The sequence below is a fragment of the Bacillus sp. FSL R5-0709 genome (genome assembly GCF_038004785.1).
GTDB lineage: Bacteria > Bacillota > Bacilli > Bacillales > Bacillaceae_G > Bacillus_A > Bacillus_A mycoides.
In genome coordinates this window covers 3,192,479-3,250,149 of the sequence record NZ_JBBORT010000001.1, presented here as the reverse complement: position 1 = coordinate 3,250,149, position 57,671 = coordinate 3,192,479, and the positions used below count along the sequence as shown (strand labels likewise).

Here is a 57,671-nt window from a genome sequence, read left to right as displayed (position 1 = left end):
GTGAAAGGTTTCGAACTTGGGACGGACGATTATTTAACCAAACCATTCGATCCGTTAGAGTTGACGGTTCGTGTTAGGGCACTACTCAAACGATACAAGATTGGCTCCACGCAGACGATCCATTTAGGGAACGTCATCCTTGATCGACAGACCTATAAAGTGATGAAAGGGACGGAGTCGCTTACGTTGCCGCTAAAGGAGTTCGAATTGCTGTATAAGCTCGCTGGAACACCCGGACAAGTCTATACGCGCGTGCAGTTGATCGATCAGATTTGGGGTATCGATTACGCCGGAGATGATCGAACGGTAGACGTACATATTAAACGGCTGCGTGAACGGTTCGCGACAACACCCGATTTTCGGATCGAAACGGTGCGCGGGCTTGGGTATCGGCTTGAGGTTTATGAATGATCAGATCCTTATATATACGTGTTGTCCTGACATTTTTAGTCTCCATCATCGGGGGCACGATCATTTCTTTTTTGGTGTCAACTTGGATATTCGAAGATAAATTGAACGAAAATGCTCAAATCAACTTACGTAACTTTGGCCAAGACATCGTCCGGATTTACAAGACCTTTCCGTTACGTGAAGCGGACTTGTTCGTAAGTGAAATGAAGCAGCTCGATTCTTATTATATTCGAATCTACGAAGCAACGGGTCAGTTCAAGTCTTACGGTAAACTTCACGGACACAAACCTGCGCCTGTGACGATGGAGCAACTAAAGAAAGTATTAGATGGAGGTGTTGTTCAGGACACTCCTAATGGTATTGCCACGGTCCTCTTAGGGTTGCCGTTGAAAACGGAAATGGGAACGAAAGCGATATTTTTGGAAGCGCTCGCCCCTCCTTCAGCCTCTTTTGTCACAAAGTGGGCATTGGTCTTTGCAACATGTTCGTTGATTGCAGGAAGCTTATTGATTCTAGTTGCCTCTGTATTCCTGGTAAGACCGATAAAAAAGCTGACAAAAGCGACCAAGCGGATAGCATCTGGAGATTTCAACGTCAAGTTGAATATTAAGCAAACGAGTGAGCTGGGTACTTTGGCTCGCAGCTTCGAAGAAATGATGCACGATCTGCAGCAACTTGAGCAGATGCGCAGGGAATTCGTAACGAACGTGTCGCACGAGGTTCAGTCTCCGCTCACTTCGATATCCGGTTATGCTCTAGTGCTTAAGCAAGTTGACCTTTCAGAATACGAACGAAGCCGTTATCTTGATATTATCATCGCTGAAGCGAAAAGGATGTCCAAAATGAGCGATAACCTGCTAAAGCTGAGTTTTCTTGAATCGCAGTCAAAGCAACTGCGGCTCGTCACACTCAGCCTCGATGAACAAATCCGACGGATAATCGTGGCGCTCCAGCCACAATGGTCTGCTCGCGATATACATTTCGAGCTTGATTTACAGACAGTTAAAGTAACGGCTGATCATGACCTGTTAAATCAGGTATGGACGAATATCCTCAGAAATAGCATCAAATTTTCCGAGGATGCCGGCGTGATTAACGTAAGCATCAAACAAGATATCAAAAACGTGACAATCCTAATATCCGACACTGGTATTGGTATTCACCTTGACGACCAGAAGCGTATATTCGATCGTTTTTTTAAGGCCGATCGTTCCCACAGTCGTAAGTATGACGGAAGTGGTATGGGACTCGCTATCGTTAAACAGATCGTGTCGCTTCATCAAGGTGACATCCGAGTGAAAAGTGAACTTGGTCAAGGAACGACCTTCATTGTCACCTTGCCAATCACTACACCAACAGATTAGTTAGATTCATTCTCTATGCTACGACTCATATGCAAGCTTACTTGCATATAGAGCCGTAGCATTTTTTTTGGCAGTTCATATTCAGTTCATATTGTCGTCATGGTGAGTACATCTTCATTGGTTAAGTTTTCATTACAGGCACATGAAGGAAGGCAAACAGATCAGGACAGGAGAAGATGAAAGTGACACAACAAGAGGAAAAGAAAACGCTGAGGGGAATGAAAATAAAGAAAGTGCGAAACATCTTACTTAAAATCATAGGAGCAATCGTTCTAGTCATTGTACTTTTTTTAGGTATTGTTTATATCGTAAATGTGATGAGTAGTCATTCGGAGCAAAAACGAATAGTGCCCTACGGGCAGCACGTATCTGTAGACGGGAAAAACATGAATGTGTTAATTCAAGGCGAGGGCGAGGAAACGATCGTGCTCCTGCCTGGTTATGGAACAGCTACTCCAGGGCTTGATTTTAAGCTTCTTATCGATGAATTATCTCCATTTTACAAAGTTGTTGCGGTAGAGCCTTTCGGTTATGGATTAAGTGATGAAACTGTAAAAGAGCGAACCACGGAGAATATGGTAAGTGAAGTTCATGAAGCTCTACAGCAGCTTAATATTAACAGATACATGCTCATGGGCCACTCCATTACAGGCATTTATGGAATTGATTATGTGAACAAATATCCAAACGAGGTGACTGCATTTGTCGGAATCGATAGCAGTGTTGCAACACAACCGGGTATGGATATCAATTTCCCATTAAAAACGTTTGCATATCTCAAAAAATCAGGTCTCTTAAGATTGGCTATGAAAATCAGTGCTGACCCCTATGCTGGACTGGCATTTGATGAAAAAACCGTAGAGCAAATGAAAATGATTTCGAATAAAAACATGTATAATGACACAACCTTGAATGAGATGGATCATATTTCGTCTAATTTTAAAGGGGCTCAAGGTTTAATCTTCCCTAAATATCTTCCACTTCTTCTCTTTGTACAAGCGAATAATGAAGATGTAGCAGGATGGATACCTCTGCATGAAGGGCAGATCAAAGACTCGGTACATGGAAAAGTAGTAACCATGGATGGATCACATTATTTACACCATACCAAATTCAAAGAAATCGCTGAAAACGTTAGACTATTTATGAAAGAAGTAAAGTAAGTGTTCAGAGAAAGGTTCATTCGTTATTTTATGCATTTGTCTACAGTCTGCAAGACCATCATTTCGATGGTCTTTTTTATGTCCAAACAGTTGTATATTTCCAAACCAAGATTATACTTTCGCCTGAAAGACATTGGGTTTCATTTTCATATTAACTAACGAGGCAGGTGTGCGGCCGATCCTAGGTCGTATCATATAACGGGTGGGATTCCCGTCGAGTAAGAACTAGCCATTCGCTCGTAGCGAGTCTTGGAGGGCTAAAGGTAACTTTAGTCTTTAAGCGTAGACAGTTAGGTGGCGGATTTGCTTTACTGATCGTTCTATTCATCCTGTTAATCATTATAGGATGTAGTTGTTGGGGCGGCGGTAGCGGCGGATTCGGTTACTAAAAAAAGGGGCACTCATAAGAGTGTCTTTTTTCTCAATATAAGAACTCTAAGAATATGATATTATTTTAATGCAAATTCCCTTTTGTGCAATGAGATAGTAATGCCTAACAAAAAACCCACCTATTTCCGTAGGTGGGCCTTATCTTTATTACACAATATCAAAGTATACTCTCTTTTTCTCGTGAATTTTATGTAATTATACATATTTGTAAAAATTACATAAAATAAATATTACATGTAGTAAAATATAAATTGTGGACACGTTCTATAAAGCTGATTCTCCGATTAGAAGGCGTAACACATCTCAACCATATAGGTGTGGTGTGGCGTTGCTTTAATCTAGCCAAACAAACGATCTCGATTCTCTTGTATTTGTACACTAACAATCTGTTGAAAATAAATGATTCTGTTTTATAGGACGTGTTTACTTAATGTCCAATACATATTATTAAATTAAAGTGGTTCAAGTCGGAGGAAGGCACCTTAGGGTGTCTTTTCTTTATGGGGTCTCACCACATCGGTATCTGACTTATTTTTTATGTTTATCATGCAATTTTTTGTTGTTGCATTTATTGAGGAAATCTTTTTTCGTGGATTTATGCTCAAAATGTTGTTTTCAAAGGGGATAAAAAAATCAGTTTTGATTTCAAGTTTTTTGTTTGGTATCACCCATTTATTACAACTAATTGGTGGGCAGTCTATTAAAGATACCATTTTACAAATCATATATGCATTTTTAGTTGGACTTGTCTGTCCTTACTTATCGTAAATAAGCAATCAATTATTATCACCATTACTTTCCACGCTTTTAATAATTTCTTTAATTTTATGGGGAATGTTCAAGCCTCGTCGCTTTTTGCATATATTATTATTGCAATTTTATTCTTCTACACCATATATTTATGGAAACGTGCTAATAAAAAAGAGTGTATTCGACAGGAAATAAATATAGCAGTTTGAGTTGTGATATTACCTTTTCAGTATAGAGGGCAGCCTGGTACCACAATATTACCTTTAAAGGGGCTTGCTGCATGCTCATCAACTTAAGAGATTAATTATTCCCCTAAAATGAAAAAATACGGTATTCTTTCTGTAGAATCATAGGAAAGGATGGCGTTTTTTTCATTCTAGGGGGCATTTCTTTTTTATTAGCTTGATAGCGATGTGGCGGTACCCCATTAATAGAAAACTACTGCAAGAGTTATAGTTTTATGTTTTCATTTCCCTTTTGGCATTTATCTTTTAATCAGATGAATGCTTTTTTTAGTACATAATAAAAAAATAACCAGAAAAACTGTCACAAAATCCGTTTTTCTGGTTTCTCTATAATACAGGCATCAAATTGAAAGTGAGGTTTAAACTAACATGTTAACCATAGAAAATGAAGAAAGTCATGCTTCTGATATACCTTTTGAAGATTTATTTAAGCAGTACTATGCTTATGCTGTGAAACAGATTATATGGATTGTTAAAGATCAATCTATCGCTGAAGAGTTAGCACAAGAAGTGTTTTTACAATTATATCGTAGCGACTGGAAAGTAATTGAAAACATACCTGGATGGTTGATTAAATCTTCTACTATTTATACGCGTTGTTACTATACGCTAAGGAATAGTAATAAAAAGATGATGCCGATAAAACTATATAAAAACCAAAAGAATCCTAAGATGGGGAATGTTTTATGAAAATTAAGCATGGTAAACCTCCTTGGGTATATAAAGGATTATAATACATCGTTGGTCTATTTAGAATACTAACCATGAATTGGAGGGCATTAGGCATGGTTAAACTAATAGAAATGATACATTAAACGTATTTAATGAGTCTGCTAGGTATAAAGATAATTGATAATCATACAATGATATGGAAGGGCCTTTTCTAACGTGTTAGTTACCTCAACGTATATGTATCTCTTGGCGCCTGGGCGAGGGTGCTTTTTTTATTGCACATTATAATATGGACAAGCATAATATTATGTAACAGGACGAGTTCTTCGTGTCCTATTCAATGCTCAGGATAAACCCCAATTCACATTGAGAGCACCAATAGCGAGGGTGCTCTCTTTTTATTGAATCTACATTTATTTTTATGCCTAATGAATTCGCTAAGTGGATACTATTTCATGTAAAATGGTGATTTTATTTATATTCTGGATAGATTTCTTGCGAAATATGTAACTAGAGCCGTATTTAAATTGAAATATGATACGATAGTTGTATATATACATTTAGATGGTAAGAGGGGATAAAAGTTGATGAAAAACCATATAAAAGTAAATGGAAAACTCCTTCAAACAAATATATACAATTTTAATTTTTTTGGAGGCGTTCTTCAATAAGTTTTGCTTTTTCATTCACTTTTGTTGTATATGTGAAATCACCGTAACAATATGGATATCTAAAATTTTGTTTATTTCCACCACAAGTGTATGTAGCTGGATTCTGATCAACTTTCAACTTAGAAAACTGTTTAGCTGTATCTTCCGAGTGTTGTTTAGCTTCTTGATTGGCAATAAAATCAATATAGCCTGGCCCCATATTATAGCTTTGAATAATTGTATCCATGCTAACACCTTTTTCTTCTCCATATCTATACATTTGAACAAAGTGCTTTACCCCTTGTTTAATGCTCAAGTTTATCTCTTGGATTTCATTTGGCTTTAATCCAAGTGATTCGGAAGATTGCATAGGGTCGTTGCCCTCACCCCTACTCTCGTGGTACATAATTCCTAGTAAAATTGCTGTTTTTTCTCCCAAATTATATTTTTCTAATTCTTTTTTCATGATGGGCTCATATTGCAATAAACGTTCCTCGGTAGCAAACGCTTTATTTTTTTGAGTATTGGTTTTGTCATTAAAATATAGTATCCCGATTATTGTTCCTAACCCTAAAATACTAATAAAGAATAATATAATAGTTTGTACTTTTCTCTTATTCTTCAAATATTACTCCTCCTTTTACAAGAAACCCTATTTTCAATGGTGGCTGGTTATTAAAAAAATTCAATAATTCTCTATTTCCCAGCTTTTTTAGACTCGAAAATTTTTTTCTAAATGCTAAGTTTAATAGAAAAATTTAAAGATAAGGTAAAGATAAGATAAAGATAAAATAAAGTCCATTTTTTAGGGTATCCATTATGTGTTCTAAAGGCTCCAGATTCAAGAGATATATTATCTACATAACCCATAAGAGAGAAGGAGGTAAGCAAAATGTCACTTGAAACAGACATAATTCTTTCTTTATTAGATATAAAACTGTGGATGGCCCATCATTCGGAAATTAGTCGCTTAAAAATAAAAAAAAAATTAAAATCAGAACCGTACCTCAATAAGTCTTCAAGTGTTAATAAAAGAAAACTATATAAGGTGAGGGAATAAAGATTCAACACCAATGATTATCAATAATTGAAGTGCTAATGATTATAATAAAAAGAACCTTCAATAGGTTCTTTTTTATAGTTGGTAAATATGTTATCAACAATAGATGGTAATAAAGATAGAAATTTAGACACTTTTTATTAATGGGCTAAGTTTTCTTAGGAAGAAATCTATTTCTCATGACTGATCGCTAGATATAACAGGATATATCATTTATTAATTTTGGTGGGTGATTTAGCTTTTTGAGTTTACCACACTAAAATTTAAATTTTGTTTAGGGACAAAATGTTAAAGTGTTACATTCTGAATTAACAGAAAATTAAGACGGTAAAAATCCTATTAAATCTTTTATCAGGTAACTCATATTTCTTTGGCCTTATTTTCATGGTATTACCGAACGTTTATATGTCTCTAAGGGAAAGAAATACTTTAAGTTTTATTACCATCTAATGTTTGATTAAGATGGTAACATGAAAATAAAACGTTTACAACTAGAAAATAAAGAAAAAATATAAAAATTCGACTTTTTTCGACATTATTACTATGAGAGAAAGAATCTAAATTAAGTAAATCTTATATTTAGAGGGGATATTTACCTTATACATAACGGTTAAAACATTTGCAAATGTTTCACGAGTAATTAAAAACGTCGAATATAAAATTATATTGTGACAATTTTAAACGAACATACTTTATAATTCATACTTAGACCAATAAATTAATTACTAATAAATTAAATACGCTATATTTAATAGAGTATAATACGGAATATTTAACTTTAATGTTCCATATTATATATAATTATGAATCATTTAACATATTTGTTGCGGAAAATTTTGACATAAGATATTTTAAATATTAAGCACAGAAACATTTCAAAGAAAAAGAGCTATTTTAAAATGTACCCTAAAAACGTTTTTCCTAAAAAGTAGTAAGATTTTGCAAAACGTTTCTGTGCCTAATTAGATGAAAATAATATAATAAATTGTTTAAAAGAGATAAAAATAAGTTACTTTTATGGAGAAATATACATCTCATACTATTAGAATTATGTCAAATTGTAGTTTGCAAATTACATTTCAAAGTATAAAAGGGGCATTTATTGCAGCTCGAATATCTATTACTGATTTATTGCATAAAAAAGTAGCTGCACAAAAGTACAGCTACTTTTTTCTTGAAAACATTATTATGCAAATAGCATACTTAACGTAAACTTGCGCTTAACGGTACTTGTGAATAAATTGTGAAATTGCTGCTCTATGTTTCTAACTAACATTTTTGCACCAGAACCATATAAAAAGAGGACGAATAGTTACGTCTTCTTTTTATATGGTTATATTAGCTACAAAATAATATCATTTAAATAAATCTTCTATTATATTAGCAGGGGATAGTGATAGAGAAGTGTGTTCCTTTTCCTAGTTCACTTTCTATCTCTATATCTCCGTTTAATTCTTTAATAATACTGTACGCAATCATAGTACCAAGCCCAGTACCTTTTTCTGTTGTTGAATAAAATGGCAAGGCAATACGTTTTATTTGTTGGGAAGACATTCCTATTCCTGTATCAATAATATCAATTACAATATTATCTTTTATTTTTTGTATATTTATTTGTAATACGCCACCATTTTTCATAGCCTCAATTCCATTTTGTATGATGTTGGTTAGACATATTTTTAATTTTTCAGTATTAGCATTTATGTAAAGGGAATCTGTTGTAATATGCTGTTTTATTTCAACATTATATGAAAGAGCGAGTGGTGAAATATTATCTTTCACTTGATTTAATATGTAATTAATATCTAGTTCCTCTTTTATAATGTTTTGTGGTTTGGTTAAAGATAAATAGTTATTAATAGTAGATTGTATTTGCTGCATTTCAAGTAACATAATTTCTAAGTACTTATCTTGAGACATCTTAGCACTCTCATCTTCATTTAGTAATTGAGTGAATCCACGTACCGTGGTCAGTGGATTATGAATTTCATGCGCGATCGATGCAGCTAGTTCGCTAGCTATATAAAATTTTTCTGCTCTTTGCATTCTTTCTTTTATTTTATATTTCTCGATCATTCCTTCTATTAAATAAACTGATAATAATACTGTGAAAATATTTATGATTATATAATTGAATAAAAATTCAATGAGAGTAGAGTCAATTTTAACACCTGTATTTATTTGCGTTACAATACCGCAGATAGAAAGGGAAGTTGTACATATCAAAATAAGTAGAATACTTAATAATATCTTCTTTTCCTTGAAATAAGTAGGTGACAAGTAACGAAACATGATTGTAATAACAGAAATAATAGTAAAGATAATAAATGATGGGAAGACTCCGCTTCCACCTAAGTAAAATCTATAAGAAAGATATAAAACTCCAATACAAATAATGCTCTTTGTATTTCCATATAGAAAAACTAATATAATGGGAATAAAACGTAAATCATAAATGAACCCAGCGTGTAAATGAAAAGGAAAAGTCATACAAAAAATAATTGCAATGGAGGAAAGTACAGAAATTAATATATTATTACATGCCATTTTTTCTTTATGTTCTAGCCAAAATACTTGGTAACTAAGGATACAAATAATAATAATAAATGTATTTAATAATAGTGTAGGAATTCCCATAGTTTATACCTCTCTGAGAGTTTGTAAGTAGGATTATGTATGTGTTTAATCTAGGTGTTTGATTTTATTAGATTTTCTATCTTTAAAAAAGAAAAGGAAGGGCACTTGAAAAAGTGCTTTTTTACCATTTATATTAAAATCGATGAGGAAGATAGAAATAAAAAGTTACTTTTACTTATGAACAAAAAAATTGAAAGTAGCCCTTGTATAGGTAAAAGATAAAGCAAATTACAGAAATAGTTACGTTTCTCTGGAGTGAATATTCCGAAAAAACATTGTGTATGGCGAAATCCATTTTATAACCTTCGCCATATTAACATGTAACTTATTAAATTACAAAGAAAAAAATTAAAAATTATTATTTTTTTGTTATTTTAATTTATTTAAAAACGTAAAAGTATTCAAGAGGTTACCATTGAGATGCTAGGGTACTTAGACCAATATTCGAACTTAGTAATAACGTTGTTACTTTTTTACTAATATTCTTAATACTAATTTTAGTATAATTAATTGATTGAAAGTTCTAATAATTATCTACGTGCCCCTTTTTTTATATCATTTTATATTAAATACAATGATATTTATTGTCACATAATAATGCAAATTTCCAGTAAACTAATAGAAAAAATCCTATAAAAACATAATTTACTATCTTTTATATAAACATTGCAGGTGTAAATGCAATAAAATTTCATTATTAATACATATATTCAATCTGAAAATATCTGTTTACATATTAAAATATCTTTGTAGTGGTCCTTCATGCCAAGAATCGTTTCCGTACTCCAACTACCGTTATTCTAGTATTTTACCAAGTTTCTTATTTTGCTAAGGTATCCTAATATTGTTACTTTTGTGAAATGTAATGTTTTAATATTATAATTTATAGTGGTTGTTGAGAAAATAAATAATTTGTAAAAATAATATAATATTTGTAACTTTATGTCTTATAATATGAAATATCTTCGTTGTGATTATTTTAAATATTTGAATAATACATCGGATTCATTTTATCTAGGGAGGTTTTAAAATTGGGGAGAAGAGTTGTTAAAAGAGTTTTTGCATTATTATCAGTACTAGCATTATTCTTTAATGTGTTTCTACCGAAGGCAAATGCCGAGGTTATGACGCATGAAAAGTATTCAATGAACTGGAGTTATAGCAACAGTTTAGGTAAGTACATTCGAACTGAAATTATTAAAAATTCAAGCGGTCAAATTGCTTATTGTTTAACTCTTGGCTTAAAATCACCAAATGGTGAAGATCTTCCTGAAATGGGGAAAACAGATAATGTAGTATATAGGGTTCTATTAAATGGTTTCCCACAAAAAAGTATAGAACAACTGGGAGTAGCTAATAAGAATGAAGCACATTATGCAACTCAGCTTGCGGTTTGGAATGCATTAGGTCAACTTGATGTAAATGAATTAAAGCATGAAAATAAAAATGTTGAAAAAGCGGCTAAGACAATTATTAATGCTGCAAATACAAGTGAAGATACTCAAGATGTTTTTATGAATGTGATTCCTGCTGAAAAGCAAAAGGCAGAATTAAAGGGTGAGTTTTTTGAAACAAACCTATACACAGTACAAACAAATGCTAAGAGTGGTTCTTATAAAGTAGTAGCGAAAAATGCACCTAATGGAGTTAAAATTGTTAGTGAAAATGGAGAAGTGAAAGATCAGCTTTCACTTGGGGAAAAATTCCGTATCCAAATTCCTAAAGATACAAAAACAGGTGAATTTAATCTAAGTGTTGCTACAAATTTAACTAAAGTTCAAGCAATTGCTTATCGCGGTACTGATACTGTTCAGAATGCTACAGTGCTACTAGAAAGAAATGAGGAAAAGCTTAGTAGTGACCTTGCAGTAAATTGGGAAGCTGCTGGTTCTTTAAAAATTAAAAAGGTTGGGGAAAATGGAGAAATATTAGCTGGTGCAGTATTTGAAGTCTTTAATGCAAATAATGAATCAGTTGGAAAAATCACGACGGGTGCTGATGGTACTGCAGAATTAAATAACCTACCAATTGGTACCTACATAGTAAAAGAAATTAAAGCACCAACAGGTTATGTTTCAGGTGATAAACCACAAACTATTGAAGTTAAGACAGGGGAAATAGGAGCTGTTCAAGTAGTAAACAACAAAGTAAAAGGTAACATCGAAATAAAAAAACTTAGTGATTCAGGTAAGATGTTACCTAATGTTGAATTCACGGTCTTTACTGAAGATGGAAAAGAAGTGAAAAAAGTAGTAACAAAAGAAAATGGAATTGCAAATGTTGATGGTCTTACGTATGGTAAATATTATTTCTTAGAGACAAAAACACCTAATGGATATATTGGAAATAAAACAAAGTATCCTTTTGAAATTAAAGAGCACAATAAAACACTTACTTTTACAGTGGAAAATACAGAAGTGAAAGGTAGTGTGAAATTACTAAAAGTAGATAATGAAGATATCAGTAAAAAATTAGAAGGTGCAGTATTCGAGCTAAAAGATGCAAGCGGGAAAGTAATTGGGGAATATAAGACAGATAAAAATGGTGAAGTTAACGTCAAAGATTTAGCGTATGGTAAATATTCATTTGTAGAAAAGGCTTCTCCAAATGGTTACGTTCTTATTACAGAACCGATTGTGTTCGAAATAAAGGAACACGGAAAAATTATTGAGCTATTAGCAGTTAATCATCTTATCAAAGGTAATCTAGAAATTACAAAAGTTGATGTAGCTGATGGAAACAATAAGCTTCCGAATGCAGAGTTTACTATTTATAATGAAGCAGGAAAAGAAGTAGTTAAAGGGAAAACAGACGATAAAGGTATCGCGAAGTTTGAAAAGTTACCATTTGGAAAATACACATATAAAGAAACTGTTGCACCAAAAGGTTATGTATTGAATGAAGAAATATTCTCTTTTGAGATCAAAGAGAATGGTCAAATCATTAAACATATTGTCAAAGATGAAAAGATTCCATCAGTAAAAACAACAGCTACTGATAAAACCGATGGTACAAAAGAAATGCACACTTCTAAGTCTGTAACAATCCAAGATAAAGTGGAATACAAAGACCTACAAGTAGGTAAAGAGTACACTTTAAAAGGTAAATTAATGGATAAAGAGACTAATAAACCATTAGTTGTAAATGGTAAAGAAGTAACTGCTGAAACTAAGTTTACACCAAAAGAAGCAAACGGTTCTATTACACTAGATTTCACTTTTGATGCAACTGGTTTAGAAGAAAAAGAAGTAGTAGTATTCGAAGAGTTACTGAAAGACGGAAAAGTTGTTACTACACATGCTGATATCAATGATAAAGGTCAAACAGTTAAGTTCGTTAAGCCATCAGTAAAAACAACAGCTACAAACAAAGCTGATGGTGGAAAAGAGATTCATTCAAAGGATTCTATCACTATTCAAGATAAAGTAGAGTATACTAACTTAGTTGTTGGTAAAGAGTACACTGTAAAAGGTAAATTAATGAACAAAGCTATTAACAAACCATTATTAATTGATGGTAAAGAAATAACAGCAGAGACTAAGTTCATTGCAAAAGAAAAGAATGGTTTTGTAACATTAGACTTTACTTTCGTTGGTGCTGAACAGCAAGGAAGAGAAGTAGTTGTGTTTGAAGACTTATTGCATGAAGGTCAAGTAATTGCAACTCACGCTGACATTAACGATGTAGGTCAAACAGTTCGATTTGTAGAGCCTTCCATTAAAACAACAGCTACAAACAAAGCTGATGGTTCTAAAGAGTTAGACGCTTCTAAATCTGTAACAATCCAAGATAAAGTGGAATACAAAGACTTAATCGTGGGTAAAGAGTACGTTGTAAAAGGCAAACTAATGGATAAAGCAACAAACAAACCATTATTAGTTGATGATAAAGAAGTAACAGTAGAATCTAAGTTTACTGCAAAAGAAAAAAATGGTTCTATCACATTAGATTTCACATTTAATGCTTCTGCATTACAAGGTAAAGAAGTAGTAGTATTTGAAGAACTGTATCAAGATAATATTTTAGTAGCTATTCACGCTGAATTTGAAGATAAGGGACAAACAGTGAAATTCAAAGAGGTAAAACCGGAACAACCTAAACCAGAACAGCCGAATCAAGATAAAAATACTCCAACATCAGAGCAACCTAAAGAGCAAGTAAAAGAGCAACCACAACCTAAGAAAGAAATTCAATCTAAAATTGGATGGTTACCCCAAACAGGCGCTGACCTTACAAGTTGGATCTCTATGGCTGCAGGTGCATTATTGTTAATTGTTGGTGGAGTGATTTTCCTAAAACGTAAAAATGCATAAAAATTAAAAAATAAGCACATCTGTTTTTTTACAAGATGTGCTTATTTTTTATGTTAATAATTTAGTCCTATTTACAGTATTTTAATCTATTTGCTTATTTTTGAGTTGTTGTAATAATTCCAGGACAGCAAAACAGTCAGCAGCTGCTCGGTGTTTAATCGTTAATTCCGTTGCTCCAAGCCAAGTTTTCTACCATACAAAAAGCTGGGGCATCACTTCATAAACAAGCGGTAATGGCTGATGGACTAATTAATAGTGTCTCAACGCATGTTGCAGAAGCTCAACAAGCATTCCCAACCTTGCATACAGATATCATGTCTGGATTAGATGCTGCCAATAACATTATGGACTCTGCTATAAGATTTCAGGCTATAAAATAGATACGTCTAATATAGCTAAAAATGTTGGAAACATGGATGGTTTATCTACTCGCCTCAAAGATTTTGGTGTACCACCTGAAAAAATGGAAGAGTTTTTGGCAGAACAGAAGCGTACAAATGAACTTGGATCGATGTCACTTGATTTCATTCCAGTTATTGGGCAAATCAAACAAGGGCTACAACTCATTAACGGCAAAGAATATTTCACTAATAGAGAGTATGACAAAAATGACTATGTATGGGGAACCGTTTCTACTGTTTTTGGTGGGGCTCCTAAAGTTATTGGACGTGTATTCGGTAAATATGGTGAGTTAGAACAAAAAGCGAAGGATTTAGGAAAAGTATCAAAGGTAACTGAAGAGATTGGATGGAGTATGCCAAGAGGCGGAGGGGTCATTGATGGGCGTAAGTATACTGAACATGCTCTTGAAAGAATGGCACCTGATACAATTCAGGTTCGGGCAGAACTTACGAAGCGTGCACGTGAAAGAGCTGAAAGGAATGGTTACACATTCGGATCAAAAGAATATATGGAGGAATTAAAAAAAGTTGATCCGCGAGGTGTAACACCAAGCGTAGTAGAAGAAACAATTAAGCATGATACTAAAAAACCAGGAAATAAACCTGGTCTATGGCAATACGATGGGAAAGATGTTAGAGTCGTATTGAATGATAGTGGCGATGTTGTTTCCGTTGTACCTAATAAATCGTGAATATTATAAATAAAGTAGATTGAGACCATTCACGAAAGGAGTTGTTAAAATGAATATTCAATATGATGAATACGAATTATTAGAAATATTCGAGAGTGAACCAGAAGATTATTTTATTCCTGGTGCAGGTGCATATATATATAATAAAATAGATAAATTAGGATTTGAATTAGTAATGATTATGTGTTATTACGAGGAAACTGTTGAATTACAATTGTATTACAAAAATAAATGCATATTTGAAACCAAGATACATTCGGCGAAACGAATCTATACCCGTAATGACTCATTATATGTCCAAGGCGGCGTAGAAAACAAAACAATCGAAGTAAAATTCAAGCCACATTTTACAGTTCAAATAGAGAAGTTCTAGATAGATGAAATAAGAAAACACCTTATGCATATAAGGTGTTTTCTTATACAAAAAGCGCCTACATAGACGCTTTTTGTGCCACTTAAAAGGATTTAAGATACGTTTACTTGAGTTCTTTAGGTAGCTAGGGTTTGAAATACTAACTTAAAAGAAAAATGTTGAGCAGTTCATCTTTATTATTAATATATCTGAATTAAAGATGCAATTTTGCATCCCAATTTCTGCGGCATCAATTACATGCTACCCTCACAAATATAGAAAAAGGTGCGAAGTCAATTCTATGACTTTGCACCTTTTTATTTCACTTGAACTTTGTTTAAGCGCGTTTATCTACTCATTGTTACGCGTGAATTGCGTTTAAAATCGACACTTTATTCGTAGTAAATAATACATAATTTTGTTTTACAGTTTTAATTAATATACGATCAGTTGTCCCATATGCTGTTCCGATACGGATTGCACTTGGTTCTTCAACACCCGCATAGGTAGCATCTTCGGTAACCTCAATCACATCACGTAATGGAATCGTGACCTCCGCAAATTGCCATGAAATAATTAACTCTTCTTTTGTTTTTTTGACATCAATGCCTAGCATTATACCAAGACCTTTCTATAACAGAATGCTACACTTCTTATCTTATTATACAAATTTTTAGATTATTTTTCTACATGTATAAATAGAGCTGATATTTTAAGGGTATCAAAAGAACGGGAAGATATACTATCAATCTATTAAGGAATGCGTTATGAAGAAAAGTTCACAAGGAATTAATATGGATTTGATATGGTTGAAGTATGATGAATGAGTAACTGTAGGAGTTGCAGGAAGGAAATGAATGATGAGACTTAAATTAGTAGGAACCTTAACTTGTATAGTAGTAATGCTAGGTATCTTTATCATTTACACCAATATATCTATTGGTAAAGAACCATATAAGACAAACCATGAAACTAGTGAAAACTCCATAAATAAAGAAAAAAATAGTAAGCAAAATGGGACTTCAAATAAGATAGCAAGTTCCTTTGCTAGTATACAGGCTGTAGTAAATAAGGAATATGGTTTACCCGAAGACTATATGCCAGAGGATTTAGTTGTACCAAATGTACCGTTCTCATTTAGTGGAACGGTAGAAAAGAGTCATCTTCGTAAAGAAGCAGCGGAAGCGTTAGAAAAACTATTCCTTTTAGCTAAGCAAGATGGGATCCAGTTGAATGCTGTTTCAGGATTTCGTTCCTATGAGTATCAAAAAGGTCTGTATGCCAACAATGTTAAAAAGAAAGGGCAAGAGCATACGGATCGCTTCTCTGCAAAGCCAGGGCATAGCGAACATCAAACAGGGTTAACGATGGATGTTTCTTCTAAAAGTGCGAACAATGAACTAGAGCTATCCTTTGCGAATACGAAGGAAGGAAAATGGCTGAAAGAAAACGCGCATCGTGCAGGGTTTATCATTCGTTATCCTAAGGGGAAGGAAAGTATTACGGGTTATGCATATGAACCTTGGCATATTCGCTATGTAGGAGATATTGCTGAAAATATATATAAGGAAAAACTGACTTTAGAAGAATATATGAATCTGTGAAAATAGAATTGAAGAGTTAAACTGTATTCATTGTTTATGAATGCTACTTTTTCTATTAAAAAGCCTAATTTCTCAATGTTTTGTAGAGAAATTAGGTTTTTTTCATCACTTCATTAGAGTTTTTTAGGCTTCGTTCGTTGGTATACTTCACACAATATTATAAAGGAAATAGAACTTACTGAAGATAACATATGAATGTTTTATAAATGTATCAAAAAAGTGAACAAAATCGTTATTTTGCACAACAAGGTAGTCAGCTTAATGAAATAACTGCTTGTAAAAAAAGAAGCCCTACAGGAAATATTACAGGGCTTCACCAAGTTGAGTTATGTCGTATTCACAAGGGATTTTAACATGATATTTGTGTTGAATAAACTGGTAAATGTGTCCAAGTAATTTGGAGCTATTTTATAAAAAAAGAGAAGCGCTTAATCAGGACGCTCCTCTTAATGCCAATACACAATAACTATCCCATTATACTATATAAGCGTAAAATATTTAATAATTACCTTCATGGTAAATATTTCATTTTGTCTTAGTACCTTTAAATCACGAAAAAAGGTTCTGCTGTTTCCAACAGAACCTTTCCTAAAATGGCAAAGAGTAACTCTTACCTTACTCTTTGTTCATATACTACAGGAGTTTTAATGAAAATCCAAGGCTCCTTATATTGAGAAATAAAGAAGAATCATTATAAAAAATTTTATCTTTTTTCATAAATAAAAGAGCAGCTAGCAAAAACTAACTGCTCAATACAAGGAGATACAGAGAAAACTAAATGGATTTTGGCATACAGCCTATCAACATTATGGACATAATATTGATTTTTATTCGAAGGAATTCATGTTTTACAAATCAGATTATGATAGTCGATATTCTCCATATTGACCAGAAAAGAACCAAGAATTCTAGTGAAATTCCAAGTGTTCTTTTCCTAGTTTTTTGAAATTCTTTTACTAAATAGCCAATAGCGCTAATTGCTAGAAGAATGAAAAGAATAAGTTCTAGTGTAACTGGCATTTGATCTACTCCTAATCCATTATTTTAATTTAGTATATAACGATTATAAGATATTTTTTGTGGTTAGTGGTGAGAAATTAAACAAAACCATCTCTTTACGAAAAAAGGTCCTGTTGTTTCCAACAGAACCTTTCCTAAAATGGCAAAGAGTAACTCTTACCTTACTCTTTGTTCATATACTACAGGAGTTTTAATGAAAATCCAAGGCTCCTTATATTGAGAAATAAAGAAGAATCATTTAAATTGTTTTTGAGTAGAAATGAAAATAGGGGTTTGCCTTAAACATTTATTATTAATCAAGAATATGAGTATAGAAACAGGCTTAAATTTTGTAATGGTGGAGGGGATTGTTGTGGACATAACTCAAAGTGTGGTAAGAATAGTGGTTAATGGGAAAGACCTTCCGTTCACTTCAGTTCAAACCTCTGCATGGAATCATGGACCTGTAAATGATTTAATCGTTTCGACGAATCAGAGAGTGAATGAGCTTTATCAATTCATGTGGTCACAAGTACCAGTTACGATCTCGGTGTATTTTCTTCAAGGGGCGGACTTAATGAGATTCGCTAGGATCGCTGGAATTAATGAACGTGTAACGGGAGAATATATATATCATTTCATTTGGGGATAAGAAGAATTCAAAGTAGCTTAACAGCTGCTTTTTTATTTTGCATAGAAAAAGGAACCATAATAGGCTCCTTAATTTGATTCAGAAGTTGTGTAGTTTTTCTTGATGATATCTTTTATGTTGATAATTAAGGATATAAGGAATCCAGCAGCTAGGATACCGTTTACCCAGTAATATGTATTCCCGGATGTAAATTTATTATAAAAGGAATCGATATTATAATACACTAAGCCTGCTGAAATGACGGTAGAGATTACTAACGTACCAAAACTTTTCATGACGCTGCCCTCCGATTCTGAAATTTTAGACTTTTAATACAATTATACATTTAAATAAAAAGGTTTACAAAGGAATTACCATAAGGAGGAGTTATAACGAGTTTCTTCCAATTGATGGTTTTTATTTTTGAAAAAATAACTATTTTATAAAAAATATTTTTTTGACCCCCATAAAATTATTTGTTCCTTCGAATATATATAAGTAGAAGAAAAAGCTAAAATTACCAAAAATATAGCGAAGAGTTATTCGAAGATTGCAGCTAAAATAGAAAAGAGCAAGAAGAACAAGTGGTATTGCAAAAGAAAACAAGAAAGTAATACAAAATACAGACTTCACTTTAGTACAAGTGGAAAAAATAGTCATATAAAAAATCGGCCTCGAAAAATATGAGCACCAGCAAGAAGACAAGCCCAAAGAAAAGTACTAAGAAAATGTGGTTAAATGGTCACTTGTTTAGTGGCCATTTTGCTATTTGAAGCAGAAGGAGGCAGGGAGATTACTAGTGTTGAGTTTAGTAATGAAAATCTTAAAAAAAACGAAAATAGAAGATATCGTATTTAACATACAAAACAACGGAGGAGATAAGGAAGCTTTTATCATACAGTATCAGCCGTTTATTAGAAAATCAATCTCGTCTGTCTGCCGCAGGTACATTACAGAACAGGATGATGAATATAGTATTGGATTGTTTGCGTTTAACGAAGCAATTGAACAGTATTCATATAAAAAAGGAAAATCTTTTCTAGCGTTTGCTGATCTTCTTATAAAAAGAGATGTAATTGACTATATACGCAAGGAGTCTAAGCATAATCTTGTCTTTTTAAAAGAAGATAAGCAAGAGGAAATATTAGAAATACAAGTATCGCTTACGGAGTATATGAAAGAGATGGAAAATAGTAACCGTAAGGAGGAAATTCTTCATTTTCAAAGTGTGCTAGCTGAGTTTAAAATCACATTTTCAGAGCTTGCTAAGGAATCCCCTAAGCATCGTGATACGCGTGAGCACTTAATAGAAATTGTAAAGATTATTATAAAAGACGAGAAAATGATGGAAGAGCTGTTCCGAAAGAAAAAGTTACCCCTTAAACATATTGAACCACGTGTTAGGGTAAGTCGTAAAACGTTGGAGCGACATCGAAAATACATTATTGCGATGTGTATTATCTTTGCAAACAACTATACATATATTCTGGATTATATAAGAGGGGAGAAGCATGATGAATAAAGGAATTGTGATGGATATAAAGAAACATAACGTAGTTGTTTTAACTCCAAATGGAGAGTTTATTACGTTTAAAAGAAAAGTACACTCTTACATGATTGGAGAGGAAATCTCGTTTAACGAACAAGAGCAAAGAGCACCGCGTTTTTCAATCCCTTCTTTCTTAAAGCCTGCATCATTACTTGTTACTTGTTTTCTATGTGTGTTGCTGTTTTTCTACAACCAACCGGAAGAAAAAGTATTTGCTTATGTCTCAGTTGATATAAATCCAAGTTTAGAGGTGAGCGTAACAAAGGATCTTCGTGTTATAGATTTGCGAGCTTGTAATGATGATGGAAGGCGTATTTTAAAAGAAATGAAAGGGTGGGAAAATAAGCATCTGCAAGACGTAATACGTACTATTATAAAGCAGAGTCAAGGGGATAAGTACTTAACGAATGATAAGCAAGTTATGCTAACAGCTGTTACAAAGGACAAGTCGTTAGAACCACAGTTGGAAAAGGTTATGCAGGAATTAAAGAAAGAGTATGAGATAAAACATATTACAGTTGAATATCAAAGCAGTACGATGCAAATGCGGGAGGATGCCAAGAAAGCAGGGGTTGGAACGGGCGTTTATATAAAACAAGAGAATGAGAAGCAAAAATCGCTTACTCCACCTGCACCTCCGTCTAATCAAGAACAACAAAAGTCATCTTCTGATGCATCGTCGGACGCATCTCCTGTAAAAGAAGAAAGCAACGAGAAGAAAGAGCATATAGAACAAAAGCAATCTAAGGAACAACAACCGAAGCAAATAAAAGAAAATAATGGGAATCAGCAAGAGAACAACGGAAGAGGATCACAAGGAAATAATGGGAATGGGCAAGGAAACAACGGCAGAGGGTCACAAGGAAATAATGGAAATGGGCAAGGAAACAACGGCAGAGAGTCACAAGGAAATAATGGAAATGGGCAAGGAAACAAAGGCAGAGGGTCCCAAGGGAATAATGGAAACCAGCAAGGGAACAACGGAAGAGAATCGCAAGGGAATAATGGACATCAGCAAGAAAACAACGGTAGAGGTCCACAAAAAGAAAATAATGGACACCAGCAAGAAAACAACGGTAGAGGATCCCAAGGGAATAATGGGCATCAGCAAGAGAATAACGGAAGAGAATCGCAAGGGAATAATGGAAATGGTCAAGGAAACAACGGAAGAGAATCGCAAGGGAATAATGGGAATGGTCAAGGAAACAACGGAAGAGAATCGCAAGGGAATAATGGGAATGGTCAAGGGAACAACGGAAGAGAATCGCAAGGGAATAATGGGCATCAGCAAGAAAACAACGGTAGAGGATCGCAAGGGAATAATGGGCACCAGCAAGGGAACAATGGTAGAGGGTCTCAGTAAGGAAAGCTCCTACCACATAATATCGAGTGAAAGAAAAATCTATAGAATATTGAACAGAGGGATTCCTTCCATCTGAAGGAATTTCTTAATATTTTTTAAAATGACGGACATAAAATCGTATATCCTTTCGAATTATATATATGGATATCATTAATATTTATATAAAAGGGGAGAAAAAATATGAAAGAAATGTATGAAGAAATCACTGAAGTATTAAAGGTGTTGGCGCATCCTGTCCGTTTATCATTAGTAAAAATAATGCTTGCAAAAGGTCCTATTAACGTAACGACAATGTATGAAACATTACAAATGCCTCAAAGTACAATTAGTCAACATTTATCTAAACTAAAAGCTACTAAAGTCGTTACAGGTACTCGGAAAGGATTAGAAATTTATTATGAGGTAACAGATAATCGTACAAAAGCGATATTATTAAGCTTGGCTTAAAGGGTAACTGTTTAGATTTCAAAATTAAGTAAGCAATTCAGCGACTATAATTTTCTTATTAACATTAGTCGTATGTGTTGTTGTTTTTAATTTGTTTAATACATTTCTTTATTAGGGTCTTGCCGTATCACTATCAAGCTAAAGTTTAAATGGATTATAAAAATGAAAGTTTTCTTATTAGGGTCTTTTTGTTAGCTTGATAGTGATGTGCCATTCCCACTAGTATGTAAAGAATTTGGTAGTTTTTTTAGTCATGTAATCTTTTGATCTGATGGTCTTTTCCCCATTCAAATAGTTCATCCATAATTTGCATTAAAGATTTTCCATGTTCGCTTATTGTGTACTCAACCTTTGGTGGTACTTCTTGATATACAGTACGATGGATAATCCCATCAGCCTCAAGTTGCCGAAGTTGCTGTGTGAGAACTTTTTGTGTAATGTTTGGAATTTCTCGTTTTATTTCATTTGTTCGCATTTTTCCATCCGCCAAAACACATAAAATATGAATTTTCCATTTTCCACCGATCACGTCGAGTGTCGTTGCGATTGGGCAATTATCATTTTGATTCATATAACACCTCCAAAGGTACTTTAAGGTTCCTATAGCACTTTAAAGTACGTACTTTTCAATTATATGTGACTCACTCATACTAATACGTAAAGGATTGAATAATTTAAAAAGGGGATGGAAGATGATGAGAACACTTGTAATTGTAGCACACCCTGATATTGAAAAATCAAAAATTAATAAAAGATGGATCGAAGAACTTGAGAAACATTCGGATGAAATAACGGTGCATGAATTATATAAAGCGGCACCAAATTGGGAGTTTAATATTGAAGAAGAGCAAAAGCTATTAGTAGAACATGACAGATATATATTTCAATTTCCGCTTTATTGGTACAGTTCACCACCATTATTAAAAAAATGGTTCGATGATGTATTAACATATGGATTTGCCTACGGATCAAAAGGGGATAAAGTGAAGGGGAAAGAATTTGGTGTAGCTATTTCTATAGGTGGGTTAGAAAAAGACTATAAAAATAGCGGAATTACAATGGATGAATTAACGAAACCATTCCACGCTACGAGCTTATATACAGGAATGGAATTTATACCATCATTTTATTTATATGGTGCGGAATATGAAATCAGTGATGAAGAGATTGACAAAAGTGCACCTGAGTATGTGAAATATGTGATGAATAAGGAGTTTTCTAATATATAAGGAGAAATAGCCATTTACTTGTTAAGTAGATGGCTATTTTTGTTTATCCCGCATTAACCGCCCGTAAGGTGTGGACTAATAATCAGTGGGGATGAACACCTCACATCGACTAAAGATTCACTTCATTTAAATTCACTAAGTTTAATCTTTAGTAAATTAATAATTAATCTGGTAAAATAAAAACCCTAACACATATAAAGGGGAGTTTTACTTGAGAACGATGCGACAATTATTACAAAAAAGAGCAATGCAGTCACCAAATTTGGAAGCGCTTATCGGTGGAGAGAAAAGGTATTCGTTTCAGCAGTATAATGAACGAGTAAATCAGCTTGCACATTATTTGTTACATACCGGTATGGAAAGAGGGGATCGTATAGGAATTCTATGCAAAAATAATCATCCGTTTCCAAGCGTTATGATGGCAAGCTTAAAAATTGGAGCGGTATTTATTCCGCTTAATCATCAGCTTACTGCTTATGAATTAGAATCGATTGTAAAAGAAGCGAGATTAAAAGTATTAGTTATTGATGATGAATTTAGTGAAGTTGTATTAAAGATTAATGGAGTTAAAGAAATTCCTTATGTAATTGAGACGACAAAAGAAGGATTTGGCTCATTTGAATTAAAATTAAAGGAACAGCCAATAACAGAGCCGAATGTGGAAGTTCATGAAGATGATGATGCCATTTACTTATTTACTTCAGGAACGACTGGACAGGCAAAAGCATGTGTAATTGGTCATAAAAACTTACACCATTATTTTACTGAAATTGCGGGGCAAAGAGAAATTCCAGCAGGTGAACGCTTTTTATCAGTGCACCCATTGTTTCATATGAGTGGCGTGCTTTCTATTTTAAATTGTATTTATCATGGCGTTACGATGGTCTTTTTAGCTGATTCGAATCCTACTCTTATTTGGGATAAGATTGAAGAAGAGAAAATTACTACGATGCTTGCGTTCCCAGCTGTTTATAGTTACATGCTTGATGAATTAGATAAAAAAGAGCGCAACATTTCGGCCTTTAAAGTAGCGCAAAGTGGTGGTACAAAGGTGCCAGAAACACTCATTCAAAAATATATGGAAAAAGGCATTTATATGGTGCAAGGTTATGGGAGTACAGAAGGTTGGGTAGTAACTTCTTGGCATCCAAATATGGGAAAAGAAAAAATGTCTTCTGTAGGGAAAACTTTGAAACATGTAGAGCTGAAAATTGTTCATCCAGAAACAGGTGATGAGCTAACAACAAATAAAGTTGGAGAGATTCACGTGAAAAGCCCGTACATGTTTAAAGGATATTGGAATAATGAAGAGGCAACAAAGAAGGTAGTAAAAGATAATTGGTTTAACATGGGTGATGCCGGTATGATAGATGATGATGGATTTCTACATATTATGGGAAGATATAAAGACGTTATCGTACGCGGTGGTGACAACGTATATCCAGATCAAGTAGAAGATGTAATTCATGAAATAAATGGCGTTTTAGAAGTTGCAGTAGTTGGGATTCCAAATGACTTTTGGGGGGAGGTTCCAACAGCTTACATTGTAAAGGACATTCAAACGTCTTTAACAGAAGAAGAGATTATTCAGCATTGTAAAGAAAAACTAGCAAGCTATAAAATACCAGAAGTTGTATTTATGGACGAATTACCGAAAAACGCTTTAGGGAAAGTGTTGAAGAGGGAATTAAGGGATGTTTTTCTTGTGAAATAAAAGGTTATTAAATAATGAAGAATCCAGTTATGTAAAAAGCATAACTGGATTTTTGTTTATAAAAAACATAATGATTTACTAGATTTTGTATTTTGTGTAAGATAATAAAGAATATTCAATTAACAATTAAAGGAAGAGATATAAATGAAGCTGCCACTATTACAAGTAGAGACAGAGAGACTGATTATTCGTCCATTTCAAAAAGAGGATTATGAAAGTTGGTTAGATGGATTCAATAAGAGGTTACCATCTCAATATAAATACGATGATGGCTATCATGACATGTCGTCTTCAACGAAAGAATGGTTTACGGAATGGATAAGAGGATTTGATGAGGCGGCAAGACGGGATGAAATGTACGTTCTAGGTATTTTTCAGAAAGAAGATGGCGCCAATATTGGAAAGCTAGAACTTATAAAAATTTTACGTATGGACTATCAATGGGCGATGATGGGTTACTCTATTCATAATCAACATTGGAAAAATGGATACGGAGCAGAAAGTGTAATAGCTGCGCTGCCGTTATTTTTTAATGGCCTTCAATTTCATAGAATCGAATTACATATACATATCGATAATGAGCCATCTATTCGTCTTGCAGAAAGAGCTGGTTTTTCATTTGAATGTACGAGAGAGGCATTTTCTATGGGGAATGGTAAGTGGGTAGATTTTCTTATTTATTATAAAAATAATGAAACGAACAAATAAGGGGATAAAAAATGAAGACTATAAACGTATTTCATTACGACGCATTTACGAATAAACCAAATATGGGAAATCCAGCAGGTATTGTATTAGAGGCGGATGGATTAACGGAAGAGGACATGCAGCGTATTGCTGAAAAAGTTGGATTTAACGAAACATCTTTCGTTCTTTCTTCAGAAGTAGCAGATATAAGAATGCGCTATTTTACACCAGGGTTTGAAATGGATTTATGTGGTCATGGGACAGTTGGAACTATATATGCCTTGCGTGAAAGAGGTTTATTAGAAGAAAAAACAAACCTTACGATTGAGACGAAGGCAGGTATTTTACCAATACAAATAGGTGCAAATGAAAATGGAGAAACCTTTATTAAAATGAGGCAGGCAGCACCTCAGTTTAAAGATTTTGCAGGTTCAAAAGAAGAATTAGCTCATAGTATCGGGTTAGAAGTAACTGATTTAGATGCAAGTGTACCAATTGTATATGGAAGTACGGGGAACTGGACTGTAATTGTACCGATTAAAAATCTAGATGCATGTGAAAGAATGAAACCTAAAAATGAGGCGTTTCCATCGGTATTAAAAGAAATACCTAAGGCTTCTATCCATCCAGTTTGTCTAGAAACTTATGATGAACAGGTGCAAATGCACGGTCGTCATTTTTCATCACCTTATTCTGGAATGATTGAAGATCCAGTGACAGGAACAGCTTCAGGGGTAATGGGAGCGTATTATGCGACGTATTTGGAGAAAGATTTTGACCGTGAATTGGAGTTAATCGTTGAGCAAGGACAGGAAATAAATAAAGATGGTCGTGTAACGGTTTATGTAACGAAAGATGTAGAAAATGATAACTTACAAATTGATATTGCTGGAACAGCGGTGTATGTAAAAGAGTTTGAAATTTCAATATAAAAGAATGAAGCCCAGTATATAAACTGGACTTCTTCTTACCTGTTCAACACTTCAATATACGAAGCATCCCCAGCTGTTCTAATAGTAGAGCGGAAATTATTGTTTTCTAACGTTTCAGCAACTTGTTTTAATTGCTGTGCATCATCGTGATGAATAATTAAACTATCTGCACCACTTTCTTCTATATGAATATGCTCAACATTTCCAATCGCTTCATGTATAGCTTTTAAAAATTCAGGTTTCATATTGTCCTCCTATATGTATGTAACGTCGTTAAATAGTATTTCCTTATTTTTGAAATATAAAAGTAAATGAAAGGAGAAATGAAAATGAATATAACGCAGTTCAAAGAACATATTACATCACTTTTTGAAGAGCATCTTAATAAATACGGTGATGACGAGTATGGCTTCACTCACATTAGTAAAGAGGAATTTCACAAAATAGGTTACACGACAAATTTGACGCTAGAAACAATTGAAGAAGCGTATAGAAATGGTGTCGATATGATAGTTACACATCATGCACCGTGGAGTTTTCTATTCGGTATGGAAGAGGCTTGTATTGAGAAATTAAAAGAATATGAAATGAATCATTTTTGGATTCATTTGCCGTTAGATTTTGTAAAGTTTGGCACGTGTACGTCGTTATTTAATGAAATTGGGATAGATACAATACTGGAATATTCCACGTATGAGGAAGAAGAGCTACCGGGAATAGGAGAATATAAAGAAGTGATTCCGTTTTCAAATTTAGTTGAAAAACTTGAAGAGAGAATGGAAGAGAAAGTGAAGAGCTGGAAAAATCATGACAGGCCAGTAAAACGGATTGCGATATTAACAGGTGCAGGAAACAATACAAACCTTATTGAGCGTGCGCTAGAAAAAGGTTGTGATACGTACATAACGGGAGAAAAAACATTATATACAGTGCAACATGCGAAATTTAAAGGCATCAATTTGATTGTAGGAAGCCACACATTTACAGAAGTATTTGGTGTAGAAAGTTTGGCTCGTAAGTTAAAAGAAAGAGATCGTGCAATAGAGATTATTAGATTAAATGAAGAGCATTTGGAGTGAGGGAAATGGTAACTATATGCGCAAATTATGGGGAATCAAAAGTGAGGTTAACGTGGAAAAAAGATTGTATATTGCCAGAATACGAAAGAATCACGAGTGTTCACGGTTTTTGTTTTCATAATAATAAGGTTTTACTGATAGACCATGAGCAGCGTGGTTGGGACTTTCCTGGTGGGCATATAGAAGAAGGGGAACTACCAGAAGAATGTTTTAAAAGAGAAGCGTGGGAAGAAGGTTATGTAAAAGGAGAATGTACTTTATTTGGATATATTATCGTTGACCATAGTGATAATCCAAATTGGAATGAAAATAGTCCGTATCCAAAAGTAGGGTATCAGCCGTTCTACCGGATGGAGATTAATGAAGTGCATAAGTTTGACGGTGAGTATGAATCCGATAAAAGGATGTTTGTTAGAGTAGAAGAGAGTGCAGCGTATCATTATAAATGGAATGAATTATATGATGAAATCTTGAAGGAAGCCGTTTTGATAAAATGAAAATTAATTTCTGCAATATTAAGATGTTAGAAGGGATTCTCTTGCGATTGTCAAATAATAGTAAAGTTGTCTTTTGAATTGAGGCAATCTTCGGAATTAAAGGGTGAGAGAATGGACATTTCAATAATTGCTGCACAACTAGTTAAGGAGAAAGTTATTTCAAATTATCCAAATAGCGTAAAAGCGTTGAACGGAGGAACGACAATTACTGTATATTTGTTGGACGAAAAATATGTAGTAAAGTTGAATGAAGCGGAAGTAATACGTGAAGAAGCTAATTTTCTCTCATTTTATGAGGAGAATAGTTTATTTTCAAAGCTTTTGTATAAGGAACCTTTACATACATATTTCGTGTATTCTTTCCTTGAAGGTAATACTTCGTGTAAACAAGGATATAAACGAAGTACGCTTCGTACACTTGTAAAAGAAGTTATCAATAAGTATAAAATGGTTCCAGAGGCAGAAGGCTGGGGATGGAAAGAAAGTCCGGTTCAATGTTGGAATGAATTTTTAACGGCAAATGTGATGGAAGCTTATGAAAATGTAAGACGTTACATAAGTGAGGAAGATTATAGAATTGTTCTTAAACTAGCAAATAGGGATGCCGGAGTAAATCAGCCATTTTTATTACATGGTGATTTCGGATTTCATAATTTTATATTTCGGCAGAATAGGTTACATGGGGTAATTGATCCGTTACCTATTTTAGGAGATCCTTTATATGATTTAATTTATGCGTTCTGTTCAACTCCGGAAGATGTAACGAAAGAAACGATTGATTATGTGATGAAGCAATGTGTATTTCATAAAACAGAACGAGATTTATACGAAGAAATAGTAATAGGATTATATTTGCGTATAGATACATGTGTAAGACACCACCCGAAAGATTTAGAAGATTACTTAATAGCTTGGCGTTATTGGATGGGCGAAATTGAGCCGGCTTTATAGTACAAATAGTTTGGGGGAGATAGTGAAATGAACATAGCAGAAGCAAAACGAGATTTAGCACAAAGAACGAAAAAAGGATTTCCAGTTATAATAGCTGGTATTTTATTTTGGGTTGTAGCGAGTATAACGGGTGTTCTTCTTTCAGAAAAGCAAGTTGTGTGGGTGTATTTAATTGGTATGGGGTGTGTGTTTCCTTGCGGCCTAATGATAGCTGCCATATTAAAAATTGATATGTTTGCGAAAGGAAATCCGCTCGGGACTTTAGCAGGAGTAATTGGCGGGATAAATGTATTAAATATTCCGTTTGTGTTACTTGCCTATTTTCAATTTCCAGAGTGGTTACCTTTTGTAGTAGCGATGTTAATAGGTGTTCATTTTGTACCGTACGTATGGATTTATGAAAGTAAAAGTTATGGTTTACTGTCAGTAGGGACCGTATTCGTAACGTCAGTTTGCGGGATTCTTTTTGCTGACAATGGATTTACTGTAATTCCATTGTCAGTTACAGCTGTCTACTTACTAACTCTAATAGGTTTATTAATTGAAAATAAAAAAATAGATCATTATCAACAAAAATCAGCTTAATAAAAATATATGGATAGGGGGAATTATTATGAAAAATTTCGTTTGTACAACGTGCGGCGTACAGTATGCAGCGAGTGTGGAAGAACCGGTAAGTTGTGTTATTTGTGATGAGGAGAGACAATATGTGAATCCGAAAGGGCAGTCTTGGACGACTTTAGAAAACTTGCGAACGAGTGATACATATAAAAATGAAATAATAGAAGAAGAGCATAGACTTTATAGCATTACGACAAAACCTAAATTTGCGATCGGTCAAACAGCATTTGTCATAAAAACAGATTCCTATCGTTTATTATGGGATTGTATTACTTATTTAGATGAAACGACAATTGGGAAGATAAAAGAGTGGGGCGGGTTAGATGCGATTGCACTATCTCATCCTCATTATTATTCGATACAAGTAGAATGGGCAGAAACGTTTGATGTACCAATTTATATACATGAAGACGATAAAGAGTGGGTAGTACGCCCGAGTAGTCGTATTATTTATTGGTCTGGTGAGTCTTTACAATTAGCGGACGGAATTACTATTCATCGTCTCGGAGGACATTTTAGCGGCGGTTCTGTATTACATTGGGAAGAAGGAAATGATGGGAAAGGTATTTTATTAACAGGTGATATTATTCAAGTCGTAGCGGATCAGCAGTGGGTGAGTTTCATGTACAGCTATCCAAACTTAATTCCATTGCCAGCGAGAAAAGTGGAGGAAATGGCGAATCGAGTGAAGCCATTACAGTTTAATCGTTTATATAATGCTTTTCACGGAGTAGTGAAAGAGAATGCAAATGAGGCAGTGGAACGTTCTGCTGAAAGATATATTAAGGCGGTAGAAGGAAAGTTATTTCGTACGTGAAAGGAGAATTAGCTCTATGAAAACGTTAGTATGCTTCGGTGATAGTATTACAGCTGATGAAACGTTTTTTGATGGAACGCCAAGGTTAACACCGCGTCTGCAAGAGATGTTTCCAAATTGGAAGGTGGTAAATGCGGGGGATCCGGGCGATAATACGTTCGATGCGTTACATAGGGTTGAAGATGATGTACTATCACATAAACCAGACTTTGTAACAGTTTTTCTTGGTACGAATGATTCGGTGTTATTTGATCCAGTGCCATTACAATCTTACAAAGAAAATTTAGAGAAAATTGTAAGTGCGATTTCATCAGAAAAAGTATTACTTATTAGTCCTGCACCAGTTGATGAAGCAAGGCAACATAATAGAACGAATGAAGTACTCGGTCAATATGCAAATGTGGTTGAGGAAGTGGCGAAAGAAACAGGAAGTCATTTTCTAAATTTGTACGCTGAAATGATTCAAGAAAAGGATTATAAGAGATTTGTAGAAGATGATGAAAAGGACGGTTTACACTTCGGACCACAAGGTTATGAATATTTAGCGAAGTTAATTTGTGAAAAGTTAAAAGGGATTTTGTAGGAAGCAAAGCGTGGGCGCTTTGCTTTTTTGTTCGCGTATTTCCTCCTACAATGCAGTAGCTTTTATTATGCTAATTATATTTCATAGTAGCACATGTAAGAATGAAATGAATAAAGTGAAATATAATTAGACCTTACCAATTGGGTTATTAAGGGGAGCCCGACTTCGACCTAACTTTTTTGCTCTTGCCAAATTTTGAGGCGGTGCACTCAAATAGCGGGATAAAATGTACTTTAAAGAGGTGGTTAGCCGTAACACTATGAGACATTCGTACAAAAGAAAATGATTTGTTCCGCTAATGGAATGTATCCAAGACTTAACAGTTGATTAATTGAACTGTAAAGTTTAAAATTACAGTATAGTTTTTAGAAGTGAGTTGCTATTTTTTGTGAAAAACAGATAAATTAAATATTCTCGAATGAATAATATAACGTGTATTTCATTCTGAACTGTAATTTTTTTTAATACATTTCAATAATCTATATAATAATTTAAAAAGTAAAGGAGTGTGTAAAATATGGTGATTTTATATACGACAGCAAGCTGTAGTTCATGCCGAAAAGCAAAAGCATGGCTTGAAGAACATCAAATTGATTATACCGAAAAAAATATCGTATCAAATTCTCTTACAGTCGATGAACTTAAATCCATTCTTCGTTTAACTGAAGATGGTGCTACTGAAATTATTTCAACTAGATCTAAAACTTTTCAGGAATTAAATATAAATATTGAGGCGCTTTCGCTTAATGAGTTTTATAAATTAATAATTGAGTATCCTCAAATGTTACGTCGTCCAATTATGCTGGATGAAAAAAGATTACAGGTTGGTTTTAATGAGGAAGAAATTCGCAAATTTTTACCGCGTAGCGTTCGAACATTTTTGAATATAGAATTGCAAAAAATGGCTAATTAATAAGTAATATTTTGAAAGGAGGAAACAGAAGTGATTGAAGTATGTGTTACAGTTAATTATAAAGATAGAAACTATCACACAAATGTTATTGTGAGTAAAGATACGATTTGGACAAAAATTAAACAATTGGCAGAAGAACAAGTTAAGAAACAGTGGACTGTTTAAATTTATTTGCAACTTAAAAAGCTAAATGAAGTTAGGAGATATAGGGGAGTTCTGATAGAATATAAAGGAATTTATTTTTTCATGCTAAGCATGCTTCTTATATATTTTAACGTTTGACTAACCTATCTGTAATATTTATGGCTACAGTATGTTACTAAACGAGAAATCATATTTTTTATCGTAGGAGGACAACAATGAACAGCGACTTTACCTTGGCCATTCACAGTTTAACTTATTTAGCTTTACAGCCAGATCGGATGTCAACAAGTAATGCTATTTCCGAAAGTGCAGGTGTTCATCCAGTACGCATTCGCAAAGTGCTAAGTTTGTTAAAAAAACATAAGTTTATACAATCAAAAGAGGGAACGGGTGGAGGTTTTATTTTTGCCCGTGATTTAAGTGAAATTAATCTTTGGAATATGTATCAAATAACCTCTGAAGGGGCATTGCAGCCGAAGTGTCCAGAATCAAATGATCAGTGTATTGTAGGTTCGAACATGCGGAAAGTTCTTTTTGCTATTTTCTTAGGTGCGGAAGAACATCTAGGTGAATATTTAAAGAATTATACAATGAAAGAAGTTGTTGATCTTATTAATCAAGAACGTTAAGCGGCTTAATTATTATGTAGCCGTGAGTTCTTAAAAAATAAATGTAATAAAAAACATTACAGTTTAAATTGGTTTTTATATCTTTTTTATCGTTACAAAAAATATTTATAAGCAGGTGAAAAAGTATGATGTCAAATAATAATCATGTTTTAAAAGTGGGAGATTGGGTTCGTGGAATATCAAATGAGGGTGAATTCATAGTTGGTTACATTGTATCACTTGATGAAGTGGAAGGTGTAGTTACAGTTAGCATTGTGAAACGTGACGACAAGTACACAATGAACGAAGCGATTTTACTCTTTAGTAAACATGTTAACAAACTCCCTGAATCAAAGGTAATAAATAAGGAGCAAATCCTTTATCTTATAGACCTTGCATTATTAACAGGGGATGAAGAATGGTTTATTGAGCTCTCTGCAAAATTAAACTTGATAAAAGAGCTAGTTAATGAGGGGTTTTAAAGATTACATTATTCGTTTTTAATAGGTTGGATCGTGCAATAAGCAATAATATCATCTAAAAGGAAATGAAATAAAACCCATTCAATACAAACATAGAAATATCCCTGAAGAAGAGTTGAAAAAACTAAAATTAAGATGACATTGAAGTGATTCGTTTGCCCACTCCTAACAATGATAATGATGTAAATAAGCTGTCCATATGGGCAGCTTATTTTATTTTTTCGTTTAGCGAAGATTTTTGCAAAATGTTAGCGGTTCTCTTATTGTCATCAAGTTAAAATATGTATTTTCCTAAAAATGTATATGAATGCAATATTGATAATATATAACCTAAAAATTGGTTTATGTATTTAAAAAGAAATTTCTTTTTAACCACGTTAATTATTTATTAGAATATCTTTTTTAAGTCAAAATAAAATTTTTAGATAAAGAAGAATATAAGTATTTTTAAAATGAGTAGCTTGAATAAACAATATTTTACTGTGTTTTTTGCTGATTAATTCCGTTATAAGCGATAGGAACAAGGGTTGCATGCTAACTGTAAATTATTATCCATGTAAAATTATATCCATTAAATATTTCTGGAAATATAAAAATATTAATTTTATAAATATACACGTTATAATGAGGGCGTCGAGAGAAATTTTATGATCTCTGGAGAAAATATAAAAAATGCGATTAATAGAAAGAAAGGCGTGTGATTAGAGGCGAAATGTATGTAAAGTGCTTCAGTGGCTTGTGTAATCAATACCATAAATGCTGCCGAAGTTATGAAAGTGATGTATAGAATTGAGAAAGAAATGCCTCATAAATGAAGAGAGGCCGGTTTATCTAAAATTACTGTTACAAGTAAGTAAGAGAAACCATTAAAGTAACACACTGTTATTAGAAATGTTGCAACGTATTTATGAAGTCTATTCAATATTGTTCTCTTAAGCGGTCTTTATATAAAGAGCGGATAGTACGAGTAAACTTTTTTGTGAACGCTAACATGTATGTTAGGACGCTAACTAGCGAATGTTTCAATTTGGATTCATTATGATGAAGGACATACAATGTGGGGCAACTTGTAAGGAATTTATTTTCCGAAAAAAGGGAATGTTCGTTAGCTATAAAGAGATACGCAAGAATAGGATACAAGGGGGAGTTATTATATGAACGGGAATACTGCAAAGAAAATAGAAGTTCAAGCTGAAAATATCGCACTAGAAAATGAGCAATATGCAGATCCGAAAAAGTGGCATAAGCAGGATACTACATGGGCATTGAGCCTATTTGGAACTGCAATTGGAGCAGGGGTGCTCTTTTTACCGATTAATGCAGGTTCAGGTGGTTTATTATCATTACTACTAATTACATTGCTTGCATATCCAGTTATGTATTACTCACATAGGGCACTTGCTAAAATGATATACGCTTCTAATTCTGCTGATGAGGGGATCACAGGTACAATTAGAGAGTATTTCGGAAATAAAGCAAGTATCATTTTTAACATCGTATATTTCGGTTCAATTTATACAATCGTGCTAATGTATTCGGTTGCGCTTACAAATACTGCAAGTAGTTTTATCGTGCATCAATTGCACATGCCAGAGCCTCCAAGGGCTATTTTATCACTTGTATTAGTTCTTGGTCTTATCGCTATACTGAATTTTGGTCAAGATATTACTGTAAAGATCATGAGTATGCTAGTGTATCCTTTCATAGCTTCTCTACTTTTTATCGCAATATCTTTAATTCCACAGTGGAATACGTCAATGCTTAGCTTTTCAACTGTTTCTACTACTTCAACAGGAACAGGATATTTTGGAACGATACTGTTGATTCTACCAATCATCGTATTCTCATTTAATCATTCACCTATGATTTCATCATTTGTTGTAAAACAGAGAGCTACGTATGGAATAGAAGCTACTGATGCTAAATGTGCGCAAATACAAAAAGTTTGTTATATCATGACATTCGCTGTAGTTATGTTCTTCGTTTGGAGTAGTACATTAAGCTTGACTCCAGAGGATTTAAAAATGGCAAAAGAGCAAAACTTATCAATCCTTTCATATCTTGCTAATGAGCTTAATTCACCTGTAATCACGATTGTAGCTCCAATCATTGCTTTTGTGGCTATTACAAAATCTTTCCTTGGCCATTATATCGGAGCATTTGAAGTAATGCGTGACATGATTATTAAGTTCGGTAAATCACGTGGGAAAGTTATTGAAGAAAAAACAATTAAGACAATCGTCCTTACTTTTGTTGTATTGTCATGCTGGTTTGTTGCTTATACAAATCCAAGTATTCTTGGACTTATTGATTCTCTAAGCGGTCCATTAGTTGCTGCTATCTTATGTCTATTACCGATGTATGCAATCAATAAAGTACCAGTACTAGCTAAATACAAAGGGAAAATGAGTAACGTATTTGTTATTATTGTAGGTGTACTTACTGTTTTAGCAAGTATTAAATCATTATTCTAATTCACGATTGTTAGTTCTAATGCAAAATAAAATAGAACGATTTTGGGACAGACTTCTCCGTTTGGAGAGTTTGTCCTTTTTTAATTCGTAACAATTTTATCTTATTGATTTTATGAGATATTTCCGCATAATTGTAACTAAGGGAGATGATTCCAAGTTGAGTAAGCTGCATATAAGCACAACAGTTTCAGGAGATATAATTGTTACCCATCTTATTGGCAAGATTAAAACAGATGATGTTTATGAATGGTTTAATGGCTTCGAGCAGGTTTGTCAGCAATTCATTTCCGAGGGTCGGAAATACAAATTGCTGGTAGATAGAAAAGGGTACACGCCAGATCATTTTTCTGTTCAAAAAGCATGGAAAGATAAGTTTTTCAATGAAACGATTTTGAATCACAGTAAGGCAATTGCTTTTCTCCTTGAAGAAGGGGAGATACTGAATTATTTACAACAGTCCAATACAAAAGAATCTGTGAAATTTTTTGATGATTATGAACAAGCATTAGTTTGGTTGAATGGATATCCCATATGAAATTGTTAGCGAACCAGTTGCCTAAGTAACTGGTTTTTTTATGCTTGTAAGAAATATCCGGAAGAAAACTTCTATACGAGATGTTTAGTACGAAAGGACATACTTTTTTAAGGCGTTAAATATAATTCATAATAGCACCAAGAAGAAAAGAATACGCTTTACGGTATTAGTTATATGGAAAGGCCGTACGATAGAGTCACAGAAATTCAAAAATATCAATGTGGCATAAAGTGAGTAAGGGGGATAAACATATGAGCGCTTCAAATTTGAATGAAATAAGTAAGCAAATTTTAATAGAGGAGGAAACACTTCAATTTTCCTCTTTTACAAATGAAGATGCACTGCAAATAGGTTTATTTATCGTTGAAACGGCGAGGCAAGAAGGGAAATTGATTGCTGTTGATATAGCGAAAAATGGTGTGCAACTATTTCATTTCAAGATGACAGGGACAACTGCGGAAAATACGCAATGGATTGAGCGTAAAAAACGAGTTGTTTCTTTGCATAATCATAGCTCGTATTATATGCAGATACAAAGTGAAATAACGGGCGTTCCATATAATGAAAAGTATCTTTTAGATAGGTCGGATTATGCTGCGTTTGGTGGCTGTGTTCCTGTCCAAATAAAAGATGTAGGAGTTATTGGAATGATAACAGTTTCAGGATTACCACCAGAAGAGGATCATGAATTAGTTATAAGGGCAGTTAAAAATCATTTGAAACAATAGTAAAAAGGCAAAATCGAACAAGAATATGTTCGGTCTTGCCTTTTTATTATTCAGTTCATGAACATATTTCTAATAAGATGTTACGGAATTAAAATTTTTAATTCGAGACACTTTTCTTGACGATTATAATCTATGTAGTTAATATGATAGACGTAATGTAATTAAATTACTAAAAGTAATTAAGTTATTTTATATAAGTTAAAATAAGTAAGTAGCATGTGGTAAAAATGCTTTGAATTGCCACTATTAATATTGGGGACAATTAGAAAGCGACAAATATAAAAAATTAGAAGTTAAGAAGTAAGGTTGGATCAAAAATAATAGTAGCTTCTGTACAATGCATTTTTACTAAGGTGACAATGACTATACATCACGAGGGGGACTGAAATTGGAATCAATGACCTTTGTTTTATTTGGAGCAACAGGAGATTTAGCTAAAAGAAAAATTTACCCCGCGCTATATAACTTATATAGAGATCAAAAGATTCCAAAGCCAATATCCGTTATTGGGCTTGGAAGACGTGAAGTATCTCATTTAGATTTTCAAAAAAGAGTAAAAGAATCCATAGACACTTTTTCTCGTCGCAAAGATGAAGGTACTCCGAAAATAGAAGATTTTTTAGAGTATTTTCGTTATTGTCCGTTAGATGTGAATAAGCCAGAAGATTATAAAAGGTTATTACAAGTAGTTCGTGAAAGGGAAGAAGAACAAAATATACAAGGGAATAGAATGTTCTACCTTTCAGTTACTCCTGACTTCTTTGAGACCATTGCTTTAAATATTAAGGAAAGTGGACTCGATGGAACGGATGGATGGAAGCGCCTGATGATTGAGAAACCGTTTGGTCATGATCTTACATCTGCCCGAGAGCTGAATGATAAGCTTAGTCGAACGTTTGAAGAAGACGAAATATACCGTATTGATCATTATTTAGGTAAACCGATGATTCAAAACATTGAAGCACTTGAATTTGCAAATCCTGTTCTCCAATCGATTTGGAATAAAGAACATATAGCGAATGTACAAATAACAGCTAGTGAAACGGTTGGGGTAGAAGAAAGGGCAGCATATTATGATCATGCAGGAGCCATTCGCGATATGGTTCAAAATCATATGTTGCAAATATTAATGATGACTGCTATGAATCTGCCGGAAAAGATAAATGCATGTGAAATTCGTGAGGAAAAACGAAAGGTAATGGAAACTCTTCGTAAAGTGAAAAAAGAAGACGTTCAGAACCATATCATTCGCGGACAGTATGCTTCAGGAGAGATAAAAGGACAACAAGTTGTAGCGTATAGAGAGGAACCAGGAGTAAATCCTTCTTCTCAAACAGATACATATGTTGCGGCTCGCTTATGGATTGATAACCCATTTTGGACTGATGTTCCTTTTTACATACGAACAGGAAAAAGAATGAAAGAAAAGTCTACTCGTATTGTAATTGAGTTTAAAAATACATTAAAACAGCAATATCAAGATAGTAATCCAAATGCAGAGCCTAATTTGTTAATCATTGAAATTAGCCCAAATGAAAATGTTTCACTCCAATTAAATAGTAAAAATCCATTGAACAATGGAGAGCTAGAACCGATCCGTATTCATTTTACTTGTGAGCAAACAGGAGTGGGAATACCTGAAGCCTACGAAAGGCTTATCTATGATGCTGTATGTGGAGATTCTACATTCTTTGCACACTGGAGAGAGGTTGAATTGTCATGGGAATGGGTGCAGCCAATCCTTGAAGCGTTCGAAGAAAACTTGTTACCTTTTCATGAATATGAGTCTGGCTCGTATGGTCCGGATGCTGCTCATGCTCTATTACAAGAAAGTGAATTTAAATGGTGGTTAGATGAGGGATTGAAAAAATAAGTACATTCTTATAAGTAAAGCAATATGACAAAAGATATTCATCATTTTATTAACATGTATTTATGATGAAAGGTAATTCAAGGAGGAATTGTATTATGAGAGTAGGATTAATTGGTTTAGGTAAAATGGGATTAAATTTAGGGAAGAATTTAATTGATCATAAACATGAAGTAGCTGCATTCGATTTAAATACGAGTGCAGTGGAAGAAATGAAAGCGTATGGGGCTACAGGTACGTCTAGTTTAAACGAACTTGTTCAATCATTAGAATCACCAAGAATTCTATGGGTTATGGTTCCGCACGCTGTTGTTGATTCTGTTATTAATGAGGTTACACCGCTGTTATCAAAAGGAGATATTTTAATTGAAGCTGGGAATTCACATTATAAAGAGTCTATTCGCCGATATGAGCAACTAAAGACAGATGGCATTCACTTTATGGATGCAGGAACTTCTGGCGGAATGGAAGGTGCTCGTAATGGTGCTTGTTACATGATCGGAGGAGATCAAGAAGCTTGGGACATCGTTGAACCTATTTTCCGAGATACAGCTGTAGAAAATGGATTCTTATATGCAGGAAAAGCTGGTAGTGGTCACTTTTTAAAAATGATTCACAACGGAATTGAATACGGAATGATGGCTGCCATTGGTGAAGGATTTGAGGTTTTAGAGAAGAGTGAATTTGACTACGATTATGAAAAAGTATCAAGAGTATGGAACAACGGTTCAGTCATTCGTTCATGGTTAATGGAATTAACTGAAAATGCATTTTCTAAAGATGCAAAACTGGATGAAATTAAGGGCGTTATGCATTCTTCTGGTGAAGGAAAATGGACAGTAGAAACAGCATTAGACCTTCAAACAGCAACTCCTGTTATCGCAATGTCTCTATTAATGCGCTACCGCTCATTAGACAATGATACATTTACAGGAAAAGTTGTAGCAGCACTGCGCAATGAATTTGGCGGACATGCAGTAGAAAAGAAATAAAAATTTTAAAATTATAACTCGTTAGCGTTTAAAAAATGGAGGGAATGAATCATGAAGTTTTTTATTGATACTGCAAATCTTGAGGACATAAAAAAGGCATATAAACTAGGGGTTTTAGCTGGCGTTACAACGAATCCTTCTTTAGTAGCGAAAGAGGGCATTAAGTTTGAAGACCGTATTGCAGAAATTTGTCAGGCAGTACCTAACGTTGAATCTGTTTCGGCAGAAGTAACTCCAGATGTTGTTGCAGCTGAAGAAATGATCTCTCAAGCAGAAGAACTAATTAAAATTAACGGTGGTGATAAAAACATCACGATAAAACTTCCGATGACACTAGCAGGATTAGAAGCTTGCCGCTACCTTACTGAAAAAGGTGTGAAAACGAACGTTACACTTATTTTCACTGTGAACCAAGCTCTTTTAGCTGCTCGAGCAGGTGCAACGTACGTCTCTCCATTTTTAGGACGCTTAGATGATATTTCTGAAGATGGCGTATTATTAGTTGCTAAAATTGCTGAATTATTCGATGTTCATCAATTAGATACACAAATTATTGCGGCTTCTGTCAGACACCCAGACCATGTCACTCGTGTAGCGATGGCAGGTGCTCACATTGCAACAATTCCTTATAAAGTCATTGAACAACTTGCTATGCACCCATTAACAGATCAAGGTATTGAAAAGTTTGCTGCGGATTGGGCGAAAGCGCCTAAGTTATAATGAAATGAAGATTTCACTTTTCAAAATAGCACTATAGTTATGAAAAGGACCTCCTTATGAGAGAGAAGTTTATTAAAACGTAGCTCTCATAAGGGAGCGTCTTTTTTGTATACATCATGGTGCTCTTTTGTTATAGGAATAATTTGAAAGGGGTTACATAGTGAGCTCGAAATATATGATTGGTGTAGATATTGGGACAACTAGTACAAAATCAGTTTTGTTTTCGATTGATGGATCAGTTATTGCAAGTCATGGGATTGAATATCCTTTATATTCTCCCGCACCAGAAACAGCAGAACAAGATCCAGAAGAGATTTTTCAAGCGGTCATACATACGATTAAAGAAACTATACAATCAAGTAATGTGCAGCCAGTTGATATTCTTTGTGTTTCTTTTAGTTCGGCAATGCATAGTGTCATTGCTGTAGACGAAGCAGGGAAGCCGTTAACGAGATGTATCACTTGGGCAGATAATAGAAGCGCAAGCTGGGCAGAAAAAATAAAGAATGATATGAATGGTCATGAAATTTACCTTCGTACTGGAACACCAATCCATCCTATGTCACCACTTTCGAAATTAGTTTGGCTTAAGAATGAACATGATGAGTTGTTTGCAAAAAGCTATAAATTCATCTCTATTAAAGAGTATGTTTTCTATAAGTTATTTAAGGAATATGTAATTGATTATTCTATTGCATCAGCAACAGGAATGTTCAATTTGAAATTTTTAAAATGGGATGAGGCAGCTCTTCGTGTCGCAGGAATTACCGATAAAAAGCTATCTACAGTTGTTCCAACGACGCACAGTTTAATAGGGATAAATGAAGAACTTGCAAGAGAGATGAATGTACTTGTTACTACTCCTTTTATAATCGGTGCGAGTGATGGGGTACTATCGAATTTAGGTGTAAATGCAATAGAACCTGGAGTAGTTGCTATTACAATTGGTACGAGCGGTGCAGTGCGAGTTGTCACAAATCATCCTGTAACGGATCCGAAAGGTAGGACTTTTTGTTATGCGTTAACTGAGGACCTTTGGGTAATTGGTGGACCGGTTAATAATGGTGGTATGATTTTTAGGTGGGTTCGCGACCAATTATGTACGTTAGAAGTTGAGCATGGGAAGCGTTTAGGAAAAGATCCATATGAAGTGCTTACGGAAATAGCGGCAAAAGTGAATCCTGGATCTGATGGTTTATTATTTCATCCGTATTTAGCAGGCGAAAGAGCTCCTTTATGGAATGCAAATGCGCGGGGATCTTTCTTTGGGCTTGGACTACATCATAAGAAAGAGCATCTTATACGTGCTGTTTTAGAGGGAATCATTTATAACTTGTATACAGTTCTTCTTGCGTTAAAAGAACTAATTGGCGAACCGAAAAAAATTCAAGCGACAGGTGGTTTTGCAAGGTCAGAACTTTGGAGACAGATGATGGCAGATATTTTTCATCAAGACGTATACGTTCCTGAAAGTTTCGAAAGCTCTTGCCTAGGAGCGGCAATCCTCGGTTTATATAGCTTAGGTGAAGTAGATACATTACATGTAGTTTCTAATATGGTAGGTGCCAATTTTTATCATGAGCCAAACATGGAAAGTGTGGAGAAATATAAAGATTTAACACCGATCTATATTCGTTTGGCCCGTCACTTGGAAGAAGAATATGAAAGTATAGCAGCTTTTCAGAAAAAGTGGGTTTAGAGGCTATTTGGCAGAAAAATATGGTAGCGTATAAAGAGGTACTCCGATTTTTTAGGATATTCTTTCAATGAATAATAGTTTTAGGTTGCTTAGTAAGAAGTGTGATGAACAAAAACTATAGGGAGAGGGTTATGAAAATGACGGATAACAAAGAGTTTATTGGATATGTTGGAACTTACACGAAAGAAAATAGTGAAGGAATATATACTTTTACTTTACATACGGAAGCGCAAAAAGTTAGTAATGTAACACTTGCGGCTAAGCTGGATAACCCTACATATGTAACGATTAGCAAAAATAATCAATATCTCTATTCTGTTGTAAAAGAAGGAGAAGCTGGTGGTGTAGCTGCTTATTTGATTAATAGTCATACTGGAGAGCTAGAGGAACAAAATAGACAAGTAGTAGAAGGGGCTTCTCCTTGTCATATTAGTGTGGATAGTGGAAATCAAACGGTAGTTACAGCGAATTACCATAAAGGAACGATTGAGTCTTTTGAAGTAGATGAAGAAAATGGAACTGTAAATCCTGCTTCATCTATTATGGCACATGAAGGTTTAGGTCCAAATAAAGAAAGACAAGAAAAACCACATGCACATTACGCGGGATATACTCCTGATGAAAAATATGTGGTAGGTGTTGATTTAGGGATTGATAAAATAATTACATATGGAATAAAAGATAGTACATTAAAAGAAGTGAATAGCTTGTCTGTGAACCCAGGAAGCGGTCCGAGACATATTGCTTTTCATCCAAATGGAAAGTACGCTTATGTGATGACTGAACTTAGTTCGGAAGTCATTGTGTTAACATATTATCCGGAAGAAGGATCCTTTACAGAGTTGCAGTATATTTCTACAGTTCCAAAAGAATTTGATGGAAATAGTCAAGGAAGTGCTATTCATATTTCTTCTGATGGCCGTTTTGTATATGCGGCGAATCGTGGGTATAATAGTATCGCTGTTTTCAGTGTAAATCAAAACTCAGGTGAACTTACATTTGTTGCACATACATCTACAGAAGGAAATTGGCCGAGGGACTTTGTGTTAGATCCTACTGGAAAATTTCTTATTGCTACAAATGAAAAGTCACATAATCTTGTGCTATTTTCAAGAAATGAAACGACAGGGAAGTTAACACTGTTACAATCTGATGTTGTTGTACCAGAGCCTGTTTGTGTTAAGTTTTTAAATGTTTAATTTGTGATTGGTAGAATTTCTATATACCCCAGAAACAGAAAAAAGCAAAGCGATATCGCTTTGCTTTTTTCTATTTCTTCTTCGGTCTACGTACTAACTCGCCGCCACAATTTGGGCAAACGTTTTGTCTTTCCTCTGTACATGGTGCACAAAATGTACATTCATACACGCATATGTATGCTTCAGAATCAGGCTGAAGGGAATGGTCGCAAATTTGACAGTTTGTTTTCATTTCTAATGCCATCGTAATCCTCCTCGTTATTTGAAAGTTCTTAATTTAATTATAATTAATATTGTAGTGGGTGTCCTTTTTAAATGAAAAGAAATAGACGGATTATGTTGTTGTTTGAAATGAAATAGGTCCATTTGTTTTAAAATTGATTATTTAGTGCAGTTGGAATATTATGAAATAGTCAAAAGACAACAGGGGGTATATATTTTGACTAATCATAACGACTATTTTCGTGTAGAAGAGGATGTAAATTACAATAGTTTAAAAGCGGATTGTGAAAAATGTTTTGGATTATGTTGTGTAGCATTACCGTTTGCAGCATCAGTAGATTTTGCGGTGAATAAAGATGGTGGTAAACCTTGTACAAATCTACAATCAGATTATAAATGTAGTATACATAGAGATCTTAGAGGAAAAGGCTATAAAGGTTGTACAGTATTTGAATGTTTCGGTGCTGGACAAAAGATTTCTCAAGTTACGTTTAAAGGAATTGATTGGCGGACAGATGCCGAGCATGCGAGAGAAATGTATGATGCTTTTCCGGTTATGCATCAGCTTCATGAAATGCTTTGGTATTTGAAGGAAGCTATTCTATTAAAGGCGACGCAGACAATTCATAAAGAGCTGAAGGAAGCAATTGAAGAGACAGAGCGTCTTTCTAATTTAAGTTCAGATGAGTTAATGGAAGTAAATGTGCCATTACACCGTGCAGAAGTGAACATTCTCCTTTTAGAGACGAGTGAATTAGTATGGAAGGAAATGAATGTTGCACGTAAAAAACGAATCAGTCACCGCGGAGCAGATCTTATGGGAGCTAACCTTAAAAAGAGGGATTTACAAGGAGCAAATTTAAGAGGAGCTTATCTTATTGCGGCTAATTTACGAGATGCAAATTTAAGGGGAGCGGATCTCATCGGAGCAGATTTGCGAGATGCAGATATTCGCGGGACAGATTTTACAAATAGTATTTTTCTTACGCAAGTGCAAATTAATGCGGCGAAAGGGGACAAATATACGAAATTACCGAAAGTGTTGTCTCGTCCAGTTCATTGGACTACGTAAAGAGTATGGAGTGAAATAGTTTGGATATTTTTCAGTATTTAGAGGAAATGCAGGAAGCCGTATTTTCGTTATCGGTATCTCAAATAGAATCGAAGTATTATGATATTTGTCGCACACTAGCGTCAAGTGAGGATGCGGAGCGAATTAAATTGATTCCATTAGATTCATACAGGGAAAGTATGAGGATAGGTTTGAAAGAAGCTTTAGAAATTACTGCAAGTGAAGAGGTAAAAGCAATTTATTTTGAGTATGATTTGGATAATGAATGGAATAGTCAGTTCTATGTTTGTGACGATTACATTCCACTTGAGGAAGAGGATGATGATTGGGCTTGTGAATGGACGTATGATATTGAGGGACCGAGGTCAGTAGAATTAGCAGATTTGTATGCTGAAAATGGCTTTGATTCAGATAAAAAGGCTGTAGGTATTACTTTATATTTAATTGCAAAAACAGTGTGTAGTTTTATAAGTGCATGTAGTGGAGTACAAAGTAATATACCAATTTGTATAGGGTTCCATGATCAAGACCCAATTATACGAACAGGCAGAGACTAAGTCTCTGCCTGTTTTTTATACTATTTTCGCTTTTCAAAAGTAGTAATTATAACACTACATATAATAAGGATACCACCAATAAAAAAGTTACTGCTTAACGTCTCATTTAATAAGAACCAACCAAGTAATGATCCAACGATAGGTTGAAAGAAGAAAAATAATGAGCCGATGCTAGCATCCATTAATTCTAATCCTTTATTCCAAAGAAAAAATGCACCTGCGGTTGAGATGATTCCTAAATAGAGTACGCCTAATACTACATACATGTTCATATGTTCAATAGGATTTGTTTGGAATTCCCATACCATAAAAGGTGTAATGAAAAAGAGTGAAAAAAATATTGCGTACGTTGTAATAACTAAAGATGAAAATCGAGCGGAAGCGATTTTTACATAAATGGACAGTAAAGCCCACGTAATAGCGGCCCCAACTAAAATGATTGTACCGATAAAATAGGAGCCGATTTCAAAATCCCATCCGATAACGATAACGACACCGATTGTCGCTATTATAGTTGATAAAAGTCTACGAGCAGTTAGTTTCTCTTTTAAAATGAGCGCTGCAAATATAACCATAAATGCAGGTGTAGCTGATGTCACTAAGGAGCCTGTATGAGCATCGGATAATTTCGTTCCGATAAATTGACATGTGATTGAAATGAAATACCCGATGAATCCAATCCAAGCAAATAATAGCCAATCTTTTTTGTGGATGGGTACTTTTTTCTTTTGCTTTTTTTCAGTTGTTTTCAAAATCACATATAAAACAACAAAAGCGATAATAAAACGTAGCCAAACGAGTGTAAGTGGCGGAATAAAGTCGAGTACGTATTTACTAACGACGTACATACCGCCCCAAATACTTGCTGCTAGAGATAAACATATAGCTCCTAAAATTGTTTGTTTCATTTGAATTACCTCCGTCTATTTTTAGGGTTATGATTTATTCCCTAAGACGAGGCATAGTGCACTTGTTATATGAATGCCCGTCTTAGATTATAGACGGACTACAGGTTGATCGTTTTCGAATGAAGTGTTGTAGTACATGAGCGCATTCCTCCTTCATAATTTTATAATGATATTATAACTTAATTTTCAGTTTATTGGGATGTTAATTGTACGGAGTTGATTCTTTAGAAAATGGTGGTTGTCGAAGAAAGCATAGTATATGGTAGAAAAACATATTTTAAAAATAAAAGAAACCAATTACATAACTGATAAGTATATTAAGAGTAGGATGAAAAAGTAGATTAATAGAGAAAGAGGAGGAGATTATTATAACTACAACCGTTATTTCTCATTTTTACAATGAAGAGTATTTATTACCGTGGTGGCTTATGCATCATACGAAACTGTTTGATCATGGTATTTTAATTAATAAAGGTTCTACAGATCGCTCTGTGGAAATTTGCAAAAAGTTCGCACCGCATTGGGAAGTGCGAGATTCTGAAAATCCAGAATTTGATGCACTAGCAACAGATCGTGAAGTAATGGGGGTTGAACAAGAGGTAGAAGGGTGGAAAATAATTTTAAATACGACTGAGTTTCTTTGTGTACAAGATAAAGAGCAGTTCTGGAAATCACTAAAAGACTTAGGAGGGAGGATGTACTGGTTAGAAGGCCTTATAATGGTAGAAAATCCAAACTATAATTATCCAAAACTTAGGTATAGTATTTCTCTAATGAAACAGCGATTTCACGGTTACTTGCCTGAAGATTGGGAGCTGTGGAGAAGAGGGAGGTTCATTCACAATCACGAATATGGAAGTTATACGGCTGGAAGACATTTAACTATGCATGAGTCTATGAATTACCCACCTCTTGCATGTATTGTATGGTTTGGATTTAGTCCGTGGAATGATGCGATCAAAAGGCGCAAATTACAAATCGGGCCAACTCTTTCTCAAGGTAGTATACATGCGGGAATGGGGACGCATCATATTATTACACCTGAAAGATTAGAAACATGGTATAGAGAACTAGCGGGAGGAACAAAGGATCTGCGTTTCAGTGATGCATATCGTTATGCTTTTTTATAAATGATTCCCACCAAAAAATAGTTTCCTCAATTCCTGTGTTTAGATCGTAAGTTGGTAGCCACTTTACTTCAGTTTTTAAACGTTCCACATTAACGCCGACAAATAAAGGTTCATCTTTAGGAAAAGGGATAGCACCTAGTTTAATTAAATTTTCTTTTCCTATCTTTTTGGCAATGATAGAAGCTAATTCTTTAATTTGTACAGAGTGACCAGAAGCGATATTTATCGTACCTGTAACGTTACACTGTAATAAGGTCACAAGAGCGTCAGCGACATCACTCACATGGAGAAAATCTCGAGATTGATTTCCATGTGTACATAGTGCTTCCTCGTTTTTTAATAATGAAGTGATAATGTTAGATACAAGTCGATTACCATGTTCGTAAGGGCCATACATATGAAAAATTCGGCCCCAACACATGCTGAGGCCGGTTTGTTTTGCGTACGATTGTAACCAGGAGTGCAATGCATTTTTACATAATGAATAAGGTGTTTTATAGGAAAGAAGCGGTGAATCTTCAAATAATACACCGTTAAACCACTCGTACTCAGCACCGGTACCTGCTACAACTACTCGTTTTCCACCACATGTTGTGAAGTGTTGGATTAAAGAAATACTGGACTGGAGCCAATAATAATTATTGATGGATACATAGCATTTGGGCGGCACTGCTTCCCAAGCTAAATGAAAAAGGTAAGTAGGTTTAATTTCGTAAATGAGTTTTTTTACTTCTTCATCGCGAAGTAAGTTTACTTTATGCCAATGGCAGGAAAGGTGAGAAGGCTTATTTTTATTGTAAGTGGCGTGAACTTCATAACCCTTTTGTATAAGTGAATGTACAACATATTTACCAATCCATCCACTACCGCCTGTTACAAGGATTTTTTTCATGGTTCGATCACGTCTACTTCTGGGATCATCACTAAAAATTTGCCGCCCCATTCACGGATGAAGGAGCATTCTTTCATAATTTCGTCTTTCAAATTCCAAGGAAGTATGAGAATGTAATCAGGTTTTGTACGTTTTATTTCTTCAGGAGATTGTATTGGAATGCGGGTTCCTGGTAGAAGGAGACTTTGTTTGTGAGGGTTTTTATCTACAGTATAATTTAGAAATTCTTTTCCTATCCCGCAATAATTTAAAAGGGTGTTTCCTTTAGCTGGAGCGCCGTAACCGATAATTTGTTTGTTTAAAGCTTTTGCTTCGATAAAAAACTTTAAAATACTTATTTTCAATTGTTCTATGCGTTTAGAAAAAAGGAGATAGCAATCTAAAGTATCTAGCCCGTAATCTATTTCTTTTTGGATTATATTTGTAACACTGGAATGGATAGTGGATGAGTCACTGTGATGGTTTACAAAAATACGCAATGAACCACCGTGCGTTGCAAGTTCTTCTACCTCGACAATTTGTAAATGATGATGAGCTAAAACTTTTTGAAGACTTATAAGAGAGAAGTAAGAGAAGTGCTCATGATAGATTGTGTCAAACTGTTTAAAGGATATGAGGTTTAATAAGTGCGGGAATTCAATTGTTATCGTGCCATCTTGTTTTAATAATGTTTTTAAACCGGCAACAAAATCATGCAAGTTTGGAACGTGTGCTAATACGTTATTTGCGACGATTAAATCAGCTTGTGGTAATTTTTTTGCTAAGTCATTGCTGAAAAAATTCACTTCAGTAGGAATTCCTTTTTGGATAGCGATTTCTGCTACATTTTTTGCTGGTTCAATTCCTAACGTTTTGATATTTTCTTTTTGAAAGTATTGTAATAAGTACCCGTCGTTACTTGCGATTTCAATCACTTTCGAATGGTTTGTTAAGTTGAAACGCTTAATCGCCATTTCTACATATTGCTTAGCGTGTAGTAGCCAACTGGAGGAATAAGAGCTAAAGTATAAATAGTCATGAAAAATATTGTGCGGAGATTCAAATTCATCTAATTGTACAAGTAAACAAGAGTTACAAACAAACGTGTGCAGCGGATAAAATGGCTCCATTTTATAGGAGTGTTCTGGAGCTACAAATGAGTTAGCGAGAGGAGAAACGCCTAAATCTAAAAAAGTATTTGTTAGTAATGAGTGGCAAAAACGGCATTTTTTCTGTTCCATTTTATAGCCCCCTTATAAATTTTTGAATGCATTGATTTGTTGTCGCGTGAATGATTCTATATTTTCACCGGATGCATATTTTTCGTACCATTCAACGGTCCAAGCGATAGCATTTTCTGTGGATAGCTTAGGAGTCCAGTCCAGTTTATTTACTGCTTTTGTACTATCGAGTGTTAAAATAGGTGATTCATAAGGAGTATTTATAGTGGGAGAAAGTATTGTTAATGGTTTATTCCATAATTTTATTACAGATTGAATGACATCATGGACGGTTCTGTTAGCCTCGTTAATTGGTCCGAAATTCCATGCTTCTGCATACTCTTTATGCTTCCAAAGTTTCTCAGCTAAAAGGATATATCCATGTAAAGGATCCAAAACATGTTGCCACGGTCGGATAGCATTTTTGTTTCGAATACTTAAAGGACGGTCTTGTAAATATGCACGAATGATATCTGGGAATAAGCGATTTTCTGCCCAATCACCACCACCGATGACATTGCCTGCTCTTACTGAGGCGAGTGAAAGGGTGTTCGTGTGAAAAAAAGATTTTTGATATGATGTTGCAACTAATTCAGCGCAAGCCTTACTAGCACTGTATGGATCATAGCCCCCTAAACGGTCGGATTCTACAAATGCTCGATTACCGCTCCCATCATTCGCATAACATTTATCACTCGTAACATTAATAATGAGACGTACGCTTTCGACGTACTTTGCTGCTTCTAATACGTGAACAGTGCCTAAGACGTTTGTTTTAAATGTATCAATAGGATCTTTGTATGAAGTGGTGACGATTGGTTGAGCTGCTAAATGAAATATCATATCAGGTTTGTGCTGTTTTATGGCATGGAATAAAGAATCGTAATCTGTAATGTCTCCTTCAATTGTAATGCACTCTTTTGCTGCGTTACATTGTTCAAAAAGGTTAGGAGTGGAGGGAGGGTGAGAAGAGTAGCCGATTACTTCTACACCTAAAGAAGTTAAAAAAAGGGTGAGCCATGAGCCTTTAAAGCCAGTATGTCCTGTAATAAATACTTTTTTCTTATTCCAAAAAGATGATGAAGTCATATTACCAGACCTTCCATGGAGCGTCATTATTTTCCCATAGCTCGACTAATTTATTTTTATCGCGCAATGTATCCATGGGATGCCAAAAACCAGTATGCTGAAATGCTGCCAGTTCATTTTTGTTTACTAACTGAACTAAAGTTTCGGTTTCCAAAACAGACTTATCTCCACTAATGTAATTGAAAATATCATGATTTAAAACAAAAAATCCACCGTTAACCCATCCACCATCACCTAGTGGTTTTTCTTGAAAGGATGTGACAGATTGTTTATCTAAAACGAGAGAACCAAATCTACCAGGAGGTTGTACGGCTGTAACAGTAGCCATTTTTCCGTGTTTTTTATGAAATGCAATAAGTTCTTTTATATTTACATTACTTAATCCATCACCATAAGTGAGACAGAAAGGTTCGTCTCCAACATAATTTTTTATCTTTTTAACTCGTCCACCTGTTTCGGTATTTAGACCAGTATCAATTAATGTAACTTTCCATGGTTCTATAGGATGAGAATGGCTAGTAATTGTGTTATCGCTTAAATGTATTGTGAAATCTGACATGTGTAAGTTGTAATTTAGAAAAAACTCTTTAATTGCATATCCTTTATAGCCTAAGCAAATAATAAACTCAGTGATCCCATAATGGCTAAACAAACTCATAATGTGCCATAGAATAGGTTTTGTTCCAATCTCAATCATAGGTTTTGGTTTTAAATGTGTTTCTTCCCCAATTCTTGTACCGTATCCACCAGCAAGAATAACAGCTTTCATTTTTTCCTCCTAAAATAAAAATTTATAATATATACAGTATTCATATTTTATGCAAATGAGATTGTTTTTGATTAAGCGGATGAAATGGTGTGAGGTGATGACCATGCAAAAAACATTATGGTTTAAACTTTGGAAATAATTCTTGATATTCAGGATTATTACGGAGGTCTTGAGTTACGTTACTAAGCTCTAAAAAACGTGTTTCCAGTTCTTCAGGAGATTGACCGTAATGTGTTTGGAGTCCCATTTGAACACCTATTTTTGAAAGGGTAGGTGTAATTTGTAATTTTCTTGCCTTTGACTGTTCATTCCAAGGGCTAAAATAAAATTTTAAAATAAATGAAGGATAGTCATAAACTATATTCCCGTGCCGCGAATAATGTCTACCAGGTAAATATGCACCATCTAGATGATTGTGAATAAATCTCCAGGCACATCCGAGTTTTGGGTTATAAGGGAAGACGCCGTGGTATCGTTGTTCTACTAATGGGATAGAGTATCTTGGCTTTGAATAATTGTACTTATGGCTATCTATCATTAAAATCATTCTAATCGCATACATATTTTGTCCTAGTGCATGAAGAGATGAGAAAAACTCTTCTGTATTATTACAACAAAAGAATTCAGTAGTATTTAAAACGATTTTCCAACCTGAAATTTCTCTTTCAATTCCCATCACTTCAATATCAGTATTTGTTGGATCAAACTCAAGAAATCTGGAATCTCGCACTTCCCAGTGGGGTGCGAATAATTTACAAATCTCTACGGAACGATCAGTAGAACCTCTATTAATTAATATGCCGTGATCAAATATTTTTGTATGATGCATAAGCCACCATGGAAGTAGGTATTCTTCATTATAAAAATGAGAAATGATAGTTTTTTTAATATTAATCTCCTCCTATACAAGCAATCGTTATTAGTAAGGTATGCTGTTAAATAAGAAAGGTTGAAAGGAAAAAGCTGTATAGTTATAGATTAATTGTTTTTATTAATAAAGGATGAAATTTAGAAATTTGTGAATGATAACCATCACGTTTGACTGTACAGTTTATGTATTGTATGATAATAGTAATATAAACAAGGGGGGAAGATCGTTGGGAAGGTGTATCGAATCGGACAGTTGGCTCTCATGGCTCACGTGTCGAAACGAACGATTGATTATTATACGAATCTAGGTATCTTAAAAGCGGAGCGATCTCAATCTAATTATCGCTATTACGACGAAACAGCATTTGAGACATTACAATTTATTGAGAAGTGCAAAGAAATGCATATGCCGCTTTGTGAGATTAAAGAGAAGATCGAGGAGAAGAAGCTGCTCGGTATCAATGAACACGTTTCGAAACATGTGAATGAAGTGACAGACCATATTCATAGATTAGAAGCAGAACTAACAGAGTTAAAGCCTCTTTTAGATGAATTGACTGATTCACAACGTGAAAAAATATCGAAATCTTTATCTGGTCAAACGACAGCTTTAATACAGACACTTGCTCTATTATTATAGAATAAGTGAAATCCGACCTCTTTAATTTTTGTATCGGGCTATGTTTTCTAACGAACAAATAAGAAAACATTATAGTATACAGGAGGTGGACACCTTAGTTTTTTAACTAAGGGGATTCATTGGAAATATTTAATTTAGTCATGGTTGCGATTTTAATCGCATTTACTGGATTTTTCGTAGCAGCAGAGTTTGCGATTGTTAAGATACGTTCAAGTCGCATTGATCAGCTTGTTGCGGAAGGGAAACGCGGTGCGTTAGCAGCGAAAAAGGTAACAACAAATTTAGATGAATATTTATCTGCTTGTCAATTAGGTATTACAGTTACAGCTATGGGATTAGGTTGGTTAGGTGAACCGACAATCGAAAAGTTATTACACCCGTTATTTGAGAAATGGAACATAAATCCTTCTATTTCATCAGTATTAACTTTTGGTCTTGCTTTTATGCTAATGACATATTTACACGTTGTAGTAGGGGAATTAGCTCCGAAAACGCTGGCAATTCAAAAGGCTGAAAAAGTAACGTTGTTATTGGCAACTCCGTTAATGATGTTCTATAAAATCATGTATCCATTTATTTGGGTATTGAACGGTTCAGCTCGTGTTATAACTGGTTTATTCGGTTTGAAACCAGCTTCTGAACATGAAGTAGCTCATACAGAAGAAGAATTACGTCTTATTCTTTCGGATAGCTATGAAAGTGGCGAAATTAATCAAGCTGAATACAAGTATGTAAATAATATCTTTGAATTTGATAATCGCATTGCGAAAGAAATCATGGTACCGCGTACAGAAATCGTTGGTTTCTATCTTGAAGATTCAGTAGAAGAACACATGAAAGTAATCCAAAATGAACGATACACACGTTATCCGATTTTTGGAGAAGATAAAGATGATATTATCGGTATGGTCAACGTAAAAGATTTCTTTATTCGATATATGAACAACGATCAAGAAGATTTATCATCGATTCGCACGTATATGCGTCCGATTATTGAAGTTATGGAAACGACTCCAATTCATGATTTATTACTGCAAATGCAGAAGAAGCGAATTCCAATGGCTGTTTTATATGATGAGTACGGAGGAACAGCTGGAATTGTAACGCTTGAAGATATATTGGAGGAAATCGTCGGCGAAATTCGTGATGAATATGATGAAGATGAAGCACCACCAATTCAACATGTGAACGAGTATCATAAAATTGTTGATGGAAAAGTGCTTATCTCAGAAGTAAAAGATTTGTTTGGATTACACATTGAAGAAGACGATGTGGATACAATCGGTGGATGGATTATGATGCAAAATCATGAAATCGAAGAAGGACAATACGTTGAAGCAGAAGGCTATGAATTTAAAGTGTTAGAAAAAGATGCTTATCAAATTAAACGTGTTGAAATTCAAAAAATGGAACAAGAACAAGAGAAAGCAGCAACTGTGTAAGTTGCTGCTTTTCTTCTGACACATAATAAAATGTGAAATTAGGAGCGGATATTTTGATTCAAGTAGCCTTACGTGTATATCGATTACAATTGTATACGATCTTTAGTGGTTTACTACTAATGTGGGCGGTTACTCCGTTTGGGAAACAAGTGACAGGGTTCGGTATCGGTTTAGCAGTTAGCGCATATTGTCTTTGGCTATTAGCTCGCAGAGTGGAGAAATTAGGAAGAAGTATCGTGATGAAAGAAAAGGCTCCTGGATTAGGAGTTCTAAACCGATTTGCAGCCGCAATATTAGGGGCTATCATTATGTTTGAAATTGAGCATGAAATGGAAATGTGGGCATTCGGTACTGGAATATTGGGTGGACACTTTTTAATGATTGCGAATTTAGCCTATGCAAATATGCAGCTAGTAAAAGAAGAAGAGAAGCAAAAGGAAAATGCTTCGAAAAACATAGAACTCTGATGAAAGGGACCTAATCAGGTTCCTTTTTTGCGTTTAAAAATAAATGATATAATACGAATGATTTACTGGTACTTATCGAATTTATGCCAAACATAATACGCTTATTTTTGGGGCATTTCAATAGTATGAAAAAAAATTAAAAAAAATTAAAAAACCCATCGATTTCTAAAGCTTATGTATGTTATCATGACAAAAGAATTTGCGAAAGAGGTGGATACCAATGTTACAAGCTTTACTTATTTTTGTGCTTCAAATTATTTACGTTCCAACTTTAACAATCCGTACGATTTTGCTTGTAAAGAATCAAACAAGATCCGCTGCAGGTGTAGGATTGTTAGAAGGGGCTATTTACATTGTCAGTTTAGGTATTGTGTTTCAAGATTTATCAAATTGGATGAACATTGTTGCCTATGTCATCGGCTTTAGTGCGGGACTATTATTAGGCGGTTATATAGAAAATAAATTAGCAATTGGATATATTACGTATCAAGTTAGTTTGCTAGACCGTTGTAATGAATTAGTAAATGAATTACGCCATTTTGGATTTGGCGTTACAGTATTTGAAGGTGAAGGAATAAATTCTATACGTTATCGCTTAGATATCGTTGCAAAGCGTTCTAGAGAAAAAGAACTGTTAGAAATTATTAATGAAATTGCACCAAAAGCATTTATGTCTTCTTATGAAATCCGTTCGTTTAAAGGTGGATACTTAACGAAGGCGATGAAAAAGAGAGCGTTGTTGAAGAAGAAGAAAGATGAACATGCATCGTAAAAAAAAGGAGTAGTATGGCTTAAAAATAAGTTTATAACCATAATCCTATATGAATACGAAAATGTAAAAGAGAGGAATCTATTTTTTGAAAAATTCCTCTCTTTTTTTATGATTTCTCGTATAATTCTAAAAAAATTATGTATGATTATTTTTTATTGCTCTTTCTCAAATTAACAATTAGCCATATAGATTGAATAATTATCGGTAATATAAATGCAATTAATAAAACGATAAATGCCACTAATTTAAGCTCTGGTGTTTGAGTAACACCAGCACCATCAACCTCTCTTAGCCAAATGATAGCTGCCAATATCCCAAAAATGGTAATCCAAAATATGTTACCAATCCACCAAAAAATCCATCGTCTTTTCATATTAGCACCTCTTATATTTACCCTCTGTTAAAAGTATATTTTCGGTTGTTATATTTAAATGAAATAACTATAAAACTACTTTTTTTCAACTGTATATCTAACTTGTTTAAAGGTTGCCATGTCTCCATCTTCGTTATCATCTTTCGTTTGCAAAAGTTGAACTCTTGGCTTGTAGTCTGTCCTATGAGCGTGCTCGATATCTTTAATGTTAAGTTTGTAGGATTCACCATTATTTATTTTTTTTTCCAATACTTTTTTATTGGCTACATAAATAAAAGTTACTTTATTTTCATCAATACCTTCAGTCTTAATTTCTAATTCATTATCTTTTGTTGTAATCGTTGGTGTTAATAATTCAATACTGCCGCTTCCGGTTTCTAAAGAATTTTCTACTATAGTTGAACATCCGGATAAAATGATTCCGATGAATAGAAGAACAATTAATTTCTTTTTCATAACATCCCCCAATTTCAAGTAATTTTTGATTTTGGTATTGCTAGACTGCTAGTGTGGAACGTAAATGTTTAGCTAGCACTTTTTATTGTACCATAATATGTAAATTAATATAGGTTATATATCCAATTTAAGGGAGATTGAAAAGTTTACTTATTGTTGAGAATCAGTATTTTTACAGTAGGTATTTATTTTCTTTACAAAGCGGTGTTGATAAAATCATTACGAATTGGATATCCAAATATATGATGAAATGTAGACAGGAGAAAGAGCTTAATACGAAGCAATCTTATTTTTATAGAAATTACAATTTTTACATATTAAAATAATGATAGGGAATAGATGAATTCATTCACTTCGGAGGTAGTTACTTGAACATTAACAAGAAGGCAATTGAAATGTTTGAACAAAATGAATATGAGGAAGCAATGGAAGAGGAAGTGGATATTCCGAAAGGGTATTTTGATATTGTATATTCCATTTATGCATTAGGTTGGACTTCAGATTTAGGAAAAACGTTGGAACTGATTCATTCATATGTAAAGCCAGGAGGAAGCTTTGTTTTTAGTTGGGAGCATCCGGTATATTCAAATTTACAATATGGTACAGAAGAAATTGCTTTTAAGTCTTCTTATCATGAGGAAACTCCTATTACGTTTGAAACATTTAAAGGAGAAAATGTACAAGCGACATTATATAAGAGAAAAATAAGTACATACATAAATGAGTTAAATAGAGTGGGATTTACAATTGAGAGAATAGAAGAGCCTGAACCGTCTCGTGTATTTGATGAAGAAGTAGCTACACCTTCTACGAAATATTATTCTTTATATAAAGCTAGAATGGTACCAACTACTTTTATTATTAAGGCGAGGAAGTAAAATGCTTTATAAAAAGAAGCCTATCATTTCAAATAAATGAAATGATAGGCTTCTTTATTTTTAAAAAATGAGGTCAAAGATGTACTTTTCATATAAAAATGCATTTCATATAAAAAGTGTAATTATTTTGGGGAAGGGGGATTGTTGTGCGTCATCATAGAAAGTGCAAAAAATTTGGAGTGGCACTGCCTCTTCCACTTGAAGGAGCAACAGGCCCTACTGGTAACAGTGGTCCAACAGGCCCAACTGGAGGGCATGAAGGTCCGGTCGGGCCTCCGGGAATCACTGGACCTAGAGGAGCAACTGGTCCACAAGGTCCTCAAGGTATTCAAGGAATCCAAGGTCCACAAGGGATAACGGGGCAGGCAGGAGCAACTGGATCGACGGGAGTAACAGGTCCACAAGGTGCCACGGGAGCAACCGGAACAACCGGGGCAACTGGAGTAACAGGTTCTCAAGGAATTCAAGGAGTGCAAGGTCCACAAGGAGTGACCGGATCGACTGGAGCAACTGGATCGACTGGTTCAACAGGTGCGACTGGACCGACAGGGATACAAGGAATAAGAGGAGTAACCGGTGCAACCGGTTCAACCGGAGTAACGGGTCCAACAGGTGCGACTGGCCTAACGGGCTCAACCGGAGCAACTGGATCATCCGCTATATCAACAGGTGGTGGGTATTTCTTTTCTACATCAACAAGTACAATTGTAGCAAATGCCAACATTCCAATTAATTCAGGATCTACTGTATATGGAACTGGTGTATCTT

At 34.4% G+C, this 57,671-nt stretch carries 59 protein-coding genes and 5 pseudogenes (2 of these 64 running past the window's edge); 48 read left to right on the top strand and 16 right to left on the bottom strand.

Translation table 11 applies throughout. The annotated features are described in order from the left end of the window. From MKX37_RS16595 to MKX37_RS16570, 6 genes and pseudogenes are all read left to right on the top strand, one after another. A protein-coding gene (locus tag MKX37_RS16595) for a response regulator transcription factor (protein ID WP_001142154.1) crosses the window boundary here: on the top strand, positions 1 to 411 show its 3' portion. 264 nt of this gene lie to the left of the window's left edge; only the last 411 of its 675 coding nucleotides appear in the window; its start codon lies beyond the left edge, outside the window; its stop codon occupies positions 409 to 411. Continuing rightward, positions 408 to 1,775, top strand: coding sequence for a sensor histidine kinase (locus MKX37_RS16590; RefSeq protein ID WP_002128359.1), 1,368 nt, complete (start codon positions 408 to 410; stop codon positions 1,773 to 1,775). Before MKX37_RS16595 ends, MKX37_RS16590 begins: the two co-directional genes overlap by 4 nt. 182 nt (positions 1,776 to 1,957) lie before the next feature. Continuing rightward, complete coding sequence (locus MKX37_RS16585; RefSeq protein WP_002128358.1) at positions 1,958 to 2,938, top strand: alpha/beta hydrolase; 981 nt, start codon at positions 1,958 to 1,960, stop codon at positions 2,936 to 2,938. Between the two features lie 293 nt (positions 2,939 to 3,231). After that, positions 3,232 to 3,327: pseudogene (locus MKX37_RS16580) on the top strand (YjcZ family sporulation protein); the annotation flags it as partial. A 511-nt stretch (positions 3,328 to 3,838) separates the two neighbouring features. Further along, positions 3,839 to 4,287: pseudogene (locus tag MKX37_RS16575) on the top strand (CPBP family intramembrane glutamic endopeptidase); the annotation flags it as partial. 405 nt (positions 4,288 to 4,692) lie between these two features. Then, positions 4,693 to 4,908 (top strand): annotated as a pseudogene (locus tag MKX37_RS16570) (hypothetical protein); the annotation flags it as partial. A 729-nt stretch (positions 4,909 to 5,637) separates the two neighbouring features. Here the strand turns inward: MKX37_RS16570 and MKX37_RS16565 are convergent. Next, positions 5,638 to 6,270: a lysozyme family protein gene (locus tag MKX37_RS16565; protein ID WP_002035240.1), complete on the bottom strand. Its 633-nt coding sequence runs from the start codon at positions 6,268 to 6,270 to the stop codon at positions 5,638 to 5,640. A 267-nt stretch (positions 6,271 to 6,537) separates the two neighbouring features. Between MKX37_RS16565 and MKX37_RS16560 the strand changes: the two genes are divergently transcribed. Both MKX37_RS16560 and MKX37_RS16555 read left to right on the top strand, forming a co-directional pair. Continuing rightward, positions 6,538 to 6,705 carry a hypothetical protein gene (locus tag MKX37_RS16560; RefSeq protein WP_002137499.1) on the top strand — a complete coding sequence of 56 codons (168 nt, stop codon included), beginning with the start codon at positions 6,538 to 6,540 and terminating at the stop codon, positions 6,703 to 6,705. 1,017 nt (positions 6,706 to 7,722) lie between these two features. Continuing rightward, complete coding sequence (locus MKX37_RS16555) at positions 7,723 to 7,917, top strand: hypothetical protein (protein WP_033732005.1); 195 nt, start codon at positions 7,723 to 7,725, stop codon at positions 7,915 to 7,917. Positions 7,918 to 8,085: 168 nt separating this feature from the next. On the opposite strand, the gene MKX37_RS16550 is transcribed toward MKX37_RS16555, so the two are convergent. After that, positions 8,086 to 9,342 carry an ATP-binding protein gene (locus MKX37_RS16550; RefSeq protein ID WP_002066319.1) on the bottom strand — a complete coding sequence of 419 codons (1,257 nt, stop codon included), beginning with the start codon at positions 9,340 to 9,342 and terminating at the stop codon, positions 8,086 to 8,088. A gap of 1,031 nt (positions 9,343 to 10,373) precedes the next feature. Here MKX37_RS16550 and MKX37_RS16545 point away from each other — a divergent pair. Beyond that, positions 10,374 to 13,655, top strand: a complete 3,282-nt coding sequence (locus MKX37_RS16545) for a VaFE repeat-containing surface-anchored protein (protein ID WP_078203376.1) — start codon at positions 10,374 to 10,376, stop codon at positions 13,653 to 13,655. An 81-nt stretch (positions 13,656 to 13,736) separates the two neighbouring features. On the opposite strand, the pseudogene MKX37_RS16540 reads toward MKX37_RS16545, so the two are convergent. Then, a pseudogene (locus MKX37_RS16540) lies at positions 13,737 to 13,835 on the bottom strand (3'-5' exonuclease); the annotation flags it as partial. Between the two features lie 53 nt (positions 13,836 to 13,888). Here MKX37_RS16540 and MKX37_RS16535 point away from each other — a divergent pair. From MKX37_RS16535 to MKX37_RS16525, 3 genes are read left to right on the top strand one after another with little or no spacing between them, the layout of a single operon-like run. Then, complete coding sequence (locus tag MKX37_RS16535; protein ID WP_157681245.1) at positions 13,889 to 14,035, top strand: hypothetical protein; 147 nt, start codon at positions 13,889 to 13,891, stop codon at positions 14,033 to 14,035. A gap of 32 nt (positions 14,036 to 14,067) precedes the next feature. Beyond that, positions 14,068 to 14,748, top strand: coding sequence for a hypothetical protein (locus MKX37_RS16530; protein ID WP_002128350.1), 681 nt, complete (start codon positions 14,068 to 14,070; stop codon positions 14,746 to 14,748). 49 nt (positions 14,749 to 14,797) lie between these two features. Further along, on the top strand, positions 14,798 to 15,121 hold the full coding sequence (locus MKX37_RS16525; RefSeq protein ID WP_002167914.1) for a hypothetical protein: 324 nt from the start codon (positions 14,798 to 14,800) through the stop codon (positions 15,119 to 15,121). A 340-nt stretch (positions 15,122 to 15,461) separates the two neighbouring features. Here MKX37_RS16525 and MKX37_RS16520 read toward each other — a convergent pair whose 3' ends face one another. After that, a complete protein-coding gene (locus tag MKX37_RS16520; RefSeq protein WP_002128348.1) occupies positions 15,462 to 15,716 on the bottom strand; it encodes a SunI/YnzG family protein in 255 nt (84 codons plus the stop codon). Between the two features lie 244 nt (positions 15,717 to 15,960). Between MKX37_RS16520 and MKX37_RS16515 the strand changes: the two genes are divergently transcribed. Next, complete coding sequence (locus MKX37_RS16515) at positions 15,961 to 16,704, top strand: M15 family metallopeptidase (RefSeq protein WP_033709884.1); 744 nt, start codon at positions 15,961 to 15,963, stop codon at positions 16,702 to 16,704. Positions 16,705 to 17,983: 1,279 nt separating this feature from the next. Continuing rightward, positions 17,984 to 18,355, top strand: coding sequence for a hypothetical protein (locus tag MKX37_RS16510; protein WP_002084333.1), 372 nt, complete (start codon positions 17,984 to 17,986; stop codon positions 18,353 to 18,355). 68 nt (positions 18,356 to 18,423) lie between these two features. Here the strand turns inward: MKX37_RS16510 and MKX37_RS16505 are convergent, their stop codons facing one another. Further along, complete coding sequence (locus MKX37_RS16505) at positions 18,424 to 18,630, bottom strand: hypothetical protein (protein ID WP_000834521.1); 207 nt, start codon at positions 18,628 to 18,630, stop codon at positions 18,424 to 18,426. Between the two features lie 503 nt (positions 18,631 to 19,133). On the opposite strand from MKX37_RS16505, the gene sigI reads away from it, so the two are divergent. The 3 genes from sigI to MKX37_RS16490 all read left to right on the top strand — a co-directional run bounded on the left by sigI (position 19,134) and on the right by MKX37_RS16490 (position 21,693). After that, entirely contained in the window at positions 19,134 to 19,856 is a 723-nt protein-coding gene (sigI, locus tag MKX37_RS16500) for an RNA polymerase sigma factor SigI (protein WP_078422320.1), read from the top strand. Continuing rightward, the gene (locus MKX37_RS16495; protein ID WP_078422319.1) at positions 19,849 to 21,246 is read left to right on the top strand and encodes an anti-sigma factor domain-containing protein; all 1,398 of its coding nucleotides are present in this window, start codon (positions 19,849 to 19,851) and stop codon (positions 21,244 to 21,246) included. The genes sigI and MKX37_RS16495 overlap by 8 nt, the downstream gene beginning before the upstream one ends. A gap of 180 nt (positions 21,247 to 21,426) precedes the next feature. After that, positions 21,427 to 21,693, top strand: coding sequence for an ArsR/SmtB family transcription factor (locus MKX37_RS16490; RefSeq protein WP_000661861.1), 267 nt, complete (start codon positions 21,427 to 21,429; stop codon positions 21,691 to 21,693). Between the two features lie 247 nt (positions 21,694 to 21,940). On the opposite strand, the gene MKX37_RS16485 is transcribed toward MKX37_RS16490, so the two are convergent. Next, positions 21,941 to 22,264 (bottom strand): winged helix-turn-helix transcriptional regulator, encoded by a 324-nt coding sequence (locus tag MKX37_RS16485; protein ID WP_002033301.1) that lies wholly within the window; start codon positions 22,262 to 22,264, stop codon positions 21,941 to 21,943. A 124-nt stretch (positions 22,265 to 22,388) separates the two neighbouring features. Here MKX37_RS16485 and MKX37_RS16480 point away from each other — a divergent pair, with 124 nt between their 5' ends. The 4 genes from MKX37_RS16480 (at position 22,389) to MKX37_RS16465 (ending at position 26,255) form a co-directional block, all read left to right on the top strand. Next, positions 22,389 to 22,922, top strand: coding sequence for an NAD(P)H-dependent oxidoreductase (locus MKX37_RS16480; RefSeq protein WP_002128335.1), 534 nt, complete (start codon positions 22,389 to 22,391; stop codon positions 22,920 to 22,922). A 211-nt stretch (positions 22,923 to 23,133) separates the two neighbouring features. Next, positions 23,134 to 24,636: a class I adenylate-forming enzyme family protein gene (locus MKX37_RS16475; RefSeq protein ID WP_050001051.1), complete on the top strand. Its 1,503-nt coding sequence runs from the start codon at positions 23,134 to 23,136 to the stop codon at positions 24,634 to 24,636. A 144-nt stretch (positions 24,637 to 24,780) separates the two neighbouring features. Continuing rightward, the gene (locus MKX37_RS16470; RefSeq protein WP_002128332.1) at positions 24,781 to 25,344 is read left to right on the top strand and encodes a GNAT family N-acetyltransferase; all 564 of its coding nucleotides are present in this window, start codon (positions 24,781 to 24,783) and stop codon (positions 25,342 to 25,344) included. 11 nt (positions 25,345 to 25,355) lie between these two features. Next, positions 25,356 to 26,255 carry a PhzF family phenazine biosynthesis protein gene (locus tag MKX37_RS16465; RefSeq protein ID WP_002165358.1) on the top strand — a complete coding sequence of 300 codons (900 nt, stop codon included), beginning with the start codon at positions 25,356 to 25,358 and terminating at the stop codon, positions 26,253 to 26,255. A 35-nt stretch (positions 26,256 to 26,290) separates the two neighbouring features. On the opposite strand, the gene MKX37_RS16460 is transcribed toward MKX37_RS16465, so the two are convergent. Then, positions 26,291 to 26,500, bottom strand: a complete 210-nt coding sequence (locus MKX37_RS16460) for a hypothetical protein (RefSeq protein ID WP_002014052.1) — start codon at positions 26,498 to 26,500, stop codon at positions 26,291 to 26,293. 84 nt (positions 26,501 to 26,584) lie between these two features. Between MKX37_RS16460 and MKX37_RS16455 the strand changes: the two genes are divergently transcribed. From MKX37_RS16455 to MKX37_RS16370, 18 genes are all read left to right on the top strand, one after another. Beyond that, positions 26,585 to 27,334 (top strand): Nif3-like dinuclear metal center hexameric protein, encoded by a 750-nt coding sequence (locus tag MKX37_RS16455; protein ID WP_002165359.1) that lies wholly within the window; start codon positions 26,585 to 26,587, stop codon positions 27,332 to 27,334. Between the two features lie 5 nt (positions 27,335 to 27,339). Continuing rightward, complete coding sequence (locus tag MKX37_RS16450) at positions 27,340 to 27,831, top strand: NUDIX hydrolase (RefSeq protein WP_002014049.1); 492 nt, start codon at positions 27,340 to 27,342, stop codon at positions 27,829 to 27,831. A gap of 111 nt (positions 27,832 to 27,942) precedes the next feature. Further along, entirely contained in the window at positions 27,943 to 28,782 is an 840-nt protein-coding gene (locus MKX37_RS16445; protein ID WP_078422318.1) for a phosphotransferase, read from the top strand. A gap of 27 nt (positions 28,783 to 28,809) precedes the next feature. Continuing rightward, on the top strand, positions 28,810 to 29,367 hold the full coding sequence (locus tag MKX37_RS16440) for a DUF7010 family protein (protein ID WP_002014046.1): 558 nt from the start codon (positions 28,810 to 28,812) through the stop codon (positions 29,365 to 29,367). Between the two features lie 28 nt (positions 29,368 to 29,395). Next, positions 29,396 to 30,220 carry a hypothetical protein gene (locus MKX37_RS16435; protein WP_002167930.1) on the top strand — a complete coding sequence of 275 codons (825 nt, stop codon included), beginning with the start codon at positions 29,396 to 29,398 and terminating at the stop codon, positions 30,218 to 30,220. A gap of 16 nt (positions 30,221 to 30,236) precedes the next feature. Continuing rightward, positions 30,237 to 30,803 carry an SGNH/GDSL hydrolase family protein gene (locus MKX37_RS16430; protein WP_002014043.1) on the top strand — a complete coding sequence of 189 codons (567 nt, stop codon included), beginning with the start codon at positions 30,237 to 30,239 and terminating at the stop codon, positions 30,801 to 30,803. A 517-nt stretch (positions 30,804 to 31,320) separates the two neighbouring features. Continuing rightward, positions 31,321 to 31,716 carry a transcriptional regulator SpxA gene (gene spxA, locus MKX37_RS16425; RefSeq protein WP_000236196.1) on the top strand — a complete coding sequence of 132 codons (396 nt, stop codon included), beginning with the start codon at positions 31,321 to 31,323 and terminating at the stop codon, positions 31,714 to 31,716. 30 nt (positions 31,717 to 31,746) lie between these two features. Continuing rightward, positions 31,747 to 31,881 (top strand): BA3454 family stress response protein, encoded by a 135-nt coding sequence (locus tag MKX37_RS16420; RefSeq protein ID WP_000573513.1) that lies wholly within the window; start codon positions 31,747 to 31,749, stop codon positions 31,879 to 31,881. A gap of 194 nt (positions 31,882 to 32,075) precedes the next feature. Further along, a complete protein-coding gene (saiR, locus tag MKX37_RS16415) occupies positions 32,076 to 32,489 on the top strand; it encodes an Rrf2-family transcriptional regulator SaiR (RefSeq protein WP_001083471.1) in 414 nt (137 codons plus the stop codon). A 125-nt stretch (positions 32,490 to 32,614) separates the two neighbouring features. Then, a complete protein-coding gene (locus MKX37_RS16410; protein ID WP_000987460.1) occupies positions 32,615 to 32,950 on the top strand; it encodes an IDEAL domain-containing protein in 336 nt (111 codons plus the stop codon). Positions 32,951 to 34,104: 1,154 nt separating this feature from the next. Beyond that, on the top strand, positions 34,105 to 35,424 hold the full coding sequence (locus MKX37_RS16405; protein ID WP_078422317.1) for an aromatic amino acid transport family protein: 1,320 nt from the start codon (positions 34,105 to 34,107) through the stop codon (positions 35,422 to 35,424). A gap of 112 nt (positions 35,425 to 35,536) precedes the next feature. Further along, the gene (locus tag MKX37_RS16400; protein WP_078422316.1) at positions 35,537 to 35,959 is read left to right on the top strand and encodes a SpoIIAA family protein; all 423 of its coding nucleotides are present in this window, start codon (positions 35,537 to 35,539) and stop codon (positions 35,957 to 35,959) included. Positions 35,960 to 36,177: 218 nt separating this feature from the next. Next, complete coding sequence (locus MKX37_RS16395) at positions 36,178 to 36,687, top strand: heme-degrading domain-containing protein (protein WP_002014036.1); 510 nt, start codon at positions 36,178 to 36,180, stop codon at positions 36,685 to 36,687. A 388-nt stretch (positions 36,688 to 37,075) separates the two neighbouring features. After that, the gene (gene zwf / locus MKX37_RS16390; protein ID WP_002165361.1) at positions 37,076 to 38,560 is read left to right on the top strand and encodes a glucose-6-phosphate dehydrogenase; all 1,485 of its coding nucleotides are present in this window, start codon (positions 37,076 to 37,078) and stop codon (positions 38,558 to 38,560) included. A gap of 95 nt (positions 38,561 to 38,655) precedes the next feature. Beyond that, complete coding sequence (gnd, locus tag MKX37_RS16385; RefSeq protein WP_002014034.1) at positions 38,656 to 39,549, top strand: phosphogluconate dehydrogenase (NAD(+)-dependent, decarboxylating); 894 nt, start codon at positions 38,656 to 38,658, stop codon at positions 39,547 to 39,549. A 51-nt stretch (positions 39,550 to 39,600) separates the two neighbouring features. Next, entirely contained in the window at positions 39,601 to 40,269 is a 669-nt protein-coding gene (fsa, locus tag MKX37_RS16380; protein ID WP_000667685.1) for a fructose-6-phosphate aldolase, read from the top strand. Positions 40,270 to 40,426: 157 nt separating this feature from the next. Further along, positions 40,427 to 41,968, top strand: a complete 1,542-nt coding sequence (gene gntK / locus MKX37_RS16375; RefSeq protein ID WP_033708043.1) for a gluconokinase — start codon at positions 40,427 to 40,429, stop codon at positions 41,966 to 41,968. 137 nt (positions 41,969 to 42,105) lie between these two features. Continuing rightward, on the top strand, positions 42,106 to 43,167 hold the full coding sequence (locus MKX37_RS16370) for a lactonase family protein (protein ID WP_002165362.1): 1,062 nt from the start codon (positions 42,106 to 42,108) through the stop codon (positions 43,165 to 43,167). A gap of 70 nt (positions 43,168 to 43,237) precedes the next feature. Here MKX37_RS16370 and MKX37_RS16365 read toward each other — a convergent pair whose 3' ends face one another. Next, positions 43,238 to 43,411 (bottom strand): DUF1272 domain-containing protein, encoded by a 174-nt coding sequence (locus MKX37_RS16365; RefSeq protein ID WP_001162783.1) that lies wholly within the window; start codon positions 43,409 to 43,411, stop codon positions 43,238 to 43,240. Between the two features lie 195 nt (positions 43,412 to 43,606). On the opposite strand from MKX37_RS16365, the gene MKX37_RS16360 reads away from it, so the two are divergent. Continuing rightward, on the top strand, positions 43,607 to 44,461 hold the full coding sequence (locus MKX37_RS16360; RefSeq protein ID WP_002185327.1) for a pentapeptide repeat-containing protein: 855 nt from the start codon (positions 43,607 to 43,609) through the stop codon (positions 44,459 to 44,461). Positions 44,462 to 44,481: 20 nt separating this feature from the next. Continuing rightward, complete coding sequence (locus MKX37_RS16355; protein WP_078206697.1) at positions 44,482 to 45,018, top strand: hypothetical protein; 537 nt, start codon at positions 44,482 to 44,484, stop codon at positions 45,016 to 45,018. Positions 45,019 to 45,038: 20 nt separating this feature from the next. On the opposite strand, the gene MKX37_RS16350 is transcribed toward MKX37_RS16355, so the two are convergent. After that, positions 45,039 to 45,926, bottom strand: coding sequence for a DMT family transporter (locus MKX37_RS16350; protein WP_078422315.1), 888 nt, complete (start codon positions 45,924 to 45,926; stop codon positions 45,039 to 45,041). Between the two features lie 368 nt (positions 45,927 to 46,294). On the opposite strand from MKX37_RS16350, the gene MKX37_RS16345 reads away from it, so the two are divergent. Continuing rightward, positions 46,295 to 47,056 carry a glycosyltransferase family 2 protein gene (locus MKX37_RS16345; RefSeq protein ID WP_255288898.1) on the top strand — a complete coding sequence of 254 codons (762 nt, stop codon included), beginning with the start codon at positions 46,295 to 46,297 and terminating at the stop codon, positions 47,054 to 47,056. On the opposite strand, the gene MKX37_RS16340 is transcribed toward MKX37_RS16345, so the two are convergent. The 5 genes from MKX37_RS16340 to MKX37_RS16320 all read right to left on the bottom strand — a co-directional run bounded on the left by MKX37_RS16340 (position 47,025) and on the right by MKX37_RS16320 (position 51,894). Further along, a complete protein-coding gene (locus MKX37_RS16340) occupies positions 47,025 to 47,948 on the bottom strand; it encodes an NAD-dependent epimerase/dehydratase family protein (RefSeq protein ID WP_002128317.1) in 924 nt (307 codons plus the stop codon). The genes MKX37_RS16345 and MKX37_RS16340 overlap by 32 nt on opposite strands. Then, positions 47,945 to 49,168 carry a class I SAM-dependent methyltransferase gene (locus MKX37_RS16335; RefSeq protein WP_078422313.1) on the bottom strand — a complete coding sequence of 408 codons (1,224 nt, stop codon included), beginning with the start codon at positions 49,166 to 49,168 and terminating at the stop codon, positions 47,945 to 47,947. Before MKX37_RS16335 ends, MKX37_RS16340 begins: the two co-directional genes overlap by 4 nt. Positions 49,169 to 49,180: 12 nt before the next feature. Then, positions 49,181 to 50,236 carry a CDP-glucose 4,6-dehydratase gene (gene rfbG / locus MKX37_RS16330; protein WP_078422312.1) on the bottom strand — a complete coding sequence of 352 codons (1,056 nt, stop codon included), beginning with the start codon at positions 50,234 to 50,236 and terminating at the stop codon, positions 49,181 to 49,183. Position 50,237: 1 nt separating this feature from the next. Then, a complete protein-coding gene (gene rfbF, locus MKX37_RS16325) occupies positions 50,238 to 51,005 on the bottom strand; it encodes a glucose-1-phosphate cytidylyltransferase (RefSeq protein ID WP_002014025.1) in 768 nt (255 codons plus the stop codon). A 115-nt stretch (positions 51,006 to 51,120) separates the two neighbouring features. Further along, a complete protein-coding gene (locus tag MKX37_RS16320; RefSeq protein ID WP_078176817.1) occupies positions 51,121 to 51,894 on the bottom strand; it encodes a glycosyltransferase family 2 protein in 774 nt (257 codons plus the stop codon). A 216-nt stretch (positions 51,895 to 52,110) separates the two neighbouring features. Here MKX37_RS16320 and MKX37_RS16315 point away from each other — a divergent pair, with 216 nt between their 5' ends. The 4 genes from MKX37_RS16315 to MKX37_RS16300 all read left to right on the top strand — a co-directional run bounded on the left by MKX37_RS16315 (position 52,111) and on the right by MKX37_RS16300 (position 55,196). Continuing rightward, positions 52,111 to 52,515: a MerR family transcriptional regulator gene (locus MKX37_RS16315; protein ID WP_078178706.1), complete on the top strand. Its 405-nt coding sequence runs from the start codon at positions 52,111 to 52,113 to the stop codon at positions 52,513 to 52,515. A 119-nt stretch (positions 52,516 to 52,634) separates the two neighbouring features. Continuing rightward, the gene (locus MKX37_RS16310) at positions 52,635 to 53,957 is read left to right on the top strand and encodes a hemolysin family protein (RefSeq protein ID WP_002128314.1); all 1,323 of its coding nucleotides are present in this window, start codon (positions 52,635 to 52,637) and stop codon (positions 53,955 to 53,957) included. A gap of 53 nt (positions 53,958 to 54,010) precedes the next feature. Continuing rightward, positions 54,011 to 54,424: an ATP synthase subunit I gene (locus tag MKX37_RS16305; protein WP_002084378.1), complete on the top strand. Its 414-nt coding sequence runs from the start codon at positions 54,011 to 54,013 to the stop codon at positions 54,422 to 54,424. Positions 54,425 to 54,644: 220 nt separating this feature from the next. After that, complete coding sequence (locus MKX37_RS16300; RefSeq protein ID WP_002014015.1) at positions 54,645 to 55,196, top strand: DUF2179 domain-containing protein; 552 nt, start codon at positions 54,645 to 54,647, stop codon at positions 55,194 to 55,196. Positions 55,197 to 55,341: 145 nt separating this feature from the next. On the opposite strand, the gene MKX37_RS16295 is transcribed toward MKX37_RS16300, so the two are convergent. Both MKX37_RS16295 and MKX37_RS16290 read right to left on the bottom strand, forming a co-directional pair. Then, positions 55,342 to 55,569: a DUF3923 family protein gene (locus MKX37_RS16295; RefSeq protein WP_002167942.1), complete on the bottom strand. Its 228-nt coding sequence runs from the start codon at positions 55,567 to 55,569 to the stop codon at positions 55,342 to 55,344. 75 nt (positions 55,570 to 55,644) lie between these two features. After that, positions 55,645 to 56,025: a hypothetical protein gene (locus MKX37_RS16290; RefSeq protein WP_002128312.1), complete on the bottom strand. Its 381-nt coding sequence runs from the start codon at positions 56,023 to 56,025 to the stop codon at positions 55,645 to 55,647. A 419-nt stretch (positions 56,026 to 56,444) separates the two neighbouring features. Between MKX37_RS16290 and MKX37_RS16285 the strand changes: the two are divergent. Both MKX37_RS16285 and MKX37_RS16280 read left to right on the top strand, forming a co-directional pair. Next, positions 56,445 to 56,903: pseudogene (locus MKX37_RS16285) on the top strand (methyltransferase domain-containing protein); the annotation flags it as partial. Positions 56,904 to 57,049: 146 nt separating this feature from the next. Then, positions 57,050 to 57,671, top strand: partial view of a collagen-like protein gene (locus MKX37_RS16280; protein WP_078422311.1) — the 5' portion only. Its footprint extends 320 nt past the window's final position; 622 of the gene's 942 nt are visible here — the first part of the coding sequence; its start codon is at positions 57,050 to 57,052; the stop codon falls past the right edge of the window.

What these genes read in the sequence shown, in the direction of transcription:
- MKX37_RS16490 (WP_000661861.1), top strand. Translation starts at nt 21,427, where the DNA reads ATGAAAGAAATGTATGAAGAAATCACTGAAGTATTAAAGGTGTTGGCG.
- MKX37_RS16515 (WP_033709884.1), top strand. Translation starts at nt 15,961, where the DNA reads ATGAGACTTAAATTAGTAGGAACCTTAACTTGTATAGTAGTAATGCTA.
- MKX37_RS16550 (WP_002066319.1), bottom strand. Translation starts at nt 9,342, where the DNA reads ATGGGAATTCCTACACTATTATTAAATACATTTATTATTATTATTTGT.
- MKX37_RS16555 (WP_033732005.1), top strand. Translation starts at nt 7,723, where the DNA reads ATGGAGAAATATACATCTCATACTATTAGAATTATGTCAAATTGTAGT.
- MKX37_RS16370 (WP_002165362.1), top strand. Translation starts at nt 42,106, where the DNA reads ATGACGGATAACAAAGAGTTTATTGGATATGTTGGAACTTACACGAAA.
- rfbF (WP_002014025.1), bottom strand. Translation starts at nt 51,005, where the DNA reads ATGAAAGCTGTTATTCTTGCTGGTGGATACGGTACAAGAATTGGGGAA.
- MKX37_RS16365 (WP_001162783.1), bottom strand. Translation starts at nt 43,411, where the DNA reads ATGGCATTAGAAATGAAAACAAACTGTCAAATTTGCGACCATTCCCTT.
- MKX37_RS16430 (WP_002014043.1), top strand. Translation starts at nt 30,237, where the DNA reads ATGAAAACGTTAGTATGCTTCGGTGATAGTATTACAGCTGATGAAACG.
- MKX37_RS16405 (WP_078422317.1), top strand. Translation starts at nt 34,105, where the DNA reads ATGAACGGGAATACTGCAAAGAAAATAGAAGTTCAAGCTGAAAATATC.
- spxA (WP_000236196.1), top strand. Translation starts at nt 31,321, where the DNA reads ATGGTGATTTTATATACGACAGCAAGCTGTAGTTCATGCCGAAAAGCA.
- MKX37_RS16590 (WP_002128359.1), top strand. Translation starts at nt 408, where the DNA reads ATGATCAGATCCTTATATATACGTGTTGTCCTGACATTTTTAGTCTCC.
- MKX37_RS16465 (WP_002165358.1), top strand. Translation starts at nt 25,356, where the DNA reads ATGAAGACTATAAACGTATTTCATTACGACGCATTTACGAATAAACCA.
- MKX37_RS16410 (WP_000987460.1), top strand. Translation starts at nt 32,615, where the DNA reads ATGATGTCAAATAATAATCATGTTTTAAAAGTGGGAGATTGGGTTCGT.
- gnd (WP_002014034.1), top strand. Translation starts at nt 38,656, where the DNA reads ATGAGAGTAGGATTAATTGGTTTAGGTAAAATGGGATTAAATTTAGGG.
- MKX37_RS16470 (WP_002128332.1), top strand. Translation starts at nt 24,781, where the DNA reads ATGAAGCTGCCACTATTACAAGTAGAGACAGAGAGACTGATTATTCGT.
- MKX37_RS16480 (WP_002128335.1), top strand. Translation starts at nt 22,389, where the DNA reads ATGAGAACACTTGTAATTGTAGCACACCCTGATATTGAAAAATCAAAA.
- MKX37_RS16530 (WP_002128350.1), top strand. Translation starts at nt 14,068, where the DNA reads ATGGATGGTTTATCTACTCGCCTCAAAGATTTTGGTGTACCACCTGAA.
- MKX37_RS16450 (WP_002014049.1), top strand. Translation starts at nt 27,340, where the DNA reads ATGGTAACTATATGCGCAAATTATGGGGAATCAAAAGTGAGGTTAACG.
- MKX37_RS16495 (WP_078422319.1), top strand. Translation starts at nt 19,849, where the DNA reads ATGAATAAAGGAATTGTGATGGATATAAAGAAACATAACGTAGTTGTT.
- MKX37_RS16300 (WP_002014015.1), top strand. Translation starts at nt 54,645, where the DNA reads ATGTTACAAGCTTTACTTATTTTTGTGCTTCAAATTATTTACGTTCCA.
- MKX37_RS16560 (WP_002137499.1), top strand. Translation starts at nt 6,538, where the DNA reads ATGTCACTTGAAACAGACATAATTCTTTCTTTATTAGATATAAAACTG.
- MKX37_RS16485 (WP_002033301.1), bottom strand. Translation starts at nt 22,264, where the DNA reads ATGAATCAAAATGATAATTGCCCAATCGCAACGACACTCGACGTGATC.
- MKX37_RS16445 (WP_078422318.1), top strand. Translation starts at nt 27,943, where the DNA reads ATGGACATTTCAATAATTGCTGCACAACTAGTTAAGGAGAAAGTTATT.
- MKX37_RS16460 (WP_002014052.1), bottom strand. Translation starts at nt 26,500, where the DNA reads ATGAAACCTGAATTTTTAAAAGCTATACATGAAGCGATTGGAAATGTT.
- MKX37_RS16395 (WP_002014036.1), top strand. Translation starts at nt 36,178, where the DNA reads ATGTGGCATAAAGTGAGTAAGGGGGATAAACATATGAGCGCTTCAAAT.
- MKX37_RS16505 (WP_000834521.1), bottom strand. Translation starts at nt 18,630, where the DNA reads ATGAAAAGTTTTGGTACGTTAGTAATCTCTACCGTCATTTCAGCAGGC.
- MKX37_RS16295 (WP_002167942.1), bottom strand. Translation starts at nt 55,569, where the DNA reads ATGAAAAGACGATGGATTTTTTGGTGGATTGGTAACATATTTTGGATT.
- MKX37_RS16335 (WP_078422313.1), bottom strand. Translation starts at nt 49,168, where the DNA reads ATGGAACAGAAAAAATGCCGTTTTTGCCACTCATTACTAACAAATACT.
- MKX37_RS16455 (WP_002165359.1), top strand. Translation starts at nt 26,585, where the DNA reads ATGAATATAACGCAGTTCAAAGAACATATTACATCACTTTTTGAAGAG.
- MKX37_RS16520 (WP_002128348.1), bottom strand. Translation starts at nt 15,716, where the DNA reads ATGCTAGGCATTGATGTCAAAAAAACAAAAGAAGAGTTAATTATTTCA.
- saiR (WP_001083471.1), top strand. Translation starts at nt 32,076, where the DNA reads ATGAACAGCGACTTTACCTTGGCCATTCACAGTTTAACTTATTTAGCT.
- MKX37_RS16510 (WP_002084333.1), top strand. Translation starts at nt 17,984, where the DNA reads ATGAAAATAGGGGTTTGCCTTAAACATTTATTATTAATCAAGAATATG.
- fsa (WP_000667685.1), top strand. Translation starts at nt 39,601, where the DNA reads ATGAAGTTTTTTATTGATACTGCAAATCTTGAGGACATAAAAAAGGCA.
- MKX37_RS16290 (WP_002128312.1), bottom strand. Translation starts at nt 56,025, where the DNA reads ATGAAAAAGAAATTAATTGTTCTTCTATTCATCGGAATCATTTTATCC.
- MKX37_RS16340 (WP_002128317.1), bottom strand. Translation starts at nt 47,948, where the DNA reads ATGAAAAAAATCCTTGTAACAGGCGGTAGTGGATGGATTGGTAAATAT.
- MKX37_RS16440 (WP_002014046.1), top strand. Translation starts at nt 28,810, where the DNA reads ATGAACATAGCAGAAGCAAAACGAGATTTAGCACAAAGAACGAAAAAA.
- MKX37_RS16350 (WP_078422315.1), bottom strand. Translation starts at nt 45,926, where the DNA reads ATGAAACAAACAATTTTAGGAGCTATATGTTTATCTCTAGCAGCAAGT.
- MKX37_RS16435 (WP_002167930.1), top strand. Translation starts at nt 29,396, where the DNA reads ATGAAAAATTTCGTTTGTACAACGTGCGGCGTACAGTATGCAGCGAGT.
- MKX37_RS16535 (WP_157681245.1), top strand. Translation starts at nt 13,889, where the DNA reads ATGGCTGATGGACTAATTAATAGTGTCTCAACGCATGTTGCAGAAGCT.
- MKX37_RS16400 (WP_078422316.1), top strand. Translation starts at nt 35,537, where the DNA reads ATGAGATATTTCCGCATAATTGTAACTAAGGGAGATGATTCCAAGTTG.
- rfbG (WP_078422312.1), bottom strand. Translation starts at nt 50,236, where the DNA reads ATGACTTCATCATCTTTTTGGAATAAGAAAAAAGTATTTATTACAGGA.
- MKX37_RS16525 (WP_002167914.1), top strand. Translation starts at nt 14,798, where the DNA reads ATGAATATTCAATATGATGAATACGAATTATTAGAAATATTCGAGAGT.